The following is a 57671-nucleotide window of genomic DNA, read 5'->3' as shown; positions in this document are numbered from 1 at the left end:
ATGCGCGATCGTCGAGATCCGGGCGCTCGGCCCGCAACCGCACGCCATCCTCGTGAAAGCGGCCGCGGGGCGCACCGAGCACCGCGAGGTCGATGTCGACGGTGAAGCGGTCGTCGGCTTCGGTCGGCACGCTCCGGTGGCACGTCGCGAGGATCATGTCGCGAATGCGTGCGCCCGCTGCAATCTGCCCGTCCGCCCACTGCACGAACCAGTCGGCGCTGCGTTCCTCGTTGTCGCGCGCGCCGGGCTGGTAGATCACGTCGTGACACCACAGCGCGAGCTCCACCGCATCGGGATGCGGGATCGCACCACACGCCCAGTCGAAGTCGCGCAGACAACGACGGATATGACGCAGCGTGTGGTAGTGGCGCGTCGCTTCGCCATAGCAGCGCACGAGGTCGGCAAGCACGGCTTCGGCATCGCGGCCGCCGCTGCGTGACCACAGTGCGATGAAGCGCGCTTGCGTCTGGTTCATCGTCGCCTCTTTCCGTCGTCCCGACCTGCACCGCCGCGCAGCGTCGCCCCGCTCCCGCGCGCGCCTTCCGCAGCGTCCGTCACGGCACCGGCCGCGCACCGCCATCCCGCGACGGCGCTCAAAAGAACTCCTTGCGGATGTCGATGCTCGACCGCTGGCCGACGTTCCGGTAATTCGCCGCGAGCCACGCTTCGGCCTCGCGCCGCCCGCTGTCGCGCAGGCCGCACAGGAATTCCCAGTCCGCGTTGTACTTGCTCGACACGCTGAGCGCGCACATCTCCTCGTCGGAACGAATCGAATGGATCAGCATTTCCTTCATCTCGTCGCGCTTGATCTTGCCCTGCTGGATCAGCTCGGTCACGAACGCGATCGCGCGCATCTCGCGCATCAACGACGAGTTGAAGCTGATCTCGTTGATGCGGTTCAGGATGTCGGACGCCGTTCTCGGCACGCCGGGTCGAACCAGCGGATTGATGTGGACGATCACGACATCCTGCGTCTTGCAGTGGTAGATCAGCGGGTAAATCGCCGGATTGCCCATGTAGCCGCCGTCCCAGTAATGCTGGCCGTCGATCGTGATCGCCTGGAACAGGGTCGGCACACAGGCCGACGCCAGCACGGCTTCCGCGCACACGTCCTCGCCCGTGAAGATCCGGATCTTCCCCGTCTCGACATTGGTCGCGCTCAGGTAGAGATGGATCGGGCACTGCTTGCGCAACGCGTCGAAGTCGACGTGACGCTCCAGCACTTCGCGCAGCGGATTCAGGTTGTGCGGATTGAACTGGTACGGCGAGAAGATGCGCAGCACCATGTCGGCAAACGCGTACAGCGGCGAATGATCGAGCCCGAAGCTGTGCGTCCCTTTGAGCCACGGCGTCCAGCGCAGCGGATTGTATTGCTCGGCGGACGCCGAGATCGCGTGCCAGAAGTCGTGCAGCGCATCGCGTGCGCCCGACGCGCCACCGAGCATCAGCCCGTGAGCCAGCACGGTTGCATTCATCGCACCCGCGCTGGTGGCGCTCACGCCTTCGATCGCGAGCCGGCCGTCCTCGAGCAGGCGGTCCAGCACACCCCATGTGAACGCGCCATGCATCCCGCCGCCCTGCAGCGCCAGCGCGACGGGCTTCGGTTCTTCGCCATCCGGGTGCTTCGTGTTCTTCGTGGTCATCGGATGCTCCGAGAAACCCCGCCATGGATGGCGGGGAGAACAGGAACGCCGTCGACAGACGGCATTCCTTCGTTAGCGTGGTGTCCGCCTGCGGTCACACGCATGCCGACGACACCTCGATGCACGTTGCGGCGCGGCTCGTTCACCCGCCGGTGGTTGACCATGACTCGAGCAATGCGCTGACTTCCTGCAGGTCCGCCGTATCGAAGCCCTCCGCAAAACCGGCGTAGACGTCGGACAGCATCTTCCGTGCGTCGGCGGTGTCCCCGTGGCTCGCGCGCAATCGGGCAAGGTCCCGCACCGCACGCAGCTCGAAAGCGCGCGCGCCCTGTTCTCGCGCGATTTCGATCGCCCGGTGCAGGCAGCCTTCGGCCTCGTCCGCGCGGTGCGGGTCGGCGACGACGATGCCGTCGTCCCGCATACCGAGCAGCAGCGCCGCCTTGAGCCGGTGCAGTTCGGCCTCATAGCAGCGTTCTCCGGACTGGCCCGCCATCGCGATCCCGTCGTCGATCGCGCACAGCCCCGCTGCCGTATCGCCGGCCTTGCGGTAGCTATCCGCGAGCAGCGCGAGGAAATACGAGCAGCTCATCGCGGCGCCCGTCGCGCGATACCCTTCGATGCCCGCGCGTATTTGCGCGATCCCGGCGTCGACGCGGCCCTCCTCGCCCAGCGCCCAACCGTGAAGCACCGCGCCCCACCCGAACCAGAACGGCAGCCCCTGCTCGGTCGCGAGCGTCATCAGCACGTCGGCGCGCTCGCGGGTCAGCGCGACCTCGCGCCGGAGCTGATGAAACTGCGCGGCGTACGCGAGCGTCAATGCGAGCGTCGGGGCATTCGGCGTCTGCCGGGCGCGCGCGAGCACGGCCTGGCTGCGCTGGTTCGCCTGATCCGCGTAGCCCTGATGCCACAGGGTCCACGCGAGGAAGCTCAGGCCGCGGATACCCGGATCGATCGCGACGGTCACGACCAGCTCCGGACGCGGCTCCGTGTCGAGCAGCGCGAGCGCGCGTTCCTGATGTGCGCGGGCCATGCCGAGATCGCCTTCGAAGAACAGGCTGGCCGACAGCGCGAGATGGGCCTCCAGGAGCAGCCCCGGCTTGTGCGCGTGCCGCGCCATGCGCAACAGCCGTTCGCCCAGTTCGCGTGCCGTGCGGTATTCCGCGCGCAGGTGGTAATACGTCCTCAAACCGAGCAGTACCGGAAAGAGCTGCGACGTCTCGCCGGCCTGCTCGCACAGCGCGAGCGCACGCGTGTAGTTCGCCTCGACGTCCGGCGCGCCATAGCCGCGTACGGCCATCAGCGCGGGCCCCAGCGCGAGCCGCAGCGTCAGTTCCTGATGTGCGCGCTCGGGCGTATCGGGCAAACGCTCGAGCAATTCCAGCGCCGTGCCGAGGTGGCGCACCGCGTCGGGCTGCGCGGAGTGCTGCAGCGCCTGTTGCCCGGTACGGTACAGATACTCGACCGCCTTCGGCACGTTGCCGCTCAGCCGGTAGTGATGCGCGAGCTCGCTGCAGTAATCGGCGATCCGCATCGGAAACAGCGCCTCGATCGCCTGCGCGGTGCGCTCGTGCAGTGCGCTGCGCCGTTCCGTCAGCAGCGAATGGCCGGCGACTTCCTGCGTCAGCGCGTGCTTGAACGAATATTCGACTTCCGGGAACGCGGGCCGCTCGTAGATGAACTCCGCCGCGTTGAGCCGGGCGAGCAGCTGGCGCAGGTCGTCTTCAGTCTGCGCGACCTGCGGGTCGCAAATGCGCCGGATCAGGCTGAACGGAAACTCCTTGCCGATCACCGCGAGCGTCTGCAGCAGCTCTTTTTCGTCGACCGTGAGCCTGTCGATGCGGGCGGCCAGCACGCCTTGCACGGTCGTCGGAATATGCAGCGCAGCCGGCGTCTGCACGATCCGGTAATGGCCCGGTTCGCCGAGCAGCGACTGCTCCTCGACGAGCGTTTGCACCACCTCCTCCATGAAGAACGGATTGCCTTCCGTCATGTCGAGGATGCGCGTCTTGAGCGGCGCGAGGCCTGGGTCGTCGCCGAGCAGCGCGGTGAGCAGGCTCTGCGCTTCGACCGGCCCCAGCGGTTCGAGCCGCAATCGCGAGCAATGCCCGGCGCCGTCGCGGACAACCAGATACTCGGGCCGGTAGTTCACGAGCAGCAGGATCCGCGTGTCCGGCACGCGGTCGATCAGGCACGTGAGGAACGCCTCGGTCTCGCGATCGAGCCATTGCAGATCCTCGAACAGCAGCTCGATCGGCTGGTCGCGGCTCTCGCGCGTCAGCAGCTGGATGATCGCGTCGAACGTGCGGTCGCGGCGGATCAGCGGATCCATTTCCGCGAGCGCCGAGCCGGGCTCGCTCGCACCGAGCAGATACAGCAGGTACGGCACAAGCTCCTCGAAACTGCGCTCGAGTGTCAGCGCCTTGCCCATCACTTTCTCGCGGCAGTGCCGTTCGTCGTCCTGCGCGGCGATCTGGAAATAGTTCTTCAGCAGCTCGATCAGCGGCAGATAGGCGAACGCCTTGCCGTGCGACACCGAGAAGGTTTCGAGCACGAGACAGCCACGCCGCGAACGCGCCTTGAATTCATGGAACAGCCGCGACTTGCCGACTCCGGCCTCGCCGACCACCGCGACCACCCGCCCGTGGCCCGCCTTCACGTCGTCCAGCGCGCCGTGCAGGTGCTCCAGTTCGGCGTCGCGGCCGACGAACCGTGCGAGGCCGCGATGCGCGGACAGCTGCAGCCGCGTGCGCAACGCGCCGAGGCCCAGCACCTCGTACACCGACAGCGGCTCGGGAATGCCCTTGACCTGCGTCGCCCCGAGCGACTTGAACTCGAAGTAGCCTTCCGCCAGCTTGTGCGTTGCGTCGCTGACGAGGATCGACGTGGGCATCGCGATTCCTTCCATCCGCGATGCGATGTGGATCGTGTGCCCGACCGGATCGTAGTCGGCGTGCAGGTCGTCCGTGCGGATCGAGCGCACGACGACTTCGCCGGTATGCACGCCGACACGGATCTGCAGCGGGATGCCTTTTTCCAGACGAATCCGGTCGCCGTGGCGGCGCATCGCGTCCTGCATCCGCAGTGCCGCGAACAGCGCGCGCTGCGGGTGGTCCTCGTGGGCGATCGGCGCGCCGAACAGCGCGAGGATGCCGTCGCCGAGCGACTTCGCCACATAGCCTTCGTAGTAGTGGACGGCCTCCATCATCAGCGCGACGACGGGCTCGATCAGGCGATGCGCCTCTTCCGGGTCCAGATCGTGGATCAGCGCGGTGGACCCGGCCATGTCCGCGAACAGCGCGGTGACGGTCTTGCGCTCGCCGGCGGTTTCGCCCCGTGCTTCCATCGCCGCCTGTTCGGCGAGGATGCGCTCGGCGAGATGGTGCGGCGTGTAATGGATGGGCGCCGGCGGCGGCCCGGACACTGGCCGCGGACGCGGGTGGGGCACGTCGTGCGATTCGCCGAGCGGCGCGCCGCATTCGCTGCAGAATTTCGCGGTCGGGCTCGACTCATGGCCGCAGCGCGGGCACGCGCGCGTCAGCATCGTGCCGCACGCGTCGCAGAAGCGGGCCCCAGCGGGATTGTCGAATCCGCAATGTGCGCAGCGCATACGCTCCTTCCCGTGCCCGGTGCCAGCTTTTAATCATTCTAGTGCTGTACCTGCTTGCGGCAAGGCGCCGGTCGAACACAACGCGCATCGGTGCGAGAAGTCGCACTCGCGCCCGCTTCGTACGCGCGCGGCGCCGCCTCGGGGTGGCGGAGTGCTGACGGAAACCCGGGCGCGCGCGTCGTGGACCTACTCGCGCGGCGCGGGCTGGATCAGCCGCAATATCCGGTTGTCGTACGGCGACCGCACGACCTCCGCAATGCGAATGTCGGCTGCAGCAGGATGAAGGGGGTTCAGCAGGTAGTTGTGCGCGTACGGGACGACCGCGCTCGGCACCCGCAGCAACGCGCTCGGCTGCGTCTGCAGCCACTCGGTGCCGGCGCCCTTCGTCCAGTCGGGATTCGAGCGCCAATCGGCAGGCGCGTCCGACTCGGCGATCTCGGCGACGGCCACCGCATCGGGTACCTCCACGCGCAGCAGCTGATACCCGTCAGGCAACTGCGCGACCGAACCGATTTCCAGATGGACGAGCGTCTCGAGCAGCGCGAGCGCCGGATGCTCGGCGAGATAGACGACCGGCTGCCCGGCGAAATGCCAGCGTCCGCCGGCACGCAATCCGCCGATGCCCTTCAGGTCGGCGTAATTGCTGATCCGCCACAACGTCGTCAAGCGAAGTACCCCTCGTCGATCTGCGTCAGGGCCTCTTCGACGAGCCGCGCGCCGTGCTCGGTGCTTGCCATGTCGAGCGAGGTGCGGCCGCCGAAGCGCTGGAGCCCGCTGCGCAGCCACGACATCGCCTTGTCCTGGTTGCCGAAGGTGGCCGACGCCTGCGCGACGATCCGCGCGAGACGGATGGCCTTGTCGGACTCTTCCGGAGACAGGCGCTCATGCGCCTGACGGCGGTGGCTCAGCGTTCGCCGCGGGATGATGAAGGCCAGTTCGTCCGACTTCAGACCGTGCTCGGACAATCGGTCGATCACGTCGACGTCGACGCGCGCGCTCGCCAGCTCGGCGAGATCGGCGCCCGAACGGACGCGGACTGCCAGCAGCTCTTCGAGAATCGTGAATTCGGCCTGACGCGGGTGCGCGATGCCCGTCGGACGAAAAGCGATGGTGCTCATGACCTTTCCTTGGCAATTTGCCCAATCATTATAGGCGTTTTGCCGATCTCGTGCGGATTCCTGCGGATCTCGTGCCGATGCATCGCGTCGTCGCCGGCCGTCAACGCTGTCGAGGAGTCGCAGGATTGGTGCGCCCCGGCGTCTGGTAGCCGGTTATGGGGGTTGGCGAATCGGAGATTCGCCCTCGCGGTGGGGAGCCGATTTTTCAGTATATAAAGTCGCCACATCCCGTCACCGGGTTGTCACGTAACAACTCTTCAACTCATAAAGAGTTTGACGGACGACCTGCCGCCTCTTCTCGCGTCAGTGGCACCTTCGGATTCTTTTCGACCGGACACCGCTTGTCATTGCATTCCGACGCACAAACCATCAGACCAAACACGGTGATCGCCGCGGATCGCCGCGGATCGTTTACCCAGTTGCAATAATTTTTCGCTGAATTGCGTATTTCCGACTGATAACGCGATCGCTACGATGCAATCAACCGCTGAACATCAAGAGTGAAGCGCGAAATCAACAGAACCGGAGGTCATCATGAAATCGTTCATCTACGCTGTCGTCGCCGCCACTGCGCTGTCTGCCTCGTATGGCGCGTTCGCTCAATCGAATCAGGGGCAGTTGACGCGAGCCCAGGTGCGTGCGGAACTCGTCCAGCTCGAGCAGGCCGGGTACAAGCCCGAAGTAGCGGACCAGTATTACCCGCGAGCGCTCCAGGCAGCGCAGGCACGCGCGACGAATGCCGACGAAACCGGCTACGGCGCACAAGCCGCTGCAGGCGTTCGCGCGGGCCGCGTCATTGCGGTCAAGCAGGACGCTCGTGACTCGGTTTACTTCGGTCACTAAATCGACGTTGATTGCTGCGGGATCTTCCCCGCAGCGGGGCCCGGAAAGGCTGTCTTGCCAATCCGGGCTCGCCGGCACAAACCCGCAGCTCATAGCAATTGCGCACAGCGTCCTTTCGAACGCCGCACGCGCTTACCAGCGGTGCGTATAGCTGGCGCTCAGCACGGCGCCTGCAGCAGGCAGGCGGCTCGTGTTGTTGCTGTTGCGCATGAGCTGGCTATAGAGCGGCAGGTAGTATCGATTGAACAGGTTCTCGACACCGACAGTCACGCGATCCTTTTTGGTGATCTGGTACCGCGAGATCAGGTCGACCGTCGTGTAGCTGCCGACGTCCATGCGCCCGAAACCGTTCTTGTCGTTGAGCCGGTAGTCGCGCGCCGCATAGAACGTTGCCTGCAGGCGATTGCTCCAGCGCGAGTTCGGCCGGTACTCGACGTAGCCCGTGAGCTTGAGCGGCGGGACGCGGTAGCCGGTCATGTCCTGGAAGTTCGCGCTGTTCTGCGGCCGCTCGCGGCCTTGCATGTAGGTGATCGTGCCACCCGCGCCCCACTTGTCGTCATCGGATACGTAGTCAACGGTCGCCTCGATGCCGGCGATGCGTTCGGCCGTGCGCGTCAGGATCAGTCCGTTGTTGAAGCTCTGCACGTCACCGAGTTCGGACGTCGTATAGAACAGCGCGAGCGTTCCGTCGGTGTGATTGCCAAGGCTGCCGCGCCAGCCGATTTCATAGTTGTTGGTCTTGACCGGCTCAAGGCTCGACGAATGGATGTCGAAGCCGGCGGCGGCATTCCGAAGTTGCAAACCCACGTCCGGCAGCTGGAATCCCTGGCTGAACGATGCATAGAATTCCTGGCCACGCACGGGCGCGTACGCAACGCCGGCATTGAACAGCCACGCACCGTATCCGGTCGAGCCGCCCGGCACCGTGTATTTTTTCGCGAGCCGCAACTGCGACAGCGGCACGAAGTCGTCGAAGCTTGCGCTCGCGTGCTCGTAGCGCACCCCCGCTTCCGCCGACCACTTGTCGTCGAATTTGTGCTGCAGCTGTGCAAATCCGCCGATGCTGCGCGTCGTCAGCGGTGGCAGATAAGTCAGCGTGCCGATCTTGCGATAGACGAGACCGCCGCTCGCATCATAGGCTGCCGGGGAGAAGATGTCGTCCGGCATGTCGCTGCGTTCCTGGTTGAAGTCGGCACCCCACTGAAGCTTCGTGCGTCCGGCTTGGTCGAGCGGCGTCGTGATCGTCAGGCGGCTGCCGAACACCGTCGAGTCCTGCATGACCTGGTCGATGTTGTTGCCGCGTGTCGCAACCGCACGCGCATCGAACGGTGCAAAACGCGTGTAGTAATTTCTGTAGTAGAACTGAGCAGATAACTCGCTACCGAACACGTCCTTGTTGTCATACCGCAGGTTGAGCATCGTGTTGCGGATGCGATTCTGGTCGTCGAGCTCGAGCCCGTCTTTTGCGCGCGCGACCGCCGTGCCCGCCGGCAGTTTCGCGACTGCCGGGTCGCTCGCGTAATGCGTGTCTTGCCTGGCGTCATAGTGGCTCGCAGAGAACACGATGCGCTGATTCGCATCGATCCGGAATCCGAGCTTGCCTTCGACGTTATAGACGTTCGAGTCGAACAGGTCGCCCTGGCTCGGTTCCGGCGCAATGCGGTGGCCGCGCGCGTCGTACGAACTGCCGATATGCTGTCCGCTTACGTTGAATTCATACTCGACGGGCCCGCGACTGCCCGCGAAGTACTGCTGCACGGTGCCGCCGAGACCGCCGCTACCAAGATGCGACAGCGGTGACGTCATCGAAAATGTCGTCTCGGCACGCGGCTCGCCCCCCGGCTGCCGGGTCGTGATCGACACGATGCCGCCCGTCGCGCCGGCACCGTAAACCGCGCTGCTGCCGCGCAGAACTTCGACTTTCTCGATGTTGTTCGGGTCGACGTTCGCCAGATTGCGCGCCGAATCGCGATTCGTATTCAGCGGCACGCCGTCGACCAGTACGAGGATGTTCCGGCCACGAAGGGTCTGGCCGTAATCGGTGATCGTATGGCTCGAATCGGCCATGCCGGGCACGGCCTTGCTCAACACTGTCGCGAGGTTGTTCGAACCGGCCTCGAGGTCGCGCAACGCGTCGCGACCAATCACGGTGATCTGCCGGGTCGGCCGAACGAGATCGCTGTGGGTTCGGTCGCCCGATACCTGGATTGCCGCCAGTTCCACGGGGTCCGCGGCACGACTCGCACCAGCATCGGCTTGTGGCGATGCGCCCGCCGCTGATGGCGCGGCGGGCGCGGCGCCCTCGACCGTAAAGGTATTTTTGCCGGTTGGCCGCGCTTGCAGCCCCGAACCTTTCAACAATTGATCGAGCGCCGCCGACGCGGACATCTTGCCTTTTACCGCATGGCTCGTTCGCTGCTCCGCGCTCGACGTGGAAAACAGCAACTGCGCATTCGACTGACGCGCAAATATATTCAACGCACGGTCCAGACGCTGTGCCGGAATGTCGAACGACGACACTTCCACGCCCTGCCCCGATGCGTGACCCGACAGACAGCCGCTTGCAACCGCGACGCACACGATGCGCCCGACACCCGGATGGCGCCCAGTAACCCCCATACCCCCGCTCCTCGTTTGAATCGGAATGAATCGATGACTCTCACAAGGATTGCCGGATGAGCCCGCCGCTTTGTTGACGTCCGAACGAAAATTTTTTCGTCGACGCTCAGCGGTGGGCAACGGTTACCGCGCCGTTTGCGGCACGCGTTACCTTGAGCGGCAGCACGCCGGGCAGCATGTCGAGCAGCGCGTCGACGTTGTCGGTATTGAATTGCCCGGACAGTCGCAGGTTGGCGACGCGCGGATCCAGCTCGACGGGCGACGTCCGGTAGCGACGAATCTCGGCGATGGCCACACGCAACGGTGTGCCGTCGAAAACGAGTCGCCCGTCGCGCCAGCCAAGCGCATCGGCCGGATCGAATGGCTGGCGCGCACCGATCCGCCCTGCATCGACGACGACGGATTGATTCGGCTGCAGCGTCAGCGCGGCGTGCTGCCCAACGGCAACCTGCACCGAGCCGGACACGACGCCGATGCGCACTTCTTGCGTGTCGTGACGCACCGCGAACGTCGTACCGATATCGCGGATCGTCACGTCGCCCGCGTAGGTGACAAGCGGCCGAAATGCCGAATGCGCGATTTCGATCGATGCGTCGCCGCGCTCGATCAGGAGTCGCCGGGACCGCACACGCCACTCGACACGCGCCGACGATCCGGTATTGAGGGCAAGCCGGCTGCCGTCGGCAAGCGACCACTCACGGTGCTCGCCCACTGCCGTCGCGAACTTGTCGACACGGTAGGCCGGATCGGCAAACCACACCGCAACGGCCGCCACGACCGTCAGCATCGAACTGCCGACGACCTGCCGGATGGTCCGCCGGCGTGCTGCACGACGCACGACCACGTCAAGTGGATAACGCGTACGCAACGCGTTCTTGAAGGGGTCGAGCGAGTCGTCCTGAAGCGGTTTCGAATCGGGACTACGGGAGGACTCAGGCAACATCGGCATTTGCCGTCTAGGAACGCAAGGAATTCTGCAGGATCGGAGTGAGGGCCGTCATCGCGCGGGCTATATGTTTGGCAACCATATTACGTGAAATTCGCAGCCGGGCCGCCACTTCCTCCTGGGACAGGTCATGCAGCTTGTGGAGGATAAACACCTCGCGGCAGCGTGCAGGCAATCCGTTGATGATCTGCTCCAGTTCCTGCACGGTCTGCTGATAGCTCAGAACCTGCTCGCCGTCGATATCGTCCGACCGCGTGTCCGGAACCGAGACGCCCGCCGGCTCCAGATGACTCGCGTGCGCCTCGTCCCCCCTCCAGCGATCGATGGCTCGATGTATCGACAAATGACGCAAAAAGGCGAGCGGCGTATGGATCGGATCGCCGGGGGGACGCTGAAGAATCTGCACGCCGACGTCCTGCACGACATCGCAGGCAAACGCGCGATCGCCGAAGCGATGCCGGACATGGTTGACGAGTTCCTCGTAGTGCCTGACGAATGCAGCGATCAACGGGGAATGGGCGGAGTCGCGGTGCGAGCCTGTCACATTGTTACGGGATGAGCGAGCATCACGCCCAAAATGATAATGATTCGCATTATTTATATTGATTACAAAACTGTCAACAGCCGTGGTGAGCATCGCCTGGTCGACTTGCGAACGGTTCGAAGCACGACACCTCCCCCGCGCAGATCGAGCGCGTTTGCGCATAGAATTCCGGCGTGGTGGGCCCCGGCCGAAGCGGATGCGAGCGGATCATCGATGTCTCCGCGCAAGCTCCGATCGCCGTCGCACGCGCTGGCCCGACTCGATGCTGTATTCATGCGCATTTTCAACAAGGAGCGGTTTCATGTCTCAAACACCCGGATCCATGATCACGTTTCGCCGCCCGGACGGCCAGGAACTGCAGGGCTACCTGGCCACGCCGGAAAAGACCGAGGGCGCACCCGCGGTCGTCGTCATCCAGGAATGGTGGGGCCTGAATGACCAGATTCGCGGCGTCGCGGACCGCCTCGCGCGATGCGGGTATTTCGCGCTCGTACCCGACCTGTTTCGCGGGAAATCGACGGTCGAGGAAGCAGAGGCGCATCACCTGATGACCGGGCTCGACTTCGGCGACGCCGCGTCGCAGGACATTCCCGGCGCGGTGCAGTACCTGAAGACGCGCGCCGCGCGCGTCGGCGTGACGGGATTCTGCATGGGTGGCGCGCTCACGCTGCTGTCGCTGCAGTTCGCGGACGTGGACGCCGGTGTCACGTGGTACGGCCTCCCGCCGCTCGACTACATCGATCCGTCGAAAATCAAGGCCCCGCTGATGGGCCATTGGGCGACGCAGGATGCGTTTTTCACGATCGACCAGGTCGACGCGCTGGAGAAGAAGCTCGGCGATGCAAACGTCGGCTTCGAGTTCCACCGCTACCTCGCGCATCATGGATTTGCGAACGAAACGGCTGTCGGCCCCGCGCGTATCGCGGCAACGCAGTTCGATCCGGTGTGGTCGCAATGGGCGTGGGACCGCACGCTCACGTTCCTGGGCCGCACGCTTCGGACCGAATCGAGCAAGTAAGCCAGCAAATACGCACATAGGCGCGCCAACGCGCGCATGATCGCACTCTGCCGGCGCTGTGGACGCGACCGGCGGAGCGCGATCCAGCCTGTCCGCATCATCAGCCGCCGCGGGAGTGACAGAGATTTTCTTCAGGACAACGGAATGAAGTCAACTGCCGGAGCACGACCGCTCATGCGTGGTGCTTCGCGCACAGCGCTGCCTCATCGGCGGCCAGCATCTCGGGCACGCATTCGCGCAGGAAATCCACGAACGTCCGGATCTTTGCGTCGAGGTACTGGCGTGACGCATACAGTGTATAGACGGTCAGCTCCTGCAAGCGGTATTCAGGCAGCACGCGAACCAGCGCACCGCTGCTCAGCGCGGGCAATGCGGTCGACATCGGCAGCGAGCCGATCCCGAGCCCCGCGCGCAGCGCGGCGCCGAGCGCATCTGCAATATTTACCTGGAAATCGGGCTGCGGCAGCTCGAACGTCTCGCGGCCATTGGGCCCGTCGAGATGCCATCGCTCGCGCGAGAACACCGGCGTGACGATCTGCAGGCACGCGTGCCCTTCGAGCTCCTTGACCGTCGTCGGCGTACCGCGTTCGCGCAGATACGCGGGCGACGCGCACAGCACGCTATGCACGGCGCCGAGCCGCTGCGATACGAGACCCGAATCGGGTAGCTCGGTCGTGCTCAGTTGCAGCGACACGTCGTAGCCTTCGTCGATGATGTCGGGAATGTGCTGCGACAGCGTCAGTTCGACCGCCACCGCCGGATAGCGCTGCCGATAGCGCACGACCGCCGGCACCACGTAGGCCTGCCCGAAGCTCGTCGTCGCGTGCACGTGCAGCCGGCCCGACGGCTTGGCCTGCGCGTCCGCCGCTTCCGCTTCGGCCTCGTCGATATACGCGAGCACCCGCTGGCACCGGTCGAGGTAGCGCTGCCCCGCGTCGGTCAGCGCAATGCGGCGCGTGCTGCGATTGAGCAGCCGCGTGCGCAGGTGCGTCTCGAGCTGGGCGACCGAGCGCGATGCATACGCCGTCGTGATGTCCAGGCGCTGGGCGGCACTCGTGAAGCTGCCTTCCTCCGCGACGCGGACAAATATGCGCATCATCTGTAGCGTATCCATCGACATGTCCCCGGGAATGAGATCGGCTCGCAACGTGCGGACCCGGCGCATCGCGACGCGCGGGCCCCGGTCGTTCCTGTATCGTCGCAGCGCGAGCGATGCGACGCAAGATGCCTTCGCCGCCGCTGCGGCGCACGCCGAATCCGCGTGCGCGCCGATCGGGCCGGTGACATCCGCTCCAGTACGAATGGTGCGGAACAGTACAGCACCGTCCAGGGCATGTCCAGTTCCGCATGCGCGGCGCGAGCCCGCCCGCCAGCTGTGGTGGCGGCACGTCGCGTCGCCATTGCGGGTTGCCGATCCGGCAGCGCGCATCGGTGCAATGCAGGCATCGCTCGACCGGAGTCCTTAAGGATTGGCTGGCGCCGCGCCGCGCTTCACTCACTCACGCGCGGACGTACGCTCTCACGCACGCACGTCCGCCCGCTTCGCGAACGCGACGAGGCGAGGCGAGACGTGTGACCGATCCGGAAACAGAATTGCTCGTTACGCGCGCACCGGCGCATCGAACGGATCCCGCAGCACGATCGTGTCGTCGCGCTCCGGCCCGGTCGTGATCAGCGCGATCGGCACGCCCGCGACCGCCTCGACACGTTCGACGAAGCGGCGCGCCGCCGCCGGCAGATCGCCGAGCTGCCGCTTGCCCTTGACCGCGTCCGTCCAGCCGTCGAACTGCTCGTAAACCGGTTTCGCGCGGGATTGCGCAGCGAGGCTCGCGGGCAGATGCTCGACGCGCAACCCGTCGAGCTCGTATCCAACGCAGAGCCGGATCGTGTCGAATCCGTCCAGCACGTCCAGCTTGGTCAGCGCCAGCGAATCGATGCCGGACACCTTCACGGCCTGCCGAAGCTGCGCGCCGTCGAGCCACCCGCAGCGGCGCGGCCGGCCGGTATTGACGCCGAACTCGCGGCCGCTTTCCCGCAGCCGGAGGCCGATCGCGTCGTCGAGTTCGGTCAGGAACGGCCCGCCGCCGACGCGCGTCGCATACGCCTTGGTCACGCCCAGCACGTGCCCGAGCTTCGACGCGCCGAGCCCCGTGCCGGCCGCGGCCGCCGATGCAACGGTGCCCGACGACGTCACGTACGGATACGTGCCCCAGTCGATGTCCAGCATCACGGCCTGCGACCCTTCGAACAGGATCTTCCGGCCGTCGTCATGCGCGTCGTTCAGGTCGGCCCACACCGGACGGACGAACGGCAGCACCTGCGGCGCGAGTTCGATGAGCGTCGACAGCATCGCATCGCGGGAATATTCGTCGAGCCCCACGCCCCTGAACCACGCGTTGTGATGATCGAGCAGCGCATCGAGCTTGTTCGCGAGCGTATCGGGCTCGGCGAGATCGCCGACGCGCAGCCCGCGGCGGCCGACCTTGTCTTCGTAGGCGGGGCCGATCCCGCGCAGCGTGGTGCCGATCGGCTCGCGACGCAGCTTCTCCTGCGCCGCATCGATGGCCCGATGGACCGGCAGCACGAGCGTCGCGTTCTCGGCGATCGACAGGTTGTCCGGCGTCACGGCCAGCCCGAGCTGCGCGACGCGGTCGATCTCGGCAAGCAGCGCCTCCGGATCGAGCGCAACGCCATTGCCGATCACGCCTCGCTTGCCGCGCACGAGGCCGCTCGGCAGCAGCGCGAGCTTGTAGGTCTTCCCGTCGACGACCAGCGTGTGGCCCGCATTGTGGCCGCCGTTGTAACGCGCGACGATGTCGGCCTGCCCGGCGAGCCAGTCCACCAGACGCCCCTTGCCCTCGTCGCCCCATTGGGCGCCCACCACCACGACATTCGGCATGCTCCGCTCTCCATGTGAGAAATTTAGACACATTCCGGCCCGTCTGGCCGTTTGTGTGCCATATTGGCGGAGCCGCGTGCGGCGATCAAACGATTAAATCTGAGGCGTCGCGTGAGTTTATTTGACGCGAATGGGCACCATGCGATGAGCCGGAAGCTTCCACCATTGAATTCCCTGCGCGCGTTCGAGGCTGCGGCGCGGCTCGGCAGCTTCACGCTGGCCGCCGACGAGCTGTGCGTGACGCACGGTGCCGTCAGCCGACATGTCCAGCAGCTCGAGGCGTGGCTCGGACGGCTGCTGTTCGAGCGCCACAACCGGCGTGTCGAGCTGACCGATGCCGGACGCGCGTATCTCGCCGAAATCGGCGCCGCGTTCGACCGCATCGCGCTCGCCACCGCACAGCAGCTTCAGCGCGGTGCGCTGCAGGTGCTGCGCGTCAGCGCGCCGGCCACGTTTTCGCTGCGCTGGCTCGTGCCGCGGCTGTCGTCGTTCCAGGTCGCCCATCCGAACATCGAGGTGCGGCTGTCCACGTCGAACGAACCGATCGAAAAACTGCGCGACAAGGTCGACCTGATCATTCGCGGCGGCCCGCAAACCATAGACGGGTACGTTGCCGACGAATTTCTGTCCGAAGTCCGCCTGCCGGTGTGTTCGCCGAAGCTGCTCGAAGGGAAGACGCTGCGCAAACCGGCGGATCTCGCCGACTTCACGCTGCTGCACGCGGCGACCTACCCCGGCATGTGGCCGGAATGGCTGGCGGCGGCCGGGCAGGCACAGCTCACGCCGCGGCATTCGCTGACGCTCGAGCATTTCTACCTGACGCTGCAGGGGGCGCTTGACGGGCTTGGCATCGCGATGGGGCCGATCGCGCTCGTTGCCGACGATGTCGCCGAAGGCCGGCTCGTGCAGCCGTTCAAGGAACCGGCGTTGCCGCCGTGGCGATACTTCACCTATGTTGCCGCCGCGCGCGCGGAGGACGGTGCCGTGTGTGCATTCAAGGACTGGCTGGAACAGGCGGGGAACACGGCGGCGCCGCGCGACGAATGACGCACGCTCGAGCTGCGTGTCGTCGATAGCGGCGCGACCACGTGCAACGCGACGTCGGCATGGGCCGCGAGCCCACGAATCAGCGTCAGCGCGGAACCAAAATCATGGCACCCTTCGGCTTGCCGGACATTGCGAACCGGCAAGCCGCTTTCACCTTCAGACGATTCGCATCACCTCGTCGTTCGACACGCGGGTGGCCCTGAAACCGTTGGCCGGATGACCGGCATCCGAGTAGCCGAACGAGATCCCGCATACGAGATGTCGCTCGTCTCCGATCCCGAAGTAGGTCCGGATGAACCGCGCGTGCTGCGCCAGCGCGCCTTGCGGCGCCGTCGCAACGCCGTATGCCTGCGCCGCCAGCAGGAATGCGCCGACAAACGCGCCGCAATCGATCGCACCGTACGTGCCGAGCTCCGCGGGCGTCGTCAGGATCGCGACGTGCGGTGCACCGAACATTCTGAAGTTCTCGAAGCTCTGCCGCGCGCGCCCTTCCTTGTCGCTTCGTTCGATACCGAGCGCGTTGTACAGCGCATAGCCCACTTCCCGCCGGCGCTCGGCGTACGGACCGCGATATTCGTCGGGAAACGGAAAATCGGAATCGATTTCCGGATGCGTCTCCGCGTGCTCGACGAGCGCGCGGCGGAATCGCTCGGTCGTGTCCGCCGACGTGATGACCAGATGCCACGGCTGCACGTTGCACCACGATGCCGTGCGTTTCGCGATATCGACGATGCCGGCGATCACGTCGTCCGGCACGGGATCCGGACGGTACGCGCGACACGTGTGGCGTGCGGACAGCAGGCGATTGAGTGTCGCGGCATCGGATGCGGATTCCGTACCTGAATACGTGCGATCGATGTGATGTTGCATCGTCTCCTCCTTTCGACATGATCGGCATAATGCGAAGAACGACATATACCATGCAATCGTAAGTTAGATTGGGAGCGGGACAATGTCGAGACGCGGGTGCTAATCGGCGTGGATCGGGCGTGGATCGGGCGTGGATCGCGCGACACATGCCGCGAATGCTTCAGCCCGCTTCAGTGAAACGCGGGAACCTGGACGGCGTTCGTGCGCCGCAGCCACCGGGCTCCGGGCATTTCATGCCGGAACTACACAGGCTGTAGAAATACAAAGGATAACGAAGGTCTTGTCAGAACGTCCGGCTGCCGGCTCGGCAACCTGTCCAGGAGAGATGCGATGTGCCGGACATCGCGAATTGGAGCGGGCGATACGCGATGCGAATCGCGTATCGCCGTGGCGTGACTTACTGGCTCGCGCCGGCCGCAGCGCCGGCCTTCTTCTCGGCATCCTGAAGATTCTGCGGATAGTTCGGGTCATTGACCGCCGGCTTGTATCCGGCGTCTTCGAGTTTCTTCAGCTCGGCGGTATTCTTTGCCCGTGCCGCCTTGCGTTCGGCCTTATGCTGCGCACGTGCCTCCTTGCGTGCCTGACTCTTCGCCGCCTTGGCAGCCGCTTTCGCGTCCTGCGCGGCAGGCTCGCTCGCCGTCGTCTGCGCGAACGACGAGGCCGTCCCGCCGATCAGGAAAGCTGCGGCGGCAGCAACAAGCGTGAACCTTCTGAATTGGATTCGCATCGCTGAACTCTCTATTCTGATTGGTTACGGTTTGACGTACGTAGAGATACCGCCCCTGCCCCCGATGCGAGCATGTCTCGATCGGGGCTTCTGAATCATAACCGTGTTGCGGCGCGAGTGGCGACATCGAGATCGGTCGTCGGGGCATTTACGGATGTCGTCCGCGATGCATGCGCGTTCGCGATGCGCCCGGTCCCGATGTTCCCCTTCGTCACATGTATTCACACGATGTGGCTCATGTGCAGGATGGGCGAGACATTGCTCGCGTGTCTCCGTTCGATGCGGCATCGATTGCCTTCAGCAATCCGTCCCGGCCACCATGCGTATCCATCCATCGCAGAACGCGACAGGCAGCGTCAGCGTAGATCATCCGGCCTTTGCCAGCACGAGGCCCCCATTCGGCTGGACTCGATGGAAGCGAACTCTCGCTATCGCGAACGCAACGCTCGGCCGGCGTCGTTCCAGGGTTCAGGTACCGGTTGTCGTCCGAGACAACGACAGCGATGCCTTCGTCGAACCAGGCAGGCATGACTCCATTGGCCAATTTCCACCAGCCAATCCGCCGATGTAGCTCTACATGCGAAAACTCGTGCGCCAGAATGACAGGCGTTTGGCCGCGAGGCGAAACCCGGGTAATCGTCCCAAGCGGTGTTATCGACGTTGATGCAAGAGCGCCACGTCCCCCCATGCGTCTGTCGCATGCATCCGTAGAGCAGGCAACGATAGTCGGCGCGCGATCGAACGCGCCGTAAAAACCTCGAACCCGAGATTCGGCCTCCACGGCATTTGTTGACAGCGCGTCACGCATGTTGGCGGGCATTTCCCGATCAACGATGAGCCCGGGTCCCGCACGCTCCATTCCGAAACATGCAGTACAAATAGTGGCGGTGACGCCAGGATAGCCGTAAGCGACGAGACCGGACGCCATCGCCGCGGACAGGATGATTCCGATGACTGCGCGCTTGATCCAGCGATAGGGATGTTTCATGGCTGTTGTCCGAACGGGCGAGTCAACCGGGCTCGGGGCAATTGTAGTTGCACGACGGCAATGTCTCTTGGCACGGTGTTGCCTCACGCAAGAATCTGCGCCGCGTTGTGGATATGTTCCAACGCAGAGGCGCATCGTAGTCGTCCGCCGTTGTCGCGTGCGGTTGCTTTGCGAACAGCCAGACGAGATAGCGGTACGGATTGATCCCGTTCGTGTTGCAGGTCTCGACGAGCGAGTAGAGATTGGCACTGGCCTGCGCACCAGCGGTCGTATCGGCAAACAGCCAGCCCTCGCGACCGGCGACGAATTGCCTGATCGCGTATGCCGCCTTCGGCACGCTCTCTTCCGCGTTGACGAAGCTCCGGCACACGTGCGCTCACCACCGGAGTAACGGTCAACGGCGTGATGCGCAGCGAGGTGATCGATTTCGGCTCACGCATCGGGATGCGAGGCGATCAGACTTCGTCGGTTTCCGGAATGACACGGTCGTTGCGAGCGATCCGGACAGATAGGTCACCACGCAGGTTCGAGTGACGTCACCTGTCGGGGCGCGAGATTTTATACCTTTCGACGGAACCCGCATCGACTCGAGGACCGGCACGCGCTCGGCCAACTCTGGAGTGATGATGCGTGAGTCGTTGTGCTCACCGCGACCGCCGACCGCCGACCGCCGACCGCCACCATATCGTGGCGCTGTGCGTCGGGCCAGGTGACGACGCGACGCGAGTCGTGAGATCGAATCGCCGGCGACCACAGGCGGCAACCGTGGATAACTTTGGAGATAGTGCGGTGGAGGCAGGATTCGACTCTGCAAAGCACGACTACCTGTGCTCATTCATCCGAGTAAATGTCGAAGATGCCCGGTCGCTCGACGCAGCTCGATTCATGCGCCTCGGAACAAAGGTGAGCTGTTACGGGATCCGCTGCATATGAATGGTGAGCTTCTTCGGGAACCGGATGCGGAATCGGCTACGGTGAAGCGCTGAGACGGCGAGACACTCACGTTGCCAGCGAAATCGCGTCGAGTCGGTCAGGCATCAGACGAAGCGGATCCAGGTTTACCCGCGGAGGATTGCGACTCGCGAGCAACCGCGGGGAGGCACGCACGGGATATCGTCGCGAACCGATGAGGTACAGGATATGCATGCGCAATGCACAGGGTTCCGAGTATCTGAAAGGTGAAGATTCTCGGGTCGCCATCGTGACGCGAGCGCACAGAACGGAACTCACCTTTTCAATCGGTTATCGGTAATTGTTGCCGCAAGGTGGTGCCGGTGTTCAAGTTACCCACAGGTCGAACTGTGCAGCGCGGTTTCAACGGGGCAATCGGCTCTCACGAGTGGCTCCTGGACGGACGGCACAGATCCGCAAGTCGACAGCGGCAAAAGCCGTCATTGAGTGGCCAACCATGGGCGGATACCTGACGTTGATGCCGGCCGCTGGACTCCCATAACAGGGTACCTATGAGCCGGAATCGGCGTCCTCTTCCGGTTTTTCTCCCATAACCTTCTACTTTTCGCTGCTTGTGAGTGTGTACTCACCCTCTCTGCGAGCCTTGAAATCACTGGAGTGCCGCCCAGATGGTGCGCTGCGACCAGCGAAATAGCGTGCAAATGGGGACTTGGGGCCAGCAGAGGGACTGTGGGCACAGCTTTTGGGTAGTGGTTTATGGGGGTTGGTCTTTCCTGCAAGGACACGTGTGTTTACATCTTTAGAAAGCAACGTTTACTACTTTAACTACTTTTAGAAGGCTCACAGGCTTGACTGGCAAGGGTTTGAGCGATGATCGGTACCCATTTATGGGAGCAGAGGTAGAAGGGTCTGGGGTTTCAGGTCTGTGGATTTGGGGCCTTGGGTAGCAGGCTGTGGGGATTCGGGGATGTGGATATGGGGCGTGCGTACCCGTTTATGGGAAATAGGCCAGGAATCTTCACGGGTAGCAGTCTATGGGGACCCGTCGAGGTAACCATTTATGGGATGCCGATGCGGGATCGCGCGCAAGCCCCTAAGCTTGGCGTGTCCTTGGGTAGCAAGTTATGGGGCACAGGCAAGGTATCCGGTTATGGGGTGATTTCGGCATTGCTCCAATCGGACGTCGCACGCAGCTCGCGCCAGGACTCCCATAAACAGGAACGGTCCGCTGGAAAGGTACCTCATTATGGGAGCAGCGCAAGGTTGCCTTTTATGGGGGCGCTTTTGCCGCTTCACAGCGAAATGACCGGAATCGTCCGAGTCCGAAGGTAACCATCCATGGGAATCCTTCGAGGTAGCAAGTTATGGGAGAGAAACGGCGCCGTGTTGCATGGCACCACATCCCCCACCTCCCAAGTCGATTTCAGTCGTTTGCTTCCCATAAAAAGGTACCTTTGACCGGGCCCTGGTGACGCTCGACGTGCTCGTCCCGGATCAAAGGTAGCTGCTTTTGGGATAGAAATTGGCAGAAAGGTAGATGGTTATGGGGCGGATCGCACGACTGCGAATTGAAAAAAATCCTTTGTAGCCGATAGGTTAGCTGCGATAGTGCAAGTGACATGCGAGCAAGGGCGTTGCTCTCGGCAATGAAAAGGTATAAAGTCAGCCCTTAACAAGGCAACCTTATCCGGACATCACGATGCCGCGAAAGCCCGCAAGCAAAGGCTCCGACAAGCAGGTCTCGCTGTTCCAGACGCCAGAGCCTCCCGACTTGCTGCGCAAGGCGGTCCAGGCGATTCACATCGCCCCCAAGTCGGGAAAGATCGGCTTGCAGCAGCGCAAGATGTTCAGTTCGCTGATCAAGAATGCACTCCGGCAGGAGGCGTTCGAGCCAGGTCGCACGAGCTTCTCGATTTCGATTGCGTCGCTGTCGCACGAAAGCGGCCTGAACAGCAACAACACGAAATACGTGAAGGACACGGTGAACTCGCTCATCAGCACCGTCGTCAACTGGGACTATCTTGCCGCGGATCGTTCGACGGTCTGGAAGGCGTCGGGTCTGCTGGCCGGCGCGGAACTCGAGCAATCGGTACTGAAATACAGCTTCTCGGACCAGATTCGCAGCGAACTGCTGAATCCCGAGATCTACGCGCTCATCGATATGCGGATCGCGCGCGAGTTCCGGCGCTCGCACTCGCTCGCGTTGTGGGAGAACACGGTGCGCTACGAAGGAATCGGCATCACCGCGAAGATTCCGCTGCCGAAGTTCCGCGACCTGATCCTTGGCCAGGACAAGGCGTCGCAGTCTTACAAGGAATACAAGCTGTTCAAGAGCAAGGTTCTGGTGCCCTGCGTTCAGGAGGTGAACGAAGTATCGGACCATACGCTCGAGCTGATCGAACACAAGTCCGGCCGTAGCGTGGAAGCGGTGCAGTTCAAGGTGACGCGCAAGCAGAGTGTGGATACGGTAGAGGAAGGTGACGTCAAGAACGAAGCGCTCGTCGAGGAGGTCGCGAAGTTCGGCATTCCGCGATCGGAGGCGCGCCGTCTGATTACGCAGTATGGCGTACAGCGCATCAAGGCCGCGATCGCGTACACGCTCAATCGGACCACGAAGAAGAATGCGGCACCGATCGACAATGTGGGCGCATACTTCCGCAAGGCGCTGACGCACGGCTATACGTTGTCCGACGGACAGTCGACGGACAACGCGGCCCCCGTGAAGGAGACTCAGCAGAGCAAGCAGGAGCAGATCCGCGACAAGTATCTCGCGGCCAAGATCGACGAGGCTGGCGCGTACTTCCGCGAGCTCGAAATCGATGACCAGACCAAGCTCATCGAGCGCTACAACGAAACGGTGACCGGCTCGAAGGATCTGACGCTGTCGCCGAAGAAGAAAGCGAGCAAGCTCGCGCAGACGAGCTTCTTCAGATGGCTCGCGCTGGACACCTGGGGCGAACCGACTTCGGACGACCTGCTGGAGTTCCTGCTGCGAAGCAGTCTCGCCGGAAACTGAAAAGAGACCTCGCAAATGCGAGGTCTCTTTATTTGGGCACCTTACTGTTGCGTACCGGCGAGCTCGGTGACGTACGCGTCGATCACTGCCTTGAGCTTGTCGGCGAGCGCTTCCTGATGCGCGGCATCGACGCCCTTGAGCTGCAGATCGAGGCGGCCATCGGGGTAGGTCTTCAACTGGCCGATCGCCCGCGAGTCGACTGCGAAGTCGTGGCGAACGCTGTAGCGTGTCCGTCCCGCCTTCTTGTTCGCGTCGCTCTGCGCACGCAGGAAGTTCTCGAGATCTCGAACGGACTTCTTGCGGTCGATCACGGCTGACAGCAGCCGGTCAGCCGTCGGTTCGCCGAGCCGTTCGAAGATCAGCTTGAGGAAATACGCGGCCTGCAGGCCCACGACGTCGTTCGCGCCGGCCATCCGCTCGAGGAGCGTACCGGGCAGCGCATTGAGCGACAGTGTCTTGCTGATTGACGCCTTGTCCTTGCCGATCTTCTCAGCAAGCGTGTTCTGATCGGGGAACACCTTTTCGTCGAGGAGACGTTTCCAGGCGACCGCATCGTCGAAGATCGTCTGGCGCTCGTGATCGTGGTTCGCGCGGTAGGCGATCGTATAAAGCTGCTCCGGCGTGTGATCCGACCGGAACGTCGCGTTGATGTATTCGTCGCCGTTGATGCTCGTAGCGCGCAACCGGCGCTGCCCGTCGATCACGACGAGCTTGCCGGGAAACTCCGGCAGACGCGTCACCTTGATCGGCTCGATCTGCCCTTCCCGTTTCAACGTGAGCGCAAGTTCGTGCAGGCTCGATTCCGAATAGAAAACCCGCGGGTTGAACGGGTTCGGGATGCAATCCTTTACCGCTACCTTTTGAGGTGCACCGAGATCGGTTGCGTCTGACGGTGCCGCCGCGACCAGCTCGAGCGCCGGCATGCCGTTCGCCACGGGTACGGCTGGCGACGGTTCGGGCAACCTGGTTTCCAGCGCTGCGTTTTCCTGCGCGAGACCGCGCAGCAGACCGGCTGCAAGGTGGAGGTTGCCCGTCGCCTTTTTCTCTTTCGATGTGTCTTTAGACATGAGCGGTTCCGGTTGCTCGCGTCGATGCGATGTATTGGGCCATTTCGGTGACCAGCTTCTCGATCTCCGCGCGGGCCTCCTTGAGACCCTTCAGGTACCGATTGTGGTGGTGGATGGTGGTGCCGAGCGCGAACGTCTGGCGATACACCTCGCGTTGGGCGATCTGGCTGTCCAGCAGATGCTCCCCTATTTCTTCAGCCTTTAGAATTTTTAGAATTTCTTCACGCATTTTAGTTTTTCCATTGACGCTATTGAGCATCAATGCGGAAGAAAGGCTGGGGTTACGGACCGCGCGCATGGACTCGATCATGCGGATCATCGCGACGGTGCTGTACAGATCTGCGGGCGATGGCGACAGCGGAACGAGGCAAAAATCGGCGACTTCGAGTACCGACGCAATACGCGGATCCTCGAGGTTGCCGGGGCAGTCGACGACGATCACGTCGAAGTGAGCGTCCTGCTTCTTGATCTCTCCGCCGATGCCGCGACCTGCGGGCGCCAGCGAGAGGACAGTCATTGGAAGGGTGTTCTCTCCGCTCGTGACCCAGCGCACCGACGTGCCCTGCGGGTCGGCATCGATAAGCGCAACCTTGTTCCCGCCGGCCTCGAAGGCGGCGGCAATGTTGACGGAGATGGTTGTCTTTCCAGTCCCACCCTTTTGATTACTGACGGCGATCTTGAAAGCCATTAAATTCCTCCAAGGAGTTTTGCGTAATATATGCAGTTGTTAGAGAAATGTCCAGACAAGATGGTCTTTGCCGCGAAATTCTCTAGCACGATGTTGTTGTCACGTGACAATCGGGCGGATGGCTAACGTTCGATGTGCGTCGATCTGCGCGATACAAGCAATAGAGCAACGACAAACCCCATCACTTAAAACCGAATCGAAATTGCTGGTTGGGGAATTTGGCCTGACGGATGCTATCCGCGGAAAGGCAGTTGAATGCCAAACAATAGGTCGACCCGAACGGAGTGACTCTTATTGCGTCGATGGGAGTGGAGACTGGATGACGCAGAAGCAGTTGTCACGTGACAAAGCGCCAGGCATACGCAAGTTGAAGTCGGTACTGGAGTACTCACCCGATACAAGCAAGTTGCTTAGTTGGGATTGCGTCTGCTTCGCGTGAGGTACTGATAGTGCGGCGAACATTCAGTTGTCACGTAACAACCTCACGCCAGGATCGCGAGGTTCGAAACGGCCAGCGCAGCATATTGGCCGAAAATTTGATTGAAGTTGTTCGCGGTGGAATGGATCAGCAATGATGCGGCGAACACGACGTTACTCGGAGTCTGTCGGCGTGCGCTTGATTGTCACGTAACAACCCGCGCTTGGTCGAAGCTAGACGATGCGACAACATACTGAATGGCAACAGCTGAGATCGACATGATCACGCGCGCCGAATATGTCTCCAACTCGCTAACATCGTCGAGTTCGAATTGCCGGCGTATCGAGCACCTCAATGCAAACGTATTCAGGTAACCGGCTGATTGCTGCACGCCTGATAGCTAACCGAGCGTGCGTTGCACGCCCAACGTTGCACGCCAAAGGCATCTCGGCGACGGAATCGTGCTTTGATATGGCCCTAATAATTCCGCTGCCTGCGATGCTTGCATGCGCGTCACTTTCCCAGGGGCTGCACACTTGTGTTTGTGATGTCACGGCGAAGCGAATGCAAGTGCGCGAAATGGTTGTCCTGGTTGGCTAGCTTCGCTACTACCTGTATCTGGCCAAAGTTCTGTTGAATCGGCCTCCTGAGGCGCAGGCATGAAGGTGCAGAGGGCCACATCGTGAAACAATCGCGAGAAATGGGGTGTGTCAGTAAACGCTTGTCTGATAAGGGTTTACGGGAAATTCTTCACGTTGTTTCACGCATTCGCCGCGCTTTTGGCTAGTGGAAGTGGGGGCGACTGCCAAGGAGCAGCTGTTTGACCCGATGAGGGCGATTTGGTGCCTTGGATGTTTTCAACGATACGTATTTTGTAGTAATTAACACGAATTTGTTGCGCGGCCTCCGATAATACAGGGGTGTACGTGTTGAGACGAGGGGGAGTTGTCACGTAACAACCGCGCATCATGCCCTTGTCGATCGGCGAGTATGTGACGCATCTCAGATGCGCAAACGGTCACAAGACGCCAATAGCGTGTTGTCCGAGCAGTCAGCGATACGCGATGCTTGTTGAGGGGCGACGGCAGGCCGTCCCGTCCCGGCGCGGCAGCACCGAGCACAACCGCCGTCCACCGAGTCAACAATTTGCAGCAATCGATGTGACTGGCAGTTCGACGTTCGAGCGACTGCGAAAATCGTCGATGTCGCGGTGCGGTGAGTTGCCGAACAGGCGACTGCACTTCCGGAAAAACTCGGTCGGACTCTCGCATCCGACACGAAACGACGCTAATGCGGCTGGGAGTCGCTTCGGAAGCATCAGCCAGCGCGCCTCATTCAGACGCTTCCGCGTCTGGTGCTGCAACGGGCCCATGCCAGCGAGTTGGCGAAAATGAAGACGGAGCGTCGAACTGCTCGTCGGGATTTGCGCGGCGAGGTTTTCGACACGCAATGGCTCGTCGTAGTGAGCCAACAGCTATCCTCGCGAGCCATTGCGCTATGTCGGCGCATGGTTGGTGGGTACGCGTTCCCGGTGTCATCGTTCGCAGATTAACGCGGCTGGCACCGGCAGGGCCATCATCGACCCGGGCTGATACGAGTTCTGCTCAGAGAACCGCTCACTAACGAGTTTGGGTGACAGCTCGGTGTATTGACTTCCTCCCCGGCGCCTAAAGACCGGGGATTCCTACTTCTAGCGCACGAAGTCCCGTGCGGGCAATGTTCCTTGCGGCGTTCGTGTCGCGGTTGTGTTCCGTGCCGCAATTGCTGCAAGTCCACTGCCTTATTCCAAGTGCGGCCCTACCTTTCGGACTGCTGGGCGGGATAGTCCCGCAGCACGAGCACGACTGGGTTGAAAACGCTTCGTTGACCTCTGCGAACACCACGCAATGCCCAATGGCCTTGTACTTGAGTTGTGTCCTGAACGTCGTCCACGCGGCATCGAGAACGGACTTGCCGTTCGTTTTAGCCATTGCTTTCGCGCTCACGTTGCCGACGAAGATTGCTGCATGTTTCTGAACCAGCGCCGTCGTTTCCTTATGGATGGCGTCTTTGCGCTGGTTGGCGATACGGGCATGGATCGTCTTGACCAGGCGCTTCTTGTTCGCCCGTTGCGCGATGCCCAGTTTCTCTTCGGCCTGCCGATACCACTTCGGCATATCGAAGTCGGTGCCGTCGCTGTACGCCGCCATCGTCTTCAGGCCCAGGTCGATTCCGAGCACCGACGCTTCGTCCGGCACCCGCTTTTCGTCGAGCTTAACTTTCACGGCGATATTGACGTACCAGCGCCCGCGCGAGTCCTCGTTGAAGCTGCCTGCACCGAGTTCGTACTTCGAAAGACCGTAGGAGTCCCACAAGCCGATATTGATGCCGTTGAAGCGAAGCTGCCCGTTCTTGTAGGTCAGCGCCCGCTTCTTGAACGGAATCCAGCCGAGCGAATACTTCGGCGATTTGCGCTCGCTCACCCGCCAGTTCAGGCGCTGCTTCTTGAACTGCTTCAGGCGGGTAGCGAACTCTTCGCAGACTTGCTGAACCGTTGGCGAACCGACGACAACGCCATCGCACTTCACGAAGCCATTCGTTAGTTTCTGAAGGTCGAAGCCACTGAGCCAGACTTTGGGTCGGTTGCAGTATCGCTTGAGGCTGCGGTACTGGGTCTCGTTGCAGAAATTCCAGACCTGATTCACGTCGCGCGCCATCGCAAGCATTGCTTTCGCGTGCTTGTCTCTGATTCGAAACTTGAGGGTCTTTATGGTTTCCATATCACGAACTATATTGCGTCTTCTAAACTCTCTCAACAGGACAAATGGGGAGGCCACGCAAGATTGATAGCGAATGGAGGCATGGAAGGCATTGTGTCTTCGCCATGCATGTCCACCTGATATTCGTTACGAAGTACCGGCGCAACGTGTTCAAGAAAGAGCACCTGGAAGCGATGCAATTAGTTCTTGTCAACGTGTGCCGAGACTTCGAAGCCGAACTCGTGGAGTTCAATGGCGAGCACGACCATGTACATTTGCTTGTTCACTATCCACCGAAGGTCGCGGTATCAACGCTTGTCGCGTCGCTCAAGGGTGTATCGAGCCGGATGCTGCGGCAGCAGTTCGGCGATTTCCACCCGTGGCTCAAGCGCCGTGGCGTGCTATGGTCGCCGTCGTACTTCGCCGCGTCGTGCGGAGGAGCGCCAATCGAGATTTTGAGGAAGTACATTGAGGACCAGCGATCGCCGCACTAAGGCCCTAAAGCACGCCCGCGGCGTCCGTGCTCTTGACCCCGGATTGAACTCCGGGGCTTCCCGCACATTTGGTGATTTCTAGCAGGTTGGGCTTTCTATTGGAAGCGACATCACGCCGTGCTTCAGAAGCCGGTGCAGAGTTTGCGGCGAAACATCGGGCAACCGCGGATGCTCTCGTGCTGCTTTCCAAGTGATTGCTTCAGTTTTTTTAGTGCTCCAGAACTGCACTAAGCGCAAGCTCGTCGGCGATTGTCTTCAACCGCTTGTCCCGCGTCCAGATCGTTACCCCAGGCTGCAACCTGGCGGAGGCGAGCAACGATGTATCGACATAGCCGATCCCCCGGCTAAACAACTGCTCTTGCTCGATCAGATAGAAGACTTCGTCAGGCGTGGCGACGGGGACGCGTGGCAGATCGTTCAAAGCCCGAAGCACGGTAGAGCGGTCACGCAAACTGCCTAGCGATATTTCGCCGATTACATATGAATGGATCCGGACACGGTGATGGAGCAGAAGGTCGACCATAATTGGCTCTGAATGATCGATGTGATCGATCCACACAGACGTGTCGACGAGGATCATTCATCCTCCTGCCGGCGGCGCGGCGCAGCAGTGATACCCGGTTGACTGCCGCCCAAGGCGGCGAGCCTGCGCGCCGCTTCGCGCTCGATAAGCGCTTTCAACGCTTCGCGCACAAGAGCAGACTTCTCGCTCAACCCGGTATAGTCCTGGGCCCGAGAGACCAAGTCATCGTCCAAAGCGATTGTGGTTCGCATAATTTCCCCCATGATTCTAGGCACGATTACAGCATCATTTGATGCTGAATTGTGTGCCTGATAACCGAGGACACGTCGCAAAGGTATTCCAGAATGTTGTCACGGGCGCAGCAGATCGTCGAGTGCCGAGAGCAACCTGTTCAATGCTTCGTACAAAGGTACGGCGCACGTCGCCGATGAACAGGTTGCGGCCAGCTGGTCGATCCTTGTGATTCGGCTTGACCTGACCATCAGATCGATCATGACCCGCAAGTCGAGTTGCAGTGCGAAGCCACAATGGAGTGTTTCGCGGCTCGCGTCGAGCACATGCGTCGACACGCCATAGCCCGGTCGACAAAGCATCGTTGTTGACGTTCGCGGTCCCGGCGGTCGCACAAAGCCGGGACCACTGGCCGCCATACCCAAGCCGATAAACCTATTTGGCAGCACGCGACGCACAAACCACCGGCCAAAGCGACTTCGACGTACTCGCCTTCTCGACGACCTTGCGCCACCATCGCTCGCCACGATGCGGGGCGGTCAGATCCACCCGTTCGCCCATACGCGGCGTTGACAGCTCGATACCGCGTGCGACGGTCAGCGCCGTCACGCGCTCGAATGGTTCGTGCCATCGGTGCATGGCCAGGTCGAACGTGCCGTTGTGAATCGGCACGAGCCACCGCCCGCGCAGATCGATATGGGCCTGTACGGTTTCTTCAGGCTGCATATGAACGTATGGCCACTGCGGATCGTAGGCACCTGTTTCGATCAGCGTCACGTCGAATGGACCGAGGCGTTCGCCGATTGTCCTGAAACCATCGAAGTAGCCCGTATCCCCACTGAAGAACATGCGCAGGTCGTCATCGACAATCACCCACGACGCCCACAGCGTGCTATTGCCGTCGAACAGGCTGCGGCCCGAGAAATGCTGTGCGGGTGTCGCGGTCAGAGTCAGTCCGTCGATCTCCGCGTTTTGCCACCAGTCGAGCTGGCGCACTTTCGTTGTATCGATGCCCCAGTCGATCAGCCGGTCGCCGACGCCGAGCGGCGTCACGAACACGCCGGTTGTTGCCGCGAGCGACAGCACGGTGTCGCGGTCCAGGTGGTCGTAGTGATCGTGCGACAGGATCACGCCACGCAGCGGCGGCAGATCGGCGAGAGCGATCGGCGGCGCATGGAAGCGCTTGGGGCCGAGGCGGCGGAACGGCGACGCGCGCTCCGCGAATACGGGATCGGTCAGCCAGAATTCGCCGCGCAGCTTGAGAAGCAGCGTCGAGTGCCCGAGCCGGTACAGGCTTCGATCAGGTGCTGCCTCGAGTTGCTCGCGGGTCAGGGAATCGACCGGCAGGGTGCCCGACGGAACGGCTTCTCGCGGCTTGTTGAACAGCATGTTCCACATGATGCGCATCATTTTGCCGACACCTTCGACTGGCCGCGGCGCGACATTGCGGAAACGTTCGCCGTCGTGCTGCGGCGAAGTTGCGGACAGCGCACGGCTGCGCTCCGCAGCGGTATAGCCCAGCGTACGATGAATGAAATCGGGAAGCGATGCCATGGGAATCCATCCGGAGTGAAAGTACACCGATTAGTGTAGTTTGTTTTCGAGAAAAGTAAACTGCCGGGTGTAAAATTTGAGAATGGATACGACTGCCACTCATCAACGTCTGACCGATCGAAAGCGCGCGGCCATCGTCAGCGCCGCGATCGAGGAATTTCTCGCGGCCGGCTACGATGCGACCAGCATGGACCGGATCGCCGCCCGCGCGGATGTGTCGAAGCGCACCGTCTACAACCATTTCCCGAGCAAGGAAGCATTGTTCGCCGCGATCCTGCACAAGCTGTGGGATGCGAGCCACACGGGCATTGCGCCGGTCTTTCGCGACGACGCGCCGCTGCGCGAGCAACTGCTCGAATTGCTGGAGCGCAAACTGCGCCTGCTCAACGACGACGCGTTTCTTGCGCTCGCGCGGGTCGCGATCGCGGCGGGCATCCATTCGCCGGAGCGTGCGCGCGACATGGTGGAGCGCATGGGCGAGCGCGAAGAGGACGTGACGGTCTGGATCCGCGCGGCGGCAACTGCCGGCCGGCTTGCAGTTCCGGATCCGGCATTCGCTTCACAGCAATTGCAGGGCTTGGTGAAGGCTTTCGCGTTCTGGCCTCAAGTGACGATGGGGCAGCCGCCGCTTGGTGAAAGCGCACAGAGGCAAGTCGCCGAATCGGCGGCCGAGATGTTCCTCGCATACTACGAGCGGAACGCGAGCGAAGGCGGGTAGCACCGGTAGCACGCATAGGGCGGAAAAGGCCGACGCTGAAGGAGCGCTATCCCGCGCGAACCGTAACGCGTCGCCCACATCACTTGCGCGATTTCGGCATCCGGGCGTTTCGCCTACATTGGAAGCAACGCGCCGTTATCACGATGCACGTCGCGTGATTACGCAACGCTTCGGCGCTGTCTGGCGCATCTGGAACATATCGACAACACGCCGATGCCGGCACGACTCGAAAGGGCAGACAGTGAGTCACCACGAATGAAGACGCTGTTGATCATCTATCACACGATGACCGGAGGCACGCAGCAGATGGCCGAAGCGGCCGCCGACGCGGCGCGCGAGCAGTCTGGCGTGTCGGTCCGGCTGCAACGCGCGGACGAGACGAGCCCGGACGACGTACTCGCGGCCGATGCCTATCTGTTCGCGACGCCGGAGAATCTTGCCGCGATGTCGGGGTTGATGAAGGACTTTTTCGATCGCTGTTATTACGCGGCGCTCGATCGCGTCAACGGCCGCCCGTATGCGGCGATGATCTGCGCCGGCAGCGACGGGCAGAACGCATTGCGTCAGATCGATCGCATTGCGACCGGATGGCGGCTCAAGAGTGTCGCGCCGGGCCTGATCGTCTGCACCCACGCGCAGACACCCGAACGCATCCTCGCACCCAAGACGATCGGCGCCGAGGATCTCGCGCGCTGCGCGGACCTCGGCGCAGGTCTGGCGGCGGGCCTCGCGCTAGGCGTTTTTTGACCGCGGGGTCGTGCGGTAGCGTCTGTCGCATGGCGTCCGGACGCTGCCGCCACTTCCCATAAACGGCTACCAAACGACAGGACTTTCTTGAGCGCGCCTTGAGGCTGCGCCCCGTAGCTTGGAATGCCACTGCGAGCGGCGCCTCGTCGCTACATGGCGACGCGAGCCGCACGCCACACACACTGCCGTGTCGTCGCAGCTTACCCGTTCAACCTCCCCATTCCCGCGCGCGCCAACGTCGGTGGTCGCGCATGCATCGGTCGGCGAGTCATCGCGACCCGACGACGGGAAATTCCCGCTCGACCACGCGCGCAGCACATCCTTTATATTTCGAACTACGGAACAACGGAGTGCAAACGCTTGCGCGAAATCTGCACCGGACCGCGTAATTCGGGTGCCGCGCGCGACCGACTGATGAACCGCTTACCGCTGATCACATTGACCGTCCGACCGGTCGAATGAGCGATTCAGAAGTGCAAACCTGTTTCCAGTTTTGAAACGCGCTGCAATCGTGCGCACTGCCATTCGCTCGTCAAATCAAGCACATACGCGCAGAGTTCAAGGCTGGCCTGCCGCTTGCTTTAGACGATCCCGTAGCGCTTCAGACCGTGACACATCGTGTGGACCGGTTTTGTTCGACGACCGCTGACCATTGCTTACAATGACTCATACCCCCATCCAGTCCATCCTGATCGCCAATCGCTCGGAAATCTCGATTCGAGTGATGCGTGCCGCTGCCGAGCTGAACATTCGCACCGTGGCGATCTACTCGAAGGAAGACCGTCTCGCGCTGCATCGCTTCAAGGCGGACGAGAGCTACCTGATCGGCGAAGGCAAGAAACCGCTCGCCGCGTATCTCGATATCGACGACATCCTGCGCGTCGCGCGGCTGGCGTTGGTCGACGCGATCCATCCCGGCTACGGCTTTCTGTCCGAGAACCCGGACTTTGCGCAGGCCGTCATCGACGCGGGCATCCGCTGGATCGGCCCCGCGCCCGACGTGATGCGCACGCTCGGCAACAAGGTGGCCGCGCGCAATGCGGCGATCGCGGCCGGCGTGCCCGTGATGCCGGCGACGGCACCTTTGCCGCACGATCTCGAAGAATGCAAGCGACTCGCTGCGACGGTCGGCTATCCGCTGATGCTCAAGGCGAGCTGGGGCGGCGGCGGACGCGGGATGCGCGTGCTCGAAAGCGAACGGGATCTCGAATCGTCGCTGGCCGCCGCGCGGCGCGAGGCGCTGGCGGCGTTCGGCAACGACGAGGTCTATGTCGAGAAGCTCGTGCGCAACGCGCGCCACGTAGAGGTACAGATTCTCGGCGACACGCATGGGACGGTCGTGCATCTGTACGAACGCGATTGCACGGTACAGCGCCGCAACCAGAAGGTCGTCGAGCGCGCACCCGCGCCCTACCTCGATCACGACGGGCGGCAGGCGTTGTGCGAAGCGGCGCTACGCCTGATGCGCGCGGTCGGCTATACGCACGCGGGCACCGTCGAATTCCTGATGGACGCCGATACGGGGCAGTTCTATTTCATCGAGGTGAACCCGCGTATCCAGGTCGAGCATACGGTGACCGAGATGATTACCGGGATCGACATCGTCAAGGCGCAGATCCGCATCACGGAAGGCGGCCAGATCGGCCTCGCCGACGACGAGGCGGACGGCAGCGGCGCGATCGTCAAGCGTGCGGCCGGCGTGCCGGCGCAGCAGGCGATTCCGCTGAACGGTCACGCGCTGCAATGCCGGATCACGACCGAGGATCCGGAGAACGACTTCCTGCCCGACTATGGCCGGCTCAGCGCGTACCGCAGCGCGGCAGGCTTCGGCGTGCGGCTCGATGCGGGCACTGCGTATGGTGGCGCGGTGATCACGCCGTACTACGACTCGCTGCTCGTGAAGGTCACGACCTGGGCGCCGACGGCAGCCGAATCGATCCACCGGATGGACCGCGCGCTGCGCGAATTCCGGATTCGCGGCGTGACGTCGAACCTGCAGTTCCTCGAGAACGTGATCAACCATCCGGCGTTCATCGCGGGCGAGGTGACGACGCGCTTCATCGACCGGACACCGGAACTGCTCGAATTCGCGAAGCGCGGCGATCGTGCGACCAAGCTGCTGCGTTATCTCGGCGAGTTGAACGTGAACGGCAGCAGCGAGATGGACGGCCGCACGCTGCCGGCACTGCCGCTGCCGAAACCGGTGCTGCCGAAGATCGACACCGCAGCGGCAATCCCGGCCGGCACGCGCGACCGTCTGCGCGAACTTGGGCCGGAAAAGTTCGCGGGTTGGATGCTGGACCAGAAGCAGGTGCTGCTGACCGACACGACGATGCGCGATGCCCATCAGTCGCTGTTCGCGACGCGCATGCGCACGGCCGACATGCTGCCGATCGCGCCGTTCTACGCACGCGAGCTGTCGCAGCTGTTCTCGCTCGAATGCTGGGGCGGTGCGACGTTCGACGTCGCGCTGCGCTTCCTGAAGGAAGATCCGTGGGAGCGTCTCGCACTGTTGCGCGAGCGCGTGCCGAACATCCTGTTCCAGATGCTGTTGCGCGGCTCGAATGCGGTCGGCTATACGAACTACGCGGACAACGTCGTGCGCTTCTTCGTGAAGCAGGCCGCGAGCGCCGGCGTCGACGTGTTCCGCGTGTTCGACTCGCTGAACTGGGTCCGCAACATGCGGGTCGCGATCGATGCGGTGGGCGAGAGCGGGATGCTGTGCGAAGGCGCGATCTGCTACACGGGCGACCTGTTCGACGCATCGCGCTCGAAATACGACCTCAAATACTACGTAGGGATCGCGCGCGAACTGCAGCGCGCGGGCGTGCACGTGCTCGGCATCAAGGACATGGCCGGCATTTGCCGGCCGCAGGCGGCCGCGACGCTCGTGAAGGCGCTCAAGGAGGAAACCGGGCTGCCCGTGCATTTCCATACGCACGACACGAGCGGCATCGCAGCGGCGTCGGTGCTCGCGGCGATTGGTGCGGGCTGCGACGCGGTCGACGGGGCGCTCGATGCAATGAGCGGTCTCACGTCGCAGCCGAACCTGTCGAGCGTCGCGGCGGCGCTGGCCGGTAGCGAGCGCGACCCGGGTCTCGATCCGGATCGCCTGCACGAAGCGTCGATGTACTGGGAAGGCGTGCGCCGCTTCTATGCGCCGTTCGAATCGGAGATCCGCGCGGGCACGGCCGACGTGTACCGTCACGAGATGCCCGGCGGCCAGTATACGAACCTGCGCGAGCAGGCCCGCTCGCTCGGCATCGATCATCGCTGGACCGAAGTGTCGCGCGCGTATGCGGACGTAAACCGGCTGTTCGGCGATATCGTCAAGGTGACGCCGACGTCGAAGGTGGTCGGCGACATGGCGCTGATGATGGTCGCGAACGACCTGAGCGTCGACGACGTGCGTAACCCGGCCAAGGACATCGCATTCCCCGAGTCCGTGGTGTCGCTGTTCAAGGGCGAACTGGGTTTCCCGCCGGATGGCTTTCCAGCGGAACTGTCGCGCAAGGTGCTCAAGGGCGAGCCGCCGGCGCCGTATCGTCCCGGCGACCAGATCCCCGCGGTCGATCTCGACGCGGCGCGGGCGCAGGCCGAAGCCGCATGCGAGCAACCGCTCGACGACCGGCAGCTCGCTTCGTACCTGATGTACCCGAAGCAGACCGTCGACTATTGCGCGCATGTGCGCACGTACAGTGACACGTCGGTCGTGCCGACACCCGCTTTCCTGTACGGCCTGCAGCCGCAGGAAGAGGTGGCGATCGACATCTCGCCGGGCAAGACGCTGCTCATATCGCTGCAGGGGCAGCATGCCGACGCGCAGGACGGCATGGTGAAGGTGCAGTTCGAACTGAACGGTCAATCGCGCACGGCGCTGATCGAACAGCGGACGACCGTGCATGCGGGCAAGGAGCGTCATGGCCTGCAGCGAGCCGATCCGGCCAACCCGCTGCATGTGGCCGCACCGATGCCGGGCTCGGTGGTGACGGTCGCGGTGCAGCCGGGCCAGCGCGTGACGGCCGGGACGACGCTGATCGCGCTCGAGGCGATGAAGATGGAAACCCACATCGCGGCCGAACGTGATTGCGAAATCGCCGCCGTGCACGTGAAGGTCGGCGAGCGGGTCGCGGCGAAGGATCTGCTGATCGAACTGAAAGGAGCCGGCTGACAGGTGGGATCGTGGCGGCGGTGGGGACGTGTCCGGGAACCCTGCCGCGCTGCGTATCCATCGCCGGTGATGTGGTGTTTCGCGAGGTGTCGCCAGCGCTCGGGCTGGCGGCGACGAACAGGTTCGGCGGATGCGCGCCGGCTCGGCGCAAATCGACGCAGATCGGGGAAAATGGGCGCAATTTGGCGCTCGCGAACGGCGCCACCGGGCGTTAGTCCGATTTCGCTGCCGATACTGGCTGATGGTGTTCGGGCCATAGCGTCTTCACGAGATCGCGCGACGCACCATATGCATAACAACTGTCGATCTTGACCGGCCTGCCGTTGCTGTCCCGCTGGTCGAGCGACGACGGGCGCACGTCAACCATCGTCTGGAATGCCGCGCTCGCGAGCGGGCCGAGGATTTCATTCAGATGGGTGCAGGTGTCGCAGGACGGCAACCGCTTGCGAACCTCGCTGTTCCAGCCCGGGCCGATGCGCAATCCGACCAGCGCCTGGAGTGTGTCGCCGCCGCCCGGACATGGTGCATAAGGGTGCGAGCTGATAAAGGTGCGCACTTCGCGTACGACCATGTCCATGTCGAAGACCAGCGTCACGCCCATGTCGTGAATCGGCGACCGGGCCGGCACCATTCGGGAACCGCCCGGTGGCATGAAGTCGCTCGTCTTGCGATCGGCCAGGCACGCGGTCACTTCAAACAGGCCGTCGCTGCGGCGGTAGCCGCGCATGTCGATCTGGCGATGATGGATTTCCTCGCGCGTGATATCGTCGCGCACGTCGTTGGGGTGGGGGGCCATGTTGCTACTCCGTGTATTGCATCCGTTCTTCTTGTCAGGGGAGCTCGTTGCGTCTCCGTTGCAACGAGGTGCGGCGGCGCATCGCAGATGACGCGCGCCATCGCGGGCCGGCTCGATCTGCACGGTCGGGGCGCGTCACCGGTTGGCGCTCGCGACATCCCGAACATGCTACGCATTATTCCGGGAATCGGTGACGGTTGCGATGAGACAGGTGAACGGCGATCTCCAAGACGAACAGTGAATGGCGGCGAAGCGGGGACCCGTGGTCGTTTCCGGCATACGGAACGGAGTGCCGGAAACGAGTATGGGGTGCGATCCAGAAACGGGATTCCGTGCCCGAAAAGGGTAGCAGGCACGTCGTGCGGACCTGTTGCATTGCGCGCCTGAACGACGCGATGGCCAGGCGATTTGCACCGCGGACGCGCGAGCGGACGGCGCAATCGGCACGAAACGGACCGAAACGGAGCGATCGTTCGCGATCACGCCATCGTCCCGATATTACGAGGGCGTAAGCACCAGTCAGCCAGCGCGCCCGCGTACCGGTATACTTCACCTCTGCGCTGTATCCGGCATCCCGGCCGGGTGCCTGAAACACGGGGTGTGCGCCAGCCGCTCATGCTGTATCTTCCGCGTCGACGGCGGACGCGCAGAATGCGTCCGTGACGTGCTGCTGCGTGATGCTCAGTATTGCGCGGCACGGTTTCGCGACACGTCGACACGTGCGCGGGAGCGGAGTCGCCGCGGAAGCCACGCCTTACCTATTCCTGGTGGATTGAATTTATGGGTTTTGAACAACTTGCCGAATTGCGGAACCAGCTCGCGGCCAAGGCCAAGCAGGAACGCAACGCCAAGCGATCGCAGTCTGAAGCGAAGCCGTCGTCCGGTGGCAAGCCGTCTTCCGGTGGCAACGCATCGTCCGGCGGCAGACCGTCTGCCGGCGCAAAGGGTCCGTCTGGCGCCAAGGCGTCCGCCGGCGCAAAGGGATCTTCTGGCGCCAAGGCGCATGCCGGCGTGAAGGGCTCTTCCGCCGCCAAGGCATCTGCCGGTGCAAAGGGTGCTTCCGGCGCCCGCGCGTCGACGCCGGTCGATCCGGTCGTCGTTGCGATCGGCAAACTGCAAAGGCGCTTCCCGCTCGCGTTCCCGAAGAACCCGGCGCCGAAGGTGCCGCTGAAGGTCGGCATCTGGGCGGATCTCGCCAACGAAGCGCAGGCGGCCGGGCTGAGCGAAGCCGAGCTGCGTGACGCGATGGCGACCTGGTGCCGGGGCAACCGCTACTGGTCGTGCCTCGTCGAGGACGCGGTGCGTGTCGATCTGCAGGGCAACGAAGCCGGACGGGTGTCGAAGGACGACGCCGCGCGCGCCCGACGACTGAAGGCGCGCCGTCCTGGAAAGGGGCCTGCGCAATCGGCGAAGGCCGACGCGAAGCCGGTGCAGGACGAATCGCAGCAGGTGACGGCCGAGCCGCAGGCGGATGCCGCCGACGTGCAAGCGGCGCCGGTCGAACCGCAAGCGGCAAAAACCGAGTAACGCGGCGCGACGACCGCCGGCGATGTCCACGATCGCCGGCGGTAAGTGCGGACGTGGTCTTTCCGCGATTCCGTACGCCGCAGTGCAAAGCCGATGGTGCTGAGCGCCTCGCATTCAATTCGGATCGCGCCGCGCAGGCAACATGCAGGACACCAAAACGTTGCGGTTCTTTCGCGGCGGGAACACGCCGCACCCCCCGCCGCACCAAACCCGTCACGTAGTCATAAGCGGCGCGCGATGTTCACGCCGCAATCGCCATCAGCGCAGGCAGTTTCGACACGTCGCGCTGTTCGTCGAGATGCCACAGCCAGTCGACGACGCGGCGCGTCTGCTCCGGGTTCCAGTAACCACGCACGCTTTTGCCGAACTTGGTTTCGAAATCAGTGCGCGTCATCGGGTGATGCGGGAAGCCCGGCAGGTCGTCGATTTCCTTCGAGAATCGGCGTCCGTCGTCCGTCACGGCGGTGACGCGATTCGGCGCGTACTGCGGATAGCGTGCCGTCAGTTCCGGGGCTTCGACGACCGTGATCCGTTCGATCAGCGCGCGCAGCTTCGGGTCGCGCAAGGCCGCCGGCGTGTAGCTCGCCGTCGTGATGTCGCCATCGAGCATCGCGCGCGCGACGATATACGGCAGGCTGTGGTCGGCGGTCTCGCTCGTTTCGGGCGCCCACTTCTGGCGGTCCTTGCCGGCGGTGACGTAGCCGACGCGCGTCGTCGCGATCTCGACGCTGCGGATGCGCGAGACGTCGCCGATTTGTGACGCGACGTCGATTGCCGCGGGAATGGCCGTCTGCGTGAGCCCCTGGGCCGGGTAGTACTTCACGATGCAGTCGTTGATGAGAAAGCGTCCGCCGCGCCCGCCGAACCGGCGGGGGTCAAGTTCGAATGCGCCGGAGATCTGCCGGAAAAATCCTGCGTTGCCTTCGAAGATCGGCGAGGGGCCTGTCAAGCCGTCGCGCGCGAGGTTCGTCGCGAAGATCGCGTTGCGTGCGGCGTCCGCGTCGGCGAGCGCCTTCCAGTTCGACAGTTCCTGGATACGGGTCTGGTTGAGCGCCATGTGTCCGTTGATCGCGAGATTCACGGCCTGCACGAGCTGCGGCTGCGTCAACCCCATCAGCCTGCCGGTGGCGAGCGCGACTGCCGGCAGGCTGTAACAGGTGTGATCCCAGCCGCGCGGGCTGATGGCGGCCGCATCCATCAGCCGGCAGTTGATCTCGTAGGCGAGCGCGATCGCGAGGATCAGGTCGCGGCCGCTGCTGCGCTGTGCCTCGGCAACCGCGAGACACGGCGCGACGTTGTCGCTCGGATGTCCGGTCTCCTTGCCGGCATACGCGTCGTTCAGGTCGAAATAGCGCAGCGCGGCGCCGTTCGCGAATGCCGCGAGGTCGGGCGTCGTGCGGCGCGTGGTGCCGACGATCGTCGACGCCCCGCCGCCGGCCGCGAGCGCGACTTGTCTCGCGATGCGGACCGGTGCCTCGTCATGGGCGGCGATCGCACAGCCGAGCGCATCGAGGCAATGCGACTTGACCGTCTCGATGGTCGCTGCGTCGAGATCCGCATAGCGAAGCGACGCGGCGTAGTCGGCGAGCTGGTGGGCAAGATTGTCGGGCGAGCCGGCGGGCATCGAGGCGGCCGGCGTCGCGGGTGTCGTCTGCGCTTGCGCGAGGCAAGGCACGGCTGCTGCTGCGGCGGCGCCTGCGAACGTCGACAGGAAGTGGCGTCGGTTCATGCTGAAATACTCCGGGAATTGAACGGGAAGTCGAGACGAAGGTCCGGCTGCGCTAGAACAGCTTGCGCATGCCGATCGCGACGCCGAGTGAGCCGCCGCGATTGGCGGCGAGCGAATAGTTGAGGAAGCGGTAGTTGTAGTTGTCGAAATCGAGGGCGGCGCGCCATGCATAGCCGCCGGTCACATAGAGTGTGGTCGCCTTCGACATCGCATAGTTGAACTGCAACGTGATCTGCTTCGGATTGTCGGGATCCGGGTTTGCCTGGTCTTTCGCGGGATTCTGCTTGCCGATGTCCTCGTAATAGAACGCGCCGATCACCTGCAGCGCCGGCGTGATCTGGTAGCGCGTGCCGAGCCAGTAGAAATTGAAGCGCGTGACGACGCCCGGCGTGGTGACATTGCCGTTCGCATGGACGACCCCCGCGATGAACTGCGCGGTACCCAACGTGTAGATCGCAGAGGCCGCATAGCGGCGGAAGTGCGTGTAGTCCGCGGGCTGCGTGCCGTTGACGTTGTCGTACGCGGCGGCGAGCGACAGGGCCGCGCCGGTGTACTCGAAGCCGAAGCCGGACGCCGCGCCGCTGCGGAACGCCCCCGGCGTGCCGCCGAACGCGTAGTGGGCCTGGAACGCGACCGGCCCGAACGTGACGCGGTACTTCGCCACGTTGTTTTCGCGGAAGTTCACGCCGACGATCGCGCCGGCAGGCTCGTAGATCGTCGAGTACGCGATGGTGGGCGAAAAGTGCTCCATCACGTCGAACAGCGTCGTGTACTGGCGGCCGAGACGCAGCGTGCCCCAGGTGTCGTGTTGAAGTCCGACCCACGCGGAACGGTCGAAGCCGCCTCCCCCCGAGCCGGTCCCGTTGTTGATGTTGATCGAGCTTTCCAGCCGGAATACGGCCTGCCAGCCGCCGCCGAGACTCTCCGCACCCTTCAGGCCCCAACGCGAGCCGCTCTTGCCGCCCGAACCCATCCGCACCAGCGGCGCGGAACCGCCGGGAACGGTCGATTGCTGGTGGGTCAGGTATTCGACGTAGACGTCTGCGACGCCGTAGAGCGTCAGGCTGTTCTGTGCATTCGCGGCGGCGGATGCCATGCCGAGCCCGCACATCGCGAGCAGTTTTCTGTTCATTGCTTGTCTCCTGGCTGCTGATGTTTTTGTGTTAGTTATACGAATCGATTCCTTTGATCGGCACCGCGTCGATGCCGCTCTGAAGCGGCTCCGAAGCCGCTCCACGCGGCGTGTGCCGTTGCGCCTGTCCGGTCAGTCGCGCGGCAGCAGTTCGCGGTGCCGGGCCAGCACGCGCCGGGCGCGCTCGACCACCGGCGCGTCGACCATTTTTCCGCCGACCCGCAGCGCGCCGCGTCCGTCGGCGCGTGCGGACTCGTACGCGTCGATCAGCACCTGCGCCGCCTGCACGTCGTCGGCGGACGGCGCGAATGCGCGGTTCAGGCGTGGCACCTGCGCGGGATGGATGCAGGTCGCGCCCGCGAAACCCATCGCCTTCGAGCGGCGGGCCATCTGTTCGAACGCGTCGAGATCGTCGAGCGAATCCGGGGTGCCGGCGAGGCCGAGCGGCAGCACGCCGGCCGCGCGCGCGGCGATGACCAGTAGCTGCTTGGGGATGTTGAGGACTTCCGGGCTCGCGTCGCTTTCGCAGTGCAGCGCGAAATCGCCGCCGCCGAGCATCAGCGCCGCGATGCGCGCCGACGCGCGGGCAATGCGCGCGCGTGCCTCGAACGCGGCCGGGGTCTCGATCATCGCGATCACGCGGGTCGTGCCATGCGCGACGCCGTATTCGCTTTCCAGTTCGCCGAGCAACGCATCGATGGCTTCGAGGTGCGACGCGCCGAGCACCTTCGGTATCGCGACGCCGTCGGCCCGGGCGGCGACGGCGGCCCGCAGGTCGGGCACCAGCAACTGCAACGGGCCGTTGACGCGCACGAGCACGTCGTTTCCGGCGACCTTCAAATGCGGAACGGTCGTGGCCAGCGCGCTGCGGGCGAGATCCTTCCGGTCGGCCGGCACGCTGTCTTCGAGATCCAGCAGCAGTGCGTCGGCGCCGGATGTGGCGGCCTTTTCGACGAAGCGCGGAACATGGGCCGGCACATACAGCAGCGAGCGCCACGCCGGTTCGTCCTGAAGTTGATGTCTCATCGTTTTCTGTAAAATGAAAGTCACTTTCATTTTTATGCGGGATGGTGCAGCTCGTCAAGATCGATGTTTACCCTTGAAATAAAAGGGGGTATTCGCGATCGGGAAGTGCGGCTCGGTCGACAGTGCCTGTTGACACGAAGCAGGCGATCGACAAAAATGAAAGTGACTTTTGTTTTTGTGCGGGGTGTCCTGCCGTGCCGGACGACCCCGTTTCTCTTTGCGAGGTAGGTATGAATGCTCAGGCAGATGGCGGCGTTTCCGCGGTCAACCGCGCGCTGACGGCGCTGCTGGCGTTCGGCAATGCGCCGAACGGATTGATGCTCGCGCAGGTCAGCGAGGCGACGGGGCTCAACATGAGCACGTTGCTGCGCCTGTTCGAATCGCTCGAAATGTTCCAGTTCGTCAAGCGGATGCCCGACGGCCGCTATGTGCTCGGGCCCGCGACGTTCCACCTCGGCATGATGTATCGCGAATCGTTCCAGCTGCGCGAGCATGCCGTGCCGCTGCTGACGCGGCTGTCCGTGGAAACCGGCGAAACCGCGGCGTTCTACGTGCGCGACGGCGACGAGCGCGTGTGCCTGTACCGCGCTTATGCGCAGCGTGCGGTGCATACCAATGTGCGCGAAGGCGACCGCTTCCCGCTCGACGCGGGCGCGGCGGGGCGAGTCCTGCTCGCGTTCTCGGGCACGCGCGGCGGCGATTACGACAAGGTGGCCGAGCAAGGCTACGCGGTGTCGATCGCGGAACGCGACCCGGAGAGCGCGGCGATCGCGTGCCCGGTGTTCGGCGTGGGCCGTTCGGTCGCCGGCTCGATCTCGCTGGGCGTGCCGCGCTACCGCTTCAACAAGAAGGTGCTCGCCGATTACCTGCCGCGCGTGCAGGCCGCGGCGAGCGAGCTCACCCATACGCTGGGCGGCGATCTGCCGTCGGCGGGCAGCGTGCCCGCGACGATCAGCCCGCAAGGCGAGTTGCACGAATAATCGATAAGGAGATTGGAATGTTCGAACCCGCAGCACAATCCGGGACCGAAGCCGCGCGCCATGCGGCGCGCATCGGCCCGCTTCACGACCGTCAGTTCGACGCCGGCGCGCAGGGCCCGCTGGCAGGCGTACGCGTGATCGACCTGTCGCGCCTGATGGCCGGCAACATGCTGAGCGTGCAGCTCGCGGATTTCGGCGCGGACGTGGTCAAGGTCGAGCCGGAGCAGGGCGACACGCTGCGCGCGGTCGGCGCCGGCGGCGTCAGCACGAACTGGAAGGTGTACGGCCGCAACAAGCGCAGCGTGTGCGTCGACCTGCGCACCCGCGAAGGCATCGAGATCGTCCTCGCACTGGTGCGCGATGCGGACGTCTTCATCGAGAGCTTCAAGCCCGGCGTGCTCGAACAGATGGGGCTCGGCCCGGACGTGCTGCTGGCGATCCGGCCGAAGCTCGTGATCGCACGCATCTCCGGATGGGGGCAGACGGGCCCGTACCGCCACAAGCCGGGCTTCGGCACGCTGGCGGAAGGCTACTCGGGCTTTGCGGCGATCAACGGCTTTGCCGATCGCGAACCGGTGCTGCCGCCGATGTTCCTCGGCGACATGACGGCTGGCCTGTCCGGCGCGATCGCGGTGATGGTCGCGCTGTGGGCGCGCGACGCGAACGACGCGCCGGGCCAGGTGATCGACGTATCGTTGTTCGAGCCGCTGCTGTCGATTCTCGGGCCGTCCGCGGCCAACTACGCACTGACCGGCGCGATCAAGCCGCGCACCGGCAGCCGTTCGACCAACACGGCGCCGCGCAATGCGTATCGCACCCGTGACGACAAGTGGCTGTGCCTGTCGAGCTCGACGCAGACGATGGCCGAGCGCCTGTTCCGCTCGATCGGCCGGCCCGATCTCGTGGACGACCCGCGCTACCGCACCAACGTGCTGCGCGTGCAGCATGCGCAGGAACTCGACGAGATCGTCGGCGGATTCATCGCGGCGCGCGATCTTGCGGAGAATCTCGCGTTCTTCGAGGACGCGGGCGTCACGGCCGGCCCGATCCATGATGTTAGCCAGATCGTTAAGGATGACTACGTGATAGAGCGGGAGGCGCTCGTGAACCTGCCCGACGAAGACGTCGGCACGATTCCGATGCACAACATCGCGCCGCGCTTCTCGCATACACCCGGCACGTTCCGGCGGGCTGCGCCGCGGCTCGGCGAACACAACCGCGAGATTCTCGCGCCGTTGCTGGGCGAGCAAGCGTTCGCCCGTCTGGCCGAGTGCGGGGTGATCTGCCACGGATGACGGCGAACGCCGCGCCTGCGCGGCGAGCGACAACCACAATCAAGGAGACTTTCAATATGAAACCGCGCTGGATACACCGGCCGCCCGGTTCGAACTGGGGCGATTTCGGCCCCGACGACCAGAAGGGCCGTCTCAACTGGCTGACGCCGCAGAAAACGCTGGAGGGCGTGCGTGAGGTGCGTGAGGGGCGCGTGTTTTCGCTGAGCCTGCCGCTCGACGTGCCGCGCGGCGGCGGCCTCAATGCCCGGCGACGGCCGCCCGCGATCATGCCCGCGCTGCTGCACGACAGGCCGTACTTCGGCTACCGCGCGGACGAACAGGTCGCGCGGGCGACGGACGTCGTGTGCGACGACGCATTCTGCATGCACTCGCAGTTCTCGACGCAATGGGATGCGCTGTCGCACGTCGGCGGCCTGTTCGATGCGGACGGTGACGGCGAGGCCGAGGCCGTGTTCTACAACGGCTACCGGATGGGCGAGCACGTGCGGGTGCCGGAGGCCGGTGCACAAGTGGGCGGCGCGCACGCGCTCGGGATCGAGCACATGGCGTCGTGCGGGGTGCAGGGGCGCGGCGTGATGATCGATCTGCGCCATCATTTCGGCGATGCGCGCCGCAAGATCGGCTACGCGGACCTGATGTCGGTGATGGCGGCCGACGGCGTCGTGGTCGAGCGCGGCGACATCGTCTGCCTGCATACCGGCTTCGCGGACTTGCTGCTTGCGGCCGATGCTGCTGCTGGGGCGGTTGCGGCCGACGGAACCGACGTGCATCGCGCTTGCTGCGTGCTCGACGGAGACGATCCGCAACTACTCGAGTGGATCGACGTATCGGGGCTCGCGGCGCTGGTCGCGGACAACCATGCGGTCGAAGAGCGCCCGCAGCAGCCGGGGCCGCGTGCGGCGCACGGGCCGCTGATGCCGCTGCACGCGCTGTGCCTGTTCAAGCTCGGTATCCACCTCGGCGAGCTGTGGCATCTGACGCCGCTCGCCAACTGGCTGCGCGCGCATGGGCGCAACCGCTTCCTGCTGACGGCGCCGCCGCTGCATCTGCGCGGCCTCGTCGGCTCACCGGTCAATCCGGTCGCCACGGTCTGAGCCTGGCGCGACATCCCATTCTTTCCGGAGACAGCAGCATGTCCAATCCATACGCGCTTGCCGTGACGGAGCGCATCGACCGTTTGCCGCCGACGGCCAGCATCTGGGGCCTCGTGCTGATGCTGAGCGTCGGCGGGTTCTTCGAGGTCTATGACCTGTTCCAGATGACCTATCTGCCGGCCGGCCTCGTCCGCGACGGCATCTTTCACGTCGGCGCGAAGGGTCTGTTCGGCCTGTCCGATCAGGCGACGCTCGGCGCGGCCACGTTCATCGGCCTGTTCATCGGCGAGATCGGCGTCGCCCCGCTGGCCGACCGCTTCGGCCGGCGCGCGGTCTTCACCGGTTCGCTACTGCTCTACACGGTCGCGAGCCTCGCGATGTGCGCGCAGCACACCGCGGCGGGCATCCATCTGTGCCGGCTGGTCGCGGGCATCGGGGTTGGCGCCGAGCTGATCACGATCGGCGCGTTCCTGACGGAGCTCGTGCCGAAAGGCATGCGCGGCCGCGCGTTCGCGGTGTGCTTCGCGATCGGCTATCTCGCGATGCCCGTGCTCGCACTCGCGTCCTGGCTGCTGATGCCGCGCGCGCCGCTCGGCATGTCCGGCTGGCGCTGGATCATCCTCGCGGGCGGCAGCGGTGCGGTGATCGTCTGGTGGCTGCAGTCGCGGCTTCCGGAGTCGCCGCGCTGGCTCGCGATGCGCGGCCGCACGGACGAGGCCGAAGCCGTGCTGCAGGCGATCGAGGCACGGGTCGCGCGCGAATCCGGCCAGCCGTTGCCTGCGGTGCCGCCTGTCGTGGCTGTCGAAGCGGGGCACGCGGGGCACGCGCGGGGGCACGCGCGCGCGGCGTCGATGTGGGATGCGCGCTATCGCGGCAGGACGCTGATGCTGATCGCGTTCAACGCGTGCCTGAGCATCGGTTTCTTTGGCTTCAGCCAGTGGCTGCCGAGCCTGCTGGCCGCGCAGGGCACGCCCGTGACGAAGAGCCTGCTGTATGCGTTCGTGATTGCGTTCGCGTATCCGCTGTCGCCGTTCATCGCGAGCGCGGTTTCCGACCGGATCGAGCGCAAGTGGCTGATCGTCGCGACCGCGTTCGGCGTCGCACTGTTCGGCACGGCATTCGCGCTGTCGTCGTCCGCCGCCGCGGTGATCGGGTTCGGTATCCTGATCACGTTCTGCAATACGACGCTCGCGAGCAATGCCACCGCGTATCAGGCGGAAGTGTTTCCGACGGCGATCCGCAGCCGCGCGCTCGGCTTCGTGCACTCGTTCGGACGGCTGACCGGCGTCGCGAGCAGCTATGTCGTCGCGTTGATTCTCGAGCATCTGGGCGCGCCGGGCGTGTTCGTGCTGATCGGCGCCAGCATGCTGGTCGTGATGCTGTCGATCGGCGTGTTCGGTCCGCGCACCAATCACCGCTCGCTCGACGAGATTGCGGCGGCTGATGGCCCGCAGCCGGGCTCGGGCGATGTGACTGGCGCGCCGGATGCACCGGACGCGTATCGCGGCCCGGCGGTGCGCGCGCGGCAGCGGTAAGCGGGACGGGCACGGGCAGGCGCGGCGGGCGCGGGCAGGCACGGCAGGCGCATGCTTCACCGCAACGCCCGCCGCCGGCACGCGCCTATCGCGTGTGGGATAATGGCGCGTTTGCCCGGAGCGCAGCTCAAGAGGTTGTACGCAAGGGCGTGCGAGGGCCTTTATTCCCGTGGCCCGCTTCCTTTCTGCGAAATTTCTTCAGCAACCACAATGCCCGCATACCGTTCCAAAACCTCCACCGCCGGCCGCAACATGGCGGGCGCGCGCTCGCTGTGGCGCGCCACCGGCATGAAAGACGACGATTTTTCCAAGCCGATCATCGCGGTCGTCAATTCGTTCACCCAATTCGTGCCCGGCCACGTGCACCTGAAGGACCTCGGCCAGCTCGTCGCGCGCGAGATCGAGGCCGCGGGCGGCGTCGCCAAGGAATTCAACACGATCGCGGTCGATGACGGCATCGCGATGGGCCACGACGGCATGCTCTATTCGCTGCCGAGCCGCGACATCATCGCGGATTCCGTCGAGTACATGGTCAACGCGCACTGTGCCGACGCAATGGTGTGCATCTCCAACTGCGACAAGATCACGCCCGGCATGCTGATGGCCGCGATGCGGCTCAACATCCCGGTGATCTTCGTGTCCGGCGGCCCGATGGAAGCCGGCAAGACGCGCCTCGCGAATCCGGTCACCAAGACTGTCGAGCTGAAGAAGCTCGACCTCGTCGACGCGATGGTGATCGCCGCCGACACCGCCTATTCCGACGCCGACGTGGCCGAAGTGGAGCGCTCCGCGTGCCCGACCTGCGGGTCGTGCTCGGGCATGTTCACGGCCAACTCGATGAACTGCCTCACCGAGGCGCTCGGCCTGTCGCTGCCCGGCAACGGCACGGTGGTGGCTACGCACGCGGATCGCGAGCAGCTGTTCAAGCGCGCCGGCCGCCGTATCGTCGAACTGACCCGCCAGCACTACGAGCAGGACGACGAGCGCGTGCTGCCGCGCTCGGTGGGCTTCAAGGCGTTCGAGAACGCAATGACGCTGGACATCGCGATGGGCGGCTCGACCAACACGATCCTGCACCTGCTGGCGATCGCGCGCGAAGCGGGCATCGAATTCACGATGACCGACATCGACCGCCTGTCGCGCATCGTGCCGCAGCTGTGCAAGGTCGCACCGAACACCAACAAGTACCACATCGAGGATGTGCACCGCGCGGGCGGGATCATGGCGATCCTCGGCGAGCTGGACCGCGCGGGCAAACTGCACACCGACGTGCCGACCGTGCACGCGCCGACGCTCAAGGACGCGCTGGACCAGTGGGACATCGTCCGCACGCAGGACGATGCCGTTCGCACGTTCTACCTGGCCGGCCCGGCCGGCGTTCCGACGCAGGTCGCGTTCAGCCAGGACACGCGCTGGCCGAGCCTGGATATCGATCGTGCCGATGGCTGCATCCGTTCGTACGAGCACGCGTTCTCGAAGGAAGGCGGCCTGGCAGTGCTGACCGGCAACATCGCGCTGGACGGTTGCGTCGTGAAGACCGCCGGGGTGGACGAGAGCATCCTCGTGTTCGAGGGCACGGCTCACGTGACCGAATCGCAGGACGAGGCGGTCGAGAACATCCTCAGCGACAAGGTCAAGGCCGGCGACGTGGTGATCGTGCGCTACGAAGGCCCGAAGGGCGGCCCCGGCATGCAGGAAATGCTCTACCCGACGAGCTACATCAAGTCGAAGGGGCTCGGCAAGGCCTGTGCGCTGCTGACGGACGGCCGCTTCTCGGGCGGCACGTCGGGCCTGTCGATCGGCCACTGCTCGCCCGAGGCGGCAGCCGGCGGCGCGATCGGCCTTGTGCGCGACGGCGACAAGATCCGCATCGACATCCCGAACCGCACGATCGACGTGCTGGTGTCCGACGAGGAACTGGCGCGCCGCCGCGAAGAGCAGAACGCGATCGGCTGGAAGCCGGCGAAGCCGCGTCCGCGCAAGGTGTCCGCGGCGCTCAAGGCGTACGCGAAGCTGGTCATGTCGGCCGACAAGGGCGCAGTGCGCGACCTGTCGTTGCTGGACGACTGATTGACTGTTCGATTGTCCGACTGACCCCGCGACGGGCTGCGTGCCCGTCTGCCGCGAAGCCGCTCTTCGGAGCGGCTTTTTTTCGCGTGCCGTGTCAGCCGAGCAGATCCTCGTAGAACGCGCCGAACGGGCGGGTGGGGTGAGCGGGATGAACCGGTCGTGCCGTTCAGCGCGTGGGTTCCGCTTCGAGTGTGCCGGTGTCGTGATCGCGCCGCCGGTTCCTCACGCCGAACCACAGGATCGCGAGCGCGGCCGTCGCGAGCCACGGCAGCAGCAGGCCGTTGAGCGTCTGCCACCCGAATGCCTTGAGCAAGCCGCCGGCACCGAACGAGCAGGTCAGGCCGATCACAAAGATCGTCATGTCGTTCGTGGCCTGCGCGCGGCTTTTCTCGGCCGGGCTGTAGGTGGCGGTCAGCAGCGTCGTGCTGCCGATGAACAGGAAATTCCAGCCGACGCCAAGCAGCATGAGCGCGCCCGCGAACGAACCGAAGCTCACGCCGCTGAACGTTGCCAGCACGTGGCCGGCCAGCAGCGCGACGCCCGCGAGCATGATGCGCAGCGCGCCGAAGCGCGCGATGAGCGAACCCGTGAAAAAGGACGGCAGGTACATCCCGAGCACGTGGAGCTGGATGACCGTCGCGGCCACCGACACCGCATGGTGATGGTGAACCATCGCGATCGGCGTCGCCGTCATTGCGAGGATCATCACGCCGAAGCCGGTCGCGGCGCCGAACAGTGCGACGAGATAGGCCGGCTGCGTGACGATGCGCGCCCAGGGCCGTGCGCTGCGCGTATCGACGTGGTCCGCCGTTGCGTCGGGCATGCGCAGGGCGCACAGCACGCCGGCGGCGAGCAGCGACACGGCGGACAGGATCAGGAACGAGCCGACGTATAGCGGCTGAAGCAGCGGCTGCAGCAGTGGCCCGCCGAAGCGGCCAAGGGTCGGCCCGAGCAGCGCGGCGACGATGCCGCCGCCGAGCACGAGCGCGATCGCGCGGGCGCGAAAGCCGTCGTCGGCGATTTCGCTGGCCGCGAAACGATAGAACTGCGCGAACGACTGATAGGTGCCAACGAGAAACATGCCGAGCGCGAGAACGGCCAGCGAGCCCATCCACGTGCCGAGCGCCGCGACGAGACCGCCGAGTACGCCCAGCAGCGCGCCGAGCACGAAGCCGGCGCGGCGGCCGACCCGCGCCATCCACGCGGACGCGGGGAACATCGCCGTCGCGGTGCCGAGGAACATGGCCGCGATCGGTGCGGTCGCCAGTTCGGCGCGGCTCGTCATCTGGCTGCCGGCCAGGCCGCCGATCGTCATCACGAGTACCGACGCGGTCTGGACCAGCGCCTGCGCGGTGGCAAGAACGAACACCTGACGGTGCATCTGTTGGCCGAACATGGGGAAATCCTCTCGTGGAGGGCCGTACCGTGGGACGCACGATCGTGCCGGGACCGGGTCGAACGGCGGCGCTGAAGTGCCGTCTCCTTCGACCGGAGAATGCTGTCTAGTATGAGGAATGGCCTTACATAATTCAAACGAATTGGCTTGGGACGATCCGCAATTCTTTTAGTGATCGATACGAGTGCAGTTTTTCAATGAACTTGACCGTTTCCCCACATCCCTGATCACGTCATGCGATCTGCTCGGCAAGTTCCAGTAACCGACGGATGGCCAACGTGAGACACCAGCTCTATCAAAGCCTGGTTTCCAGTCCGTCGGCGTCAGTTCATCCGCGTGAGCCCTTTGTCAGCGAGCATCGTATTGGTTAGCGTACGTCGATTCCCAACCGCCACCGAGTGCCTTACAAAGCGTGACAAGATTCGTGTCGGCGGTCGCCTTGCTCCGCTCGAGATTGCTCTGTGCTTCGAGCAGTTGTTTCTGCACATTCAGCACGTCGAGATAATCGACCGCTCCAGCCTTGTACCGTTGCTGTGCAATCGCCAGCGCGCGGCGGTTCAGGGCCACCACGGATACGAGCCGATCGCGCCGGCGCTGTTCGGCATCGTAGACGACAAGCGCATCGTCGACCTCCCGCCATGCGTCGAGTACCGTATGTCGGTAGTTGATCGCAGCCTCCTGTTGTTGTGCCTCGCGCAGGTGGAGCATGCCCTTGAGACGTCCGCCCTCGAAAATCGGCAGCGTGATCGACGGCCCCACGACAAACTGGCCGGATGCCCAGTTTGCGAGGCTCGAAAGCTGAAGGCTCTGGAACCCCGCGCTGCCATTCAACGAAATGCGCGGATAAAAATCGGCTTTCGCCATTCCGATCGACGCCGTGGCAGCGTGCAACTGTGCCTCCGATCTTCTGATGTCCGGCCTGCGCTGCACGAGTTCGGACGGAAAGCCGATTGGCAACCGTTCAGGAAGCGGCGGAATGTCACGCGGTGCGCCGAGCGTCTGCCGCAGCGCACCCGGCTCCTTCGCGAGCAACACGCCGATCGCGTTGATCGTGGTTTCGCACTTCGATTCGAGCGTCGGAATCACACTTTCAATCGACTCGACCTGTGCAGAGGCATTGGCGACGTCCAGGTCAGTCGTTACGCCCTCGCGTACGCGGATCTGCGTAAGCTTCACCGCGTCACGCGCAATCTCAAGGTTGTGTCTTGCGATCTCGAGCTGCGATTGCGTATCGCGCAACCCGATATAGTCACGCGCGAGTTCGGCACGGGAAGAAAGCAAAACCGCATTGCGATCCTCGTATGACGCGTTCGTCGAGGCGGTTGCCGCTTCGACACCGCGTCGAACCCGGCCCCAGATGTCGATCTCCCACGACGCATCGAAGCCGGACTGGTACAGGTTGTAAGCCGGCGAGCCCTTCGATCCCGGCAACGCTGCCACGCCGAGCGGCGTGCTGCCCGAAGCCGATTGCGGCTGAGTCTGCGCCGGCGTGACGCCAAGCAGCGACAAAATGCCGTTCTCGCTTCCACGCTCGCGGTTGTACGAAGCGGCGGCTTCGAGCGTCGGATATTCTGCTGCACCCGCAACGCGCTGTTCGGCCCGACTCTGTCGCAGCCGAGCCGACGCCGCGGCCACGTCGAGGTTCGCATCAGCCAGTTGCCTTTCCATCGAGTTCAATATCGGATCGTCAAACAGTGTCCACCAATCCGGACTGAATTGAGATTCGACAGCCTTGCTCGATGCTTGCGCCGTTGTCGTGCGGTTGAAGACGTCGGGCGTTGACGTCTTCGCGCGTTCGAAGTCCGGGCCCAACGTGCATCCAGCCATCACAAGGCTTGCGAGTATCGCCAGTACCGTCTCACGGACGGAGAATTCGCTCGTGTTCATTTCCTGTTTCCTCCCACCGCAGGCGCATCGCGATGCTCGCCGACGGCCACTTCCGCTTCGACTGAAAGCCCCACGCTCAATGCAGATGCCGCCTGCTGCCCGTGGTCGATCGTGATCTTGACGGGCACGCGCTGCACGATCTTCGTGAAATTGCCCGTTGCGTTGTCAGGCGCGATAGGCGCAAAGCTCACGCCGGTAGCAGGCGCAAGACCATCGATATGGCCTCGAATCACGATGCCCGGGAAGCTGTCGACCTTGATGCGTACGTCCGCGCCTCGCCGCATGTTGGTGATCTGGTTTTCCTGGAAGTTGGCGACGACATAGGCGTCCGAGAGCGGGACAATCGCGAGAACCGCTGCGCCGGGCGTCACGAATGCGCCGACCCGCGCTGACCGTCGCCCGACCTTGCCGTCGACCGGCGCGCGAACCTCTGTATAGGACAGGTTGAGTGTGGCCTGCTCCAGGACCGCCCCGGCACGTGCCAGCGCGCCTGCCGCCTTGTCACGCTGGGCGCGCAGGACGTCGAGGTTCTGCTCGGTCGCCGTCAACGCGGCCCGATCGTGGGCCTGCTGCGCGAGTTGCTCGGCGAGGGTGCTCGAAGCGTGTTGCTGCTCCTGCGCCGTTCCCGCGCCGGCTTCCGAAAGACTCTGGTAACGCGACGCGTTTGCTCGCGCAAACTCGATACCGGCTTCGTCGGATCGAAGCGTCGCACGCGCCTGCTCGACGAGCGACGGCTGCCGGGCGATCTCGGCATCGTAGTTGGCAACGGACGCCTTGGCCGCCGCCACATCCGCCTGTGCACTCAGCAATGCTGCATGGAAGTCGCGATCATCGATGCGCACCAGCAACTGACCGGCCTTCACCGACTCGTTGTCGTCTACCAGAACGTCGGAAATCTGTCCGGCGACGCGCGGTGCCACGAGCGTGAAGTCCGCCTGGACATACGCATCGTTTGTGGATTCGGTATCCGGCGTGGAAAGAAGCCGTGTGCAGCCCCATACGGCCATGCCGGCCGCGACGATCGATGCGGCAACGTAAGCGGTCTTGAACGGAAAACGGGTGACGGTTGACATGGTATCGTCCCTCAATGCGGAGGAGCCGGCGTAATGGTCCACGGCGGAAAAATTCGCACGGGCAACACCGGAACAAGGAAAAGAAGCGCAACGGCGATGCCCGCCATGACGCGATAAAGATCCGCTGAAGTCAGTACCCATGCCTGCTCGTGGATCCGCTGCGCGAGTTCACCCAGGCCATGCACGGCGTCGATACTCTGGTTCGTCACCAACGCGTTGTTGCCCAGATGGTCCACCAGCACGTTCGAATGAAAGCGTTCGCGGTCGGTACCCAATCCTTCGATCAGACTCGTCGCCGCAGCCGCGGAGAACGTCTTCAGTGAGTTGAACATTGCCGATGCGAACGGGCCTTCCGTTGGCGGCAAGCCGGTCGTGACCCCCATCAGGATCGACAGGATCACCATCGGTTGGGCGACGATCTGCAACGACTGAAGCAGGTAGAAGTTGTCGCGAATCCACTCGGAGGTCATCAAGCTCCCCATCACGCATGTCGCTGCCATGAGAGAAAGCCCGATACCCAGCACCCAGCGGCGGTCGATCTGCCGAAGGTTCAGTGCTGCCGCCGTCAAAGGAAGCGTAATCAGGAGCGGGACCGCGACCAGCAACGACAGCGGTGCCGTCTGCAGAGCGCGGTAGGTGTGAACCTTCGCGAGATACTGGCCCGGTATGGCAGCAACGCCGACCAGCAGTACCACGGCGCCCGCGAGGGTCAGGAGGCCGTGCGCAAAGTTGCGGCGGCCCAGCATCTGCAGCTTGAAAAAGGGCAGCGGGTGAAACCATTCGTTGACGAGGAACACCACAAACAACAGCGTCCCCCCGGAAAACATCGCGCAGATGAACCCGGAATTCAGCCAGTCGAGACGATCGCCTTGCAGAAGGCCGATCACAAGCATGGCGACTGCCGGGAATCCGGTGAGGAATCCGATCCAGTTGAATGAGCCAAGCCGTTCGAGTTTGAGCGGATCCGACGGAAGCCCGAGCTGGATCGCAATACAGCTCACGACGCCAAGCGGCACGATCTGAAGAAAAGCCATACGCCAGCTGACATACTCGGTCCACAACGCCGCGAGCGGCGTGCCGAGCGCCGGCCCGACGGTTGCGGTGAGTGCGTATCCGGCGAGCCCGTACAGCTTGACCTTGGGCGGCAGATAGCGCAGCGCCACAATGATCAGCATCGGCGGCAGGCATCCGCCGGCGATCCCCTGCAGAACACGCAGCACATAAAGTGCAGGCAGGTTCGGTGCGAATGGGCAAAGAACCCCGAGCAGCAGAGTGGCGAGCACGGCACCGATCGTGAATCGCTTCAGCGTGAAGGTCATCCCGAACCATGGCGCAAACACCATCGTCGCGACGTTGGTCGCTTCGAACAGTGCGGTCAGCCAGGTCCCGTCGTCATGCCCGATCGACAGTGCGCCCTGAATATCCGCCATCGCCGACGCGGTGACCTGTTCATTGAGTATCGCCAGCAAGGACGCAAACAGCATCCCGATCAGGCCGATAGCGACACGAAGCGACAACGCGGCCTGCTTGGGGCCTGGCCGTACCGGCGTCTCTGTCTCCTGCAACGCAACGAGCGCCGGCTCGCCTGTTCCGGTTGTCAAAGGGTTCGCGGTGCTCATAAGGGGCCACTGGCTGTTCAGGTTCAAGAAGGGGACTGCATTTGCAAGCGGCCGTCAGCGCGCAACCGCTTGCAAGGATCCGGGCTTCGATCGGGAATGACCCGATTCAATCAATCACGAACGACGGACCGAATCGGCATCGCCATCGGGCTGCTTCACGCGTTGGGACGCACTTCGTCAAAATACTGAGGTGCTTCCCGACGATCGAACATGCCGTACTCCCGGACAATGCGGATATGCCGAACGCGCGTACCCTGCGGCAAGTTTGCGTCGCGTTCGAACGCTTCGGCAGCGGCCTGGTCGCGCCACGTCGCTACCACGATCACGTCTCCGGGCGTCAGCAGCGCGTCGAACGCGTCCCATGCGACAAGTCCGGGTGCTTCCTTGTCGAGTCCCAGCAATCCGGCGACTGCTTCCGCGCCTGCCTGCCTGGGCCAGTCCGGCGCGCACGTCGCATCGAGCAGCATGACCGCTGTGCCGGCACCTACCTCCGTGACGTCCAGACGCTGCTCCTGCAGGATCTGTCCTGCAGGCACGCACGTGTCCGTGACGACCTGACCGATGCGCAGGTGGTAGTCGGCAAATACACGATCGCGCGCCACTTGCTGCACGGTGTGGTGCTTCGTCGTCGTACGCCACCGCACGAGCGACTTCTCGTCGCGCCAGCTCGACAGCGACAGGAGCCATCCGTCGCGCGTCAGGCTTCCATAGCGGGTGTTGTCGACGAACCCATCGATCTTTTCGAGTTCAGGCCGAAGCATCTTGGCCATGCCGAGGTAGGCATCGAATTGTTCGGGTATCGGCTTTACTTCAAGCATTGCGGAAAACATGGCGGGCTCTCTCGTTCGGTTAGCTGTACGACGTGATATGGAAAATGCGCGGCGCCAGTGACGCGGACCGGTATTCCCGGGTGTCGCGGCCACGCGGTGACGGAATTCATTGTCGGAGATGGAGCGACTTTCCCAAAGCGCGGGGAAGTCAGGTTTTGGGCCAATGAGTGAGCGAAATTTGCCACGGCGACCAGGGATACCTTTGCAACCGACATGACCCGAAAGAGTCTTTTTCTGTCTGGCCGATACGGCAAGCCTCGCCAACGACGAGCGGCACAAAAGATCACTTCATGCCGGATCGAAATAGATCGATAGCGGCCATCCTGGGGCATTTTTGGGCCACTCGAAGATACGAATGGTCAGCATGCCGAACGCCACGCATACAATCGCGACGTGTGGATTCGGTCGATCAAGTCGGGAGTCGGAATGGACAAGTTGCGCGAGATGGAAGTCTTTGTAGCCGTCGTCGATCGAGGCAGCTTCACTGCCGCGTCGGAGAAGCTTGGACTGTCGACCGCCGCGGTTTCTCGGGCGGTCCATTCGCTGGAAGCCAGAATTGGCACGCAACTGCTAGCGCGCAGCACGCGCTCCGTCCGGGCGACGGATGCCGGCACCGCATACGCCGATGCCTGCCGCAAGGTGCTGGACGTGATTACGGACGCCGAGGTGAATATTGCCGCAGATCACCAGAACCCCGTGGGTACGTTGACTGTTTCGGCCCCGGTGCTGTTCGGCCAGCGATTCATTGCGCCGCTCGTGAATGCCTTCGTACTGCGTTACCCCGGTGTCAGCGTCAATGCCGTGTATGTCGACCGAACCACACGACTGCTCGAGGAGGGCGTCGATATCGCCGTCCGGATCGGCCACCTGGGAGATTCTTCGATATTCGCACTTCCGCTGGGCTTCGTACGGCAGCGAACGTACGCGGCGCCCGCCTATCTCGCCGCACATGGAGAACCCGATCATCCCCGAGACCTGATCCATCACGACTGTGTGTCATGCACGGGTGTCTCGCTTCCGCTCGAGTGGGTGTTCCACGACAACGGTTCGAGGGTGCCGGTCCGACTTCGGCCACGGATGATTGTCGACCTGGTTCCTGCTGCCGTTCTGGCCGCTGTCGACTGCGTCGGGATAACCCAGCTGTTGTCGTATCAGGCGGCTCCCGAGGTGCTCGACGGCAGGCTTCAGCCTGTTCTGACGGCATTCGAGCCCGAGCCAATCCCGGTGAACCTGCTTCACGTCGAGCGGCGAGGCGCCAGCGGCAAGGTACGGGCCTTTGTCGATTTCGTTACCGAGACGCTGCGCAACAACGCACAACTTCAAGGCGTGGACGCCACGGCAACGCGAAATTCCCGGTAGGCGGCAACCAGCGAATCGAGGTCGAACGCCCGGTTCAGGCCGCTTGGATTCGGCAAGACCCACGCGCGTGCACCGCCGAACGCATCGGGTTGCAGCCCCCACTGGATATCGCGCTTGCCAGACATTGCAGCAAGCGCGACTTTGCCAAGAAACGCGATGTACAGGGGCGCATAGTGT

At 63.7% G+C, this 57671-nt stretch carries 46 protein-coding genes and 1 pseudogene (2 of these 47 cut by a window edge); 15 read left to right on the top strand and 32 right to left on the bottom strand.

The features are described from left to right. The 5 genes from G3N94_RS00800 to G3N94_RS00780 form a co-directional block, all read right to left on the bottom strand. Nucleotides 1-475, bottom strand: partial view of a hypothetical protein gene (locus tag G3N94_RS00800; protein ID WP_205789886.1) — the 5' portion only. The gene continues 137 nt to the left of window position 1, outside the view; the window shows 475 of its 612 coding nt (coding positions 1-475); its start codon is at nucleotides 473-475; its stop codon lies off the left edge, out of view. A 118-nt stretch (nucleotides 476-593) separates the two neighbouring features. Continuing rightward, nucleotides 594-1643 carry a patatin-like phospholipase family protein gene (locus tag G3N94_RS00795; RefSeq protein ID WP_205789884.1) on the bottom strand — a complete coding sequence of 350 codons (1050 nt, stop codon included), beginning with the start codon at nucleotides 1641-1643 and terminating at the stop codon, nucleotides 594-596. Nucleotides 1644-1785: 142 nt separating this feature from the next. Next, complete coding sequence (locus tag G3N94_RS00790) at nucleotides 1786-5250, bottom strand: adenylate/guanylate cyclase domain-containing protein (protein WP_205789883.1); 3465 nt, start codon at nucleotides 5248-5250, stop codon at nucleotides 1786-1788. 186 nt (nucleotides 5251-5436) lie between these two features. Then, nucleotides 5437-5916, bottom strand: a complete 480-nt coding sequence (locus tag G3N94_RS00785) for an RES family NAD+ phosphorylase (protein ID WP_205789882.1) — start codon at nucleotides 5914-5916, stop codon at nucleotides 5437-5439. Next, nucleotides 5913-6368 carry an antitoxin Xre/MbcA/ParS toxin-binding domain-containing protein gene (locus G3N94_RS00780; protein WP_205789880.1) on the bottom strand — a complete coding sequence of 152 codons (456 nt, stop codon included), beginning with the start codon at nucleotides 6366-6368 and terminating at the stop codon, nucleotides 5913-5915. The genes G3N94_RS00785 and G3N94_RS00780 overlap by 4 nt, the downstream gene beginning before the upstream one ends. Nucleotides 6369-6902: 534 nt before the next feature. Here G3N94_RS00780 and G3N94_RS00775 point away from each other — a divergent pair. Further along, nucleotides 6903-7211 (top strand): DUF4148 domain-containing protein, encoded by a 309-nt coding sequence (locus tag G3N94_RS00775; RefSeq protein ID WP_205789878.1) that lies wholly within the window; start codon nucleotides 6903-6905, stop codon nucleotides 7209-7211. Between the two features lie 132 nt (nucleotides 7212-7343). Here G3N94_RS00775 and G3N94_RS00770 read toward each other — a convergent pair whose 3' ends face one another. From G3N94_RS00770 to G3N94_RS00760, 3 genes are all read right to left on the bottom strand, one after another. Continuing rightward, a complete protein-coding gene (locus tag G3N94_RS00770; protein WP_205789876.1) occupies nucleotides 7344-9830 on the bottom strand; it encodes a TonB-dependent receptor in 2487 nt (828 codons plus the stop codon). A 106-nt stretch (nucleotides 9831-9936) separates the two neighbouring features. Next, nucleotides 9937-10773, bottom strand: a complete 837-nt coding sequence (locus G3N94_RS00765; protein WP_241021459.1) for a FecR domain-containing protein — start codon at nucleotides 10771-10773, stop codon at nucleotides 9937-9939. Nucleotides 10774-10786: 13 nt separating this feature from the next. Then, nucleotides 10787-11413: an RNA polymerase sigma factor gene (locus tag G3N94_RS00760; protein ID WP_241021458.1), complete on the bottom strand. Its 627-nt coding sequence runs from the start codon at nucleotides 11411-11413 to the stop codon at nucleotides 10787-10789. 208 nt (nucleotides 11414-11621) lie between these two features. Between G3N94_RS00760 and G3N94_RS00755 the strand changes: the two genes are divergently transcribed. Next, entirely contained in the window at nucleotides 11622-12338 is a 717-nt protein-coding gene (locus G3N94_RS00755) for a dienelactone hydrolase family protein (RefSeq protein WP_205789874.1), read from the top strand. Nucleotides 12339-12510: 172 nt separating this feature from the next. On the opposite strand, the gene G3N94_RS00750 is transcribed toward G3N94_RS00755, so the two are convergent. Together G3N94_RS00750 and G3N94_RS00745 are read right to left on the bottom strand one after the other, a co-directional pair. Beyond that, nucleotides 12511-13452: a LysR family transcriptional regulator gene (locus tag G3N94_RS00750; protein WP_205789872.1), complete on the bottom strand. Its 942-nt coding sequence runs from the start codon at nucleotides 13450-13452 to the stop codon at nucleotides 12511-12513. A 486-nt stretch (nucleotides 13453-13938) separates the two neighbouring features. Beyond that, the gene (locus G3N94_RS00745) at nucleotides 13939-15237 is read right to left on the bottom strand and encodes an adenylosuccinate synthase (protein ID WP_205789870.1); all 1299 of its coding nucleotides are present in this window, start codon (nucleotides 15235-15237) and stop codon (nucleotides 13939-13941) included. A gap of 144 nt (nucleotides 15238-15381) precedes the next feature. Here G3N94_RS00745 and gcvA point away from each other — a divergent pair, with 144 nt between their 5' ends. Continuing rightward, nucleotides 15382-16284: a transcriptional regulator GcvA gene (gene gcvA, locus G3N94_RS00740; RefSeq protein ID WP_205789868.1), complete on the top strand. Its 903-nt coding sequence runs from the start codon at nucleotides 15382-15384 to the stop codon at nucleotides 16282-16284. Nucleotides 16285-16440: 156 nt separating this feature from the next. Here gcvA and G3N94_RS00735 read toward each other — a convergent pair whose 3' ends face one another. The 4 genes and pseudogenes from G3N94_RS00735 to G3N94_RS00720 form a co-directional block, all read right to left on the bottom strand. Continuing rightward, a complete protein-coding gene (locus tag G3N94_RS00735) occupies nucleotides 16441-17154 on the bottom strand; it encodes a nitroreductase (protein ID WP_205789866.1) in 714 nt (237 codons plus the stop codon). Nucleotides 17155-17551: 397 nt separating this feature from the next. Next, nucleotides 17552-17881: a DUF4148 domain-containing protein gene (locus G3N94_RS00730; protein WP_205789864.1), complete on the bottom strand. Its 330-nt coding sequence runs from the start codon at nucleotides 17879-17881 to the stop codon at nucleotides 17552-17554. A gap of 235 nt (nucleotides 17882-18116) precedes the next feature. Next, nucleotides 18117-18869, bottom strand: a complete 753-nt coding sequence (locus G3N94_RS00725; RefSeq protein WP_205789862.1) for a hypothetical protein — start codon at nucleotides 18867-18869, stop codon at nucleotides 18117-18119. A gap of 22 nt (nucleotides 18870-18891) precedes the next feature. Further along, a pseudogene (locus G3N94_RS00720) lies at nucleotides 18892-19188 on the bottom strand (transposase domain-containing protein); the annotation flags it as partial. Nucleotides 19189-21480: 2292 nt separating this feature from the next. Here G3N94_RS00720 and G3N94_RS00715 point away from each other — a divergent pair. Then, nucleotides 21481-22797, top strand: coding sequence for a replication initiation protein (locus G3N94_RS00715; RefSeq protein WP_205789860.1), 1317 nt, complete (start codon nucleotides 21481-21483; stop codon nucleotides 22795-22797). Between the two features lie 41 nt (nucleotides 22798-22838). Here the strand turns inward: G3N94_RS00715 and G3N94_RS00710 are convergent, their stop codons facing one another. The 4 genes from G3N94_RS00710 to G3N94_RS00695 all read right to left on the bottom strand — a co-directional run bounded on the left by G3N94_RS00710 (nucleotide 22839) and on the right by G3N94_RS00695 (nucleotide 27729). Next, entirely contained in the window at nucleotides 22839-23864 is a 1026-nt protein-coding gene (locus tag G3N94_RS00710; protein WP_205789858.1) for a ParB/RepB/Spo0J family partition protein, read from the bottom strand. Continuing rightward, nucleotides 23857-24552 (bottom strand): ParA family protein, encoded by a 696-nt coding sequence (locus G3N94_RS00705; RefSeq protein ID WP_205789850.1) that lies wholly within the window; start codon nucleotides 24550-24552, stop codon nucleotides 23857-23859. The genes G3N94_RS00710 and G3N94_RS00705 overlap by 8 nt, the downstream gene beginning before the upstream one ends. A 1556-nt stretch (nucleotides 24553-26108) precedes the next feature. Beyond that, nucleotides 26109-26441: an AraC family transcriptional regulator gene (locus G3N94_RS00700; RefSeq protein ID WP_241021457.1), complete on the bottom strand. Its 333-nt coding sequence runs from the start codon at nucleotides 26439-26441 to the stop codon at nucleotides 26109-26111. Nucleotides 26442-26637: 196 nt separating this feature from the next. Then, nucleotides 26638-27729 carry a transposase gene (locus tag G3N94_RS00695; protein WP_277398489.1) on the bottom strand — a complete coding sequence of 364 codons (1092 nt, stop codon included), beginning with the start codon at nucleotides 27727-27729 and terminating at the stop codon, nucleotides 26638-26640. Nucleotides 27730-27773: 44 nt separating this feature from the next. On the opposite strand from G3N94_RS00695, the gene tnpA reads away from it, so the two are divergent. After that, nucleotides 27774-28202 (top strand): IS200/IS605 family transposase, encoded by a 429-nt coding sequence (gene tnpA, locus G3N94_RS00690; RefSeq protein ID WP_205789846.1) that lies wholly within the window; start codon nucleotides 27774-27776, stop codon nucleotides 28200-28202. Between the two features lie 208 nt (nucleotides 28203-28410). Here the strand turns inward: tnpA and G3N94_RS00685 are convergent, their stop codons facing one another. The 3 genes from G3N94_RS00685 to G3N94_RS00675 all read right to left on the bottom strand — a co-directional run bounded on the left by G3N94_RS00685 (nucleotide 28411) and on the right by G3N94_RS00675 (nucleotide 30510). After that, nucleotides 28411-28782 carry a type II toxin-antitoxin system VapC family toxin gene (locus G3N94_RS00685; RefSeq protein WP_205789839.1) on the bottom strand — a complete coding sequence of 124 codons (372 nt, stop codon included), beginning with the start codon at nucleotides 28780-28782 and terminating at the stop codon, nucleotides 28411-28413. Then, entirely contained in the window at nucleotides 28779-28976 is a 198-nt protein-coding gene (locus tag G3N94_RS00680) for a type II toxin-antitoxin system VapB family antitoxin (RefSeq protein ID WP_205789837.1), read from the bottom strand. Before G3N94_RS00680 ends, G3N94_RS00685 begins: the two co-directional genes overlap by 4 nt. A 415-nt stretch (nucleotides 28977-29391) precedes the next feature. Next, the gene (locus tag G3N94_RS00675) at nucleotides 29392-30510 is read right to left on the bottom strand and encodes an MBL fold metallo-hydrolase (protein WP_205789836.1); all 1119 of its coding nucleotides are present in this window, start codon (nucleotides 30508-30510) and stop codon (nucleotides 29392-29394) included. Nucleotides 30511-30592: 82 nt separating this feature from the next. On the opposite strand from G3N94_RS00675, the gene G3N94_RS00670 reads away from it, so the two are divergent. The 3 genes from G3N94_RS00670 to G3N94_RS00660 all read left to right on the top strand — a co-directional run bounded on the left by G3N94_RS00670 (nucleotide 30593) and on the right by G3N94_RS00660 (nucleotide 36146). Then, nucleotides 30593-31228, top strand: a complete 636-nt coding sequence (locus tag G3N94_RS00670) for a TetR/AcrR family transcriptional regulator (RefSeq protein WP_205789829.1) — start codon at nucleotides 30593-30595, stop codon at nucleotides 31226-31228. A gap of 255 nt (nucleotides 31229-31483) precedes the next feature. Continuing rightward, nucleotides 31484-31975, top strand: a complete 492-nt coding sequence (locus G3N94_RS00665) for an NAD(P)H-dependent oxidoreductase (protein ID WP_205789826.1) — start codon at nucleotides 31484-31486, stop codon at nucleotides 31973-31975. A gap of 661 nt (nucleotides 31976-32636) precedes the next feature. Further along, the gene (locus G3N94_RS00660) at nucleotides 32637-36146 is read left to right on the top strand and encodes a pyruvate carboxylase (protein WP_205789813.1); all 3510 of its coding nucleotides are present in this window, start codon (nucleotides 32637-32639) and stop codon (nucleotides 36144-36146) included. Between the two features lie 211 nt (nucleotides 36147-36357). On the opposite strand, the gene G3N94_RS00655 is transcribed toward G3N94_RS00660, so the two are convergent. Beyond that, nucleotides 36358-36942 carry a DUF2889 domain-containing protein gene (locus G3N94_RS00655; RefSeq protein WP_205789811.1) on the bottom strand — a complete coding sequence of 195 codons (585 nt, stop codon included), beginning with the start codon at nucleotides 36940-36942 and terminating at the stop codon, nucleotides 36358-36360. Between the two features lie 780 nt (nucleotides 36943-37722). On the opposite strand from G3N94_RS00655, the gene G3N94_RS00650 reads away from it, so the two are divergent. Beyond that, complete coding sequence (locus G3N94_RS00650) at nucleotides 37723-38469, top strand: ProQ/FinO family protein (RefSeq protein ID WP_205789959.1); 747 nt, start codon at nucleotides 37723-37725, stop codon at nucleotides 38467-38469. A gap of 241 nt (nucleotides 38470-38710) precedes the next feature. Here the strand turns inward: G3N94_RS00650 and G3N94_RS00645 are convergent, their stop codons facing one another. The 3 genes from G3N94_RS00645 to G3N94_RS00635 all read right to left on the bottom strand — a co-directional run bounded on the left by G3N94_RS00645 (nucleotide 38711) and on the right by G3N94_RS00635 (nucleotide 42356). Further along, nucleotides 38711-40198 carry an MmgE/PrpD family protein gene (locus G3N94_RS00645; protein WP_205789803.1) on the bottom strand — a complete coding sequence of 496 codons (1488 nt, stop codon included), beginning with the start codon at nucleotides 40196-40198 and terminating at the stop codon, nucleotides 38711-38713. Nucleotides 40199-40250: 52 nt separating this feature from the next. Further along, nucleotides 40251-41330, bottom strand: a complete 1080-nt coding sequence (locus G3N94_RS00640) for a porin (protein ID WP_205789802.1) — start codon at nucleotides 41328-41330, stop codon at nucleotides 40251-40253. 132 nt (nucleotides 41331-41462) lie between these two features. Further along, nucleotides 41463-42356, bottom strand: a complete 894-nt coding sequence (locus G3N94_RS00635) for a CoA ester lyase (protein ID WP_205789800.1) — start codon at nucleotides 42354-42356, stop codon at nucleotides 41463-41465. A 230-nt stretch (nucleotides 42357-42586) separates the two neighbouring features. On the opposite strand from G3N94_RS00635, the gene G3N94_RS00630 reads away from it, so the two are divergent. The 5 genes from G3N94_RS00630 to ilvD all read left to right on the top strand — a co-directional run bounded on the left by G3N94_RS00630 (nucleotide 42587) and on the right by ilvD (nucleotide 49330). Next, nucleotides 42587-43336 carry an IclR family transcriptional regulator gene (locus G3N94_RS00630; RefSeq protein WP_205789798.1) on the top strand — a complete coding sequence of 250 codons (750 nt, stop codon included), beginning with the start codon at nucleotides 42587-42589 and terminating at the stop codon, nucleotides 43334-43336. 17 nt (nucleotides 43337-43353) lie between these two features. Beyond that, nucleotides 43354-44631 carry a CoA transferase gene (locus G3N94_RS00625; protein ID WP_205789796.1) on the top strand — a complete coding sequence of 426 codons (1278 nt, stop codon included), beginning with the start codon at nucleotides 43354-43356 and terminating at the stop codon, nucleotides 44629-44631. Between the two features lie 56 nt (nucleotides 44632-44687). Continuing rightward, nucleotides 44688-45725: a cyclase family protein gene (locus G3N94_RS00620; protein ID WP_205789794.1), complete on the top strand. Its 1038-nt coding sequence runs from the start codon at nucleotides 44688-44690 to the stop codon at nucleotides 45723-45725. A gap of 38 nt (nucleotides 45726-45763) precedes the next feature. Further along, nucleotides 45764-47260, top strand: a complete 1497-nt coding sequence (locus G3N94_RS00615; RefSeq protein ID WP_205789785.1) for an MFS transporter — start codon at nucleotides 45764-45766, stop codon at nucleotides 47258-47260. Between the two features lie 210 nt (nucleotides 47261-47470). Then, entirely contained in the window at nucleotides 47471-49330 is a 1860-nt protein-coding gene (gene ilvD / locus G3N94_RS00610) for a dihydroxy-acid dehydratase (RefSeq protein WP_205789784.1), read from the top strand. Nucleotides 49331-49496: 166 nt separating this feature from the next. On the opposite strand, the gene G3N94_RS00605 is transcribed toward ilvD, so the two are convergent. The 6 genes from G3N94_RS00605 to G3N94_RS00585 all read right to left on the bottom strand — a co-directional run bounded on the left by G3N94_RS00605 (nucleotide 49497) and on the right by G3N94_RS00585 (nucleotide 56135). Continuing rightward, nucleotides 49497-50726: an MFS transporter gene (locus tag G3N94_RS00605; protein ID WP_205789782.1), complete on the bottom strand. Its 1230-nt coding sequence runs from the start codon at nucleotides 50724-50726 to the stop codon at nucleotides 49497-49499. A gap of 168 nt (nucleotides 50727-50894) precedes the next feature. Then, complete coding sequence (locus G3N94_RS43120) at nucleotides 50895-51053, bottom strand: hypothetical protein (RefSeq protein WP_346778622.1); 159 nt, start codon at nucleotides 51051-51053, stop codon at nucleotides 50895-50897. 21 nt (nucleotides 51054-51074) lie between these two features. After that, nucleotides 51075-52613 carry an efflux transporter outer membrane subunit gene (locus G3N94_RS00600; RefSeq protein ID WP_205789780.1) on the bottom strand — a complete coding sequence of 513 codons (1539 nt, stop codon included), beginning with the start codon at nucleotides 52611-52613 and terminating at the stop codon, nucleotides 51075-51077. Next, nucleotides 52610-53686, bottom strand: a complete 1077-nt coding sequence (locus tag G3N94_RS00595; RefSeq protein WP_205789957.1) for an HlyD family secretion protein — start codon at nucleotides 53684-53686, stop codon at nucleotides 52610-52612. The genes G3N94_RS00600 and G3N94_RS00595 overlap by 4 nt, the downstream gene beginning before the upstream one ends. Nucleotides 53687-53697: 11 nt before the next feature. Continuing rightward, nucleotides 53698-55305, bottom strand: a complete 1608-nt coding sequence (locus G3N94_RS00590) for an MFS transporter (protein WP_205789955.1) — start codon at nucleotides 55303-55305, stop codon at nucleotides 53698-53700. A 155-nt stretch (nucleotides 55306-55460) separates the two neighbouring features. Next, on the bottom strand, nucleotides 55461-56135 hold the full coding sequence (locus tag G3N94_RS00585) for an antibiotic biosynthesis monooxygenase (protein ID WP_205789953.1): 675 nt from the start codon (nucleotides 56133-56135) through the stop codon (nucleotides 55461-55463). A gap of 426 nt (nucleotides 56136-56561) precedes the next feature. Here G3N94_RS00585 and G3N94_RS00580 point away from each other — a divergent pair, with 426 nt between their 5' ends. Next, complete coding sequence (locus G3N94_RS00580) at nucleotides 56562-57494, top strand: LysR family transcriptional regulator (protein WP_205789778.1); 933 nt, start codon at nucleotides 56562-56564, stop codon at nucleotides 57492-57494. Here G3N94_RS00580 and mug read toward each other — a convergent pair. Continuing rightward, nucleotides 57455-57671, bottom strand: partial view of a G/U mismatch-specific DNA glycosylase gene (gene mug / locus G3N94_RS00575; RefSeq protein ID WP_205789973.1) — the 3' end only. The gene runs 314 nt beyond the window's last position; the window shows 217 of its 531 coding nt (coding positions 315-531); its start codon lies beyond the right edge, outside the window; the stop codon is at nucleotides 57455-57457. The two genes, G3N94_RS00580 and mug, sit on opposite strands and share 40 nt — an antisense overlap.

The organism is Burkholderia sp. Ac-20353, from assembly GCF_017104785.1.
In the GTDB taxonomy this organism is placed as follows: Bacteria; Pseudomonadota; Gammaproteobacteria; order Burkholderiales; family Burkholderiaceae; genus Burkholderia.
Note: the sequence above shows the minus strand (reverse complement) of the source record. Positions and strands in the feature narration are given on the sequence as shown.

Bases quoted from the DNA above. Each gene is read 5' to 3' on its own strand.
- G3N94_RS00675 (WP_205789836.1), bottom strand. From the start codon at position 30,510: ATGGCATCGCTTCCCGATTTCATTCATCGTACGCTGGGCTATACCGCT.
- ilvD (WP_205789784.1), top strand. From the start codon at position 47,471: ATGCCCGCATACCGTTCCAAAACCTCCACCGCCGGCCGCAACATGGCG.
- G3N94_RS00655 (WP_205789811.1), bottom strand. From the start codon at position 36,942: ATGGCCCCCCACCCCAACGACGTGCGCGACGATATCACGCGCGAGGAA.
- G3N94_RS00665 (WP_205789826.1), top strand. From the start codon at position 31,484: ATGAAGACGCTGTTGATCATCTATCACACGATGACCGGAGGCACGCAG.
- G3N94_RS00595 (WP_205789957.1), bottom strand. From the start codon at position 53,686: ATGTCAACCGTCACCCGTTTTCCGTTCAAGACCGCTTACGTTGCCGCA.
- G3N94_RS00680 (WP_205789837.1), bottom strand. From the start codon at position 28,976: ATGCGAACCACAATCGCTTTGGACGATGACTTGGTCTCTCGGGCCCAG.
- G3N94_RS00780 (WP_205789880.1), bottom strand. From the start codon at position 6,368: ATGAGCACCATCGCTTTTCGTCCGACGGGCATCGCGCACCCGCGTCAG.
- G3N94_RS00620 (WP_205789794.1), top strand. From the start codon at position 44,688: ATGAAACCGCGCTGGATACACCGGCCGCCCGGTTCGAACTGGGGCGAT.
- G3N94_RS00625 (WP_205789796.1), top strand. From the start codon at position 43,354: ATGTTCGAACCCGCAGCACAATCCGGGACCGAAGCCGCGCGCCATGCG.
- G3N94_RS00725 (WP_205789862.1), bottom strand. From the start codon at position 18,869: ATGAAACATCCCTATCGCTGGATCAAGCGCGCAGTCATCGGAATCATC.
- G3N94_RS00710 (WP_205789858.1), bottom strand. From the start codon at position 23,864: ATGTCTAAAGACACATCGAAAGAGAAAAAGGCGACGGGCAACCTCCAC.
- G3N94_RS00615 (WP_205789785.1), top strand. From the start codon at position 45,764: ATGTCCAATCCATACGCGCTTGCCGTGACGGAGCGCATCGACCGTTTG.
- G3N94_RS00705 (WP_205789850.1), bottom strand. From the start codon at position 24,552: ATGGCTTTCAAGATCGCCGTCAGTAATCAAAAGGGTGGGACTGGAAAG.
- G3N94_RS00715 (WP_205789860.1), top strand. From the start codon at position 21,481: ATGCCGCGAAAGCCCGCAAGCAAAGGCTCCGACAAGCAGGTCTCGCTG.
- G3N94_RS00685 (WP_205789839.1), bottom strand. From the start codon at position 28,782: ATGATCCTCGTCGACACGTCTGTGTGGATCGATCACATCGATCATTCA.
- G3N94_RS00775 (WP_205789878.1), top strand. From the start codon at position 6,903: ATGAAATCGTTCATCTACGCTGTCGTCGCCGCCACTGCGCTGTCTGCC.
- gcvA (WP_205789868.1), top strand. From the start codon at position 15,382: ATGAGCCGGAAGCTTCCACCATTGAATTCCCTGCGCGCGTTCGAGGCT.
- G3N94_RS00755 (WP_205789874.1), top strand. From the start codon at position 11,622: ATGTCTCAAACACCCGGATCCATGATCACGTTTCGCCGCCCGGACGGC.
- G3N94_RS00670 (WP_205789829.1), top strand. From the start codon at position 30,593: ATGGATACGACTGCCACTCATCAACGTCTGACCGATCGAAAGCGCGCG.
- G3N94_RS00590 (WP_205789955.1), bottom strand. From the start codon at position 55,305: ATGAGCACCGCGAACCCTTTGACAACCGGAACAGGCGAGCCGGCGCTC.
- G3N94_RS00795 (WP_205789884.1), bottom strand. From the start codon at position 1,643: ATGACCACGAAGAACACGAAGCACCCGGATGGCGAAGAACCGAAGCCC.
- G3N94_RS00650 (WP_205789959.1), top strand. From the start codon at position 37,723: ATGGGTTTTGAACAACTTGCCGAATTGCGGAACCAGCTCGCGGCCAAG.
- G3N94_RS00645 (WP_205789803.1), bottom strand. From the start codon at position 40,198: ATGAACCGACGCCACTTCCTGTCGACGTTCGCAGGCGCCGCCGCAGCA.
- G3N94_RS00750 (WP_205789872.1), bottom strand. From the start codon at position 13,452: ATGGATACGCTACAGATGATGCGCATATTTGTCCGCGTCGCGGAGGAA.
- G3N94_RS00770 (WP_205789876.1), bottom strand. From the start codon at position 9,830: ATGGGGGTTACTGGGCGCCATCCGGGTGTCGGGCGCATCGTGTGCGTC.
- G3N94_RS00760 (WP_241021458.1), bottom strand. From the start codon at position 11,413: ATGCTCACCACGGCTGTTGACAGTTTTGTAATCAATATAAATAATGCG.
- G3N94_RS00580 (WP_205789778.1), top strand. From the start codon at position 56,562: ATGGACAAGTTGCGCGAGATGGAAGTCTTTGTAGCCGTCGTCGATCGA.
- G3N94_RS00765 (WP_241021459.1), bottom strand. From the start codon at position 10,773: ATGTTGCCTGAGTCCTCCCGTAGTCCCGATTCGAAACCGCTTCAGGAC.
- tnpA (WP_205789846.1), top strand. From the start codon at position 27,774: ATGGGGAGGCCACGCAAGATTGATAGCGAATGGAGGCATGGAAGGCAT.
- G3N94_RS00585 (WP_205789953.1), bottom strand. From the start codon at position 56,135: ATGTTTTCCGCAATGCTTGAAGTAAAGCCGATACCCGAACAATTCGAT.
- G3N94_RS00605 (WP_205789782.1), bottom strand. From the start codon at position 50,726: ATGTTCGGCCAACAGATGCACCGTCAGGTGTTCGTTCTTGCCACCGCG.
- G3N94_RS00600 (WP_205789780.1), bottom strand. From the start codon at position 52,613: ATGAACACGAGCGAATTCTCCGTCCGTGAGACGGTACTGGCGATACTC.
- G3N94_RS00790 (WP_205789883.1), bottom strand. From the start codon at position 5,250: ATGCGCTGCGCACATTGCGGATTCGACAATCCCGCTGGGGCCCGCTTC.
- G3N94_RS00730 (WP_205789864.1), bottom strand. From the start codon at position 17,881: ATGCGAATCCAATTCAGAAGGTTCACGCTTGTTGCTGCCGCCGCAGCT.
- G3N94_RS00660 (WP_205789813.1), top strand. From the start codon at position 32,637: ATGACTCATACCCCCATCCAGTCCATCCTGATCGCCAATCGCTCGGAA.
- G3N94_RS00745 (WP_205789870.1), bottom strand. From the start codon at position 15,237: ATGCCGAATGTCGTGGTGGTGGGCGCCCAATGGGGCGACGAGGGCAAG.
- G3N94_RS00695 (WP_277398489.1), bottom strand. From the start codon at position 27,729: ATGGAAACCATAAAGACCCTCAAGTTTCGAATCAGAGACAAGCACGCG.
- G3N94_RS00640 (WP_205789802.1), bottom strand. From the start codon at position 41,330: ATGAACAGAAAACTGCTCGCGATGTGCGGGCTCGGCATGGCATCCGCC.
- G3N94_RS00735 (WP_205789866.1), bottom strand. From the start codon at position 17,154: ATGCAACATCACATCGATCGCACGTATTCAGGTACGGAATCCGCATCC.
- G3N94_RS00635 (WP_205789800.1), bottom strand. From the start codon at position 42,356: ATGAGACATCAACTTCAGGACGAACCGGCGTGGCGCTCGCTGCTGTAT.
- G3N94_RS00630 (WP_205789798.1), top strand. From the start codon at position 42,587: ATGAATGCTCAGGCAGATGGCGGCGTTTCCGCGGTCAACCGCGCGCTG.